The sequence below is a fragment of the Stenotrophomonas sp. TEPEL genome (assembly GCF_004348785.1).
GTDB lineage: Bacteria > Pseudomonadota > Gammaproteobacteria > Xanthomonadales > Xanthomonadaceae > Stenotrophomonas > Stenotrophomonas indicatrix.
The window spans coordinates 3179900-3234306 of record NZ_QQXJ01000001.1; the positions used below are offsets into that span (position 1 = coordinate 3179900).

Here is a 54407-nt window from a genome sequence, read left to right on the forward strand (position 1 = left end):
CCCGCAACCGCGCCCCCCACCCCCTGTCGGCACCGAAGAAGGCCGCACTGGTCGCGGTGCTGGGCATCTTCGCAGCAACCTGGATCCATCCGCTGTGGCCGCTCGAGCAGACCCTGCACAGCTCGCTGACGGTGATCGGGCTGCTGGCGCTGTGGTGGGTGGACCGGCGCTGGCAGCTGGGCAACGGTGCGTTCATCGCCATCTGCGGCTTCATCGCCATCCACTGCGTGGCCGCGCGCTGGCTGTATTCCAACGTGCCGTATGACGCGTGGTTGCAGGCGCTGCTGGGATGGTCGCCGGACGCAGCCTTTGGCTGGCAGCGCAACCACTTCGATCGCCTGATTCACTTCCTCTATGGCGTCTGCTTCACCCCGGCATTGCTGCAGCTGGCGCGACATGCCTGGCCTGCGCTGCGCATCGGCCAGGCATTCACCCTGGCGGTGATGGCGGTGATGTGTTCCAGCCTGGTGTATGAGTGGCTGGAATGGGGCATCGCCCTTGCCCTGTCGCCGGAAGCGGCTGAGGCCTACAACGGCCAGCAGGGCGACATGTGGGACGCGCATGCGGACATGCTGCTGGCGACCCTGGGCAGCCTGTTGCTGTGGCCGCTGGTGCGCCGGAGCGTGGCGCGATGAGCATCCGCCGAATCGCCGTGCTGGCATCCGGGCGCGGCAGCAACCTGCAGGCCATTGTCGACGCCATCGCCGCAGGGCGACTGCAGGCCGAGATTGTCGGCGTGTTCTCCGATCGTCCCGATGCGACCGCCCTGGAGCGGGTGGCAACGGATCGGCGCTGGGGGCATGCGCCGAAGGAATTCAGCAACCGCGCCGCCTACGAGCAGGCGCTGGGTGATGCGCTGGCAGCATCCAGACCGGACTGGATCGTCTGCGCCGGCTACATGCGCATTCTGGGCGCCGATTTCGTACAGCGGTTCAATGGTCGCCTGGTCAACATCCACCCCTCGCTGCTGCCATTGCACAAGGGCCTGCACACCCATGCACGGGCGCTTGAGGCCGGAGACGTCGAGCACGGCGCCAGCGTGCATCTGGTGGTGCCGGAACTGGATGCCGGCGCGGTGCTGGCGCAGGCCCGGGTTCCGGTGCTTGCCGGCGACGATGCGCAGACCCTGGCCGAACGCGTGCTTGCGGTGGAGCATCCGCTGCTGATCGCCACCCTGGAACTGCTCTGCGAGGGGCGCCTGGCTGAACGGGAAGGCCAGCCGACGTTCGACGGTCACCCCCTGTTTAGCCCCTTGGCTCTAGATTCCGCCGGAAACCTGAACCGGTAACGCCCGTGCACACGCCCCGCTGACTGCGGGGCTGGCATCCTGCTCCCCTCCTGCGGTTCCTGTCGGCCATGAAGACCACGTCCCTGCTGCGTACAACTCTGCTGCTGCCGCTTGCCGTCCTCGCCTGTGCGGGCTGGGGCCAGGCAACAACGCCTGCTGCGCCGGCACCTGCCGAGGTGGCACCGCCGGTGTTGCCCGCCCTGGCCTGGGAACCGCCGCCACTGCAGCCGTTCAGCGCGACCTACCAGGCGTTCTACAAGGGCAAGGAAGCGGGCGATGCGACCATGCAGGTCACCCACACCGGTGGCAGCCAGTGGCGGGTGGACATGCAGGTGGTCGGCCGCCGCGGCTTTGCCAGCGTGCTCGGCCTGAACATCGAGCAGAGCACGGTGTTCGAGGAGCGCAGCGGTGTGTATGCGCCACTCAGCCAGAGCACGGTGCGCAAGGGCCTGTTCCTGGGCAAGAAGGCGGTCGGCACCTACAACTGGCAGGCCGGCACCGCGCAGTGGAGCGGCGACGTGGAAAAGAAGCGCGCCCAGCCGATTCCATTGCAGGCCGGCGACCAGAGCGCGTTGCTGATCAACCTGGCGATCATGCGCGACGCGCGTCCCGGCGCGGCCATGCACTATCGCTACGTCGACATGGGCAAGGTGCGCCAGCACGATTACCAGGCCGCGCCGCAGACCGAGAACGTCGAAGTCGGCGACCTGTCCTACAACGCGCTGCGGGTGTATCGCACCAACGGCGGCAACAATGAAACCATTCTCTGGATCGCCAACGGTGTCCCCACCCCGGTGCGCATCCTGCAACGTGAAGACGGCGAAGATCGCGTCGATCTGCGCCTGATCGAATACCAAGGAGTCTGAGCATGAACACCCTGACCCGCCCCCTGACCTGGATCGCCGCTGCCGCATTGTCGGTGGCCAGCCTGCCGGCCATGGCCCTGCAGCCGTTCAAGGCCGACTATCTCGCCAGCTACATGGGCATGCAGGCCAATGGCAGCATGACCCTGGCCAGCGAAGGTGCCAACAAGTGGCGCTACAGCCTGCAGGTCAAGAACCAGCTGGCGGACCTGAGCCAGAGCACGGTGTTCGAGGAAGTGCGCGGGCAGTTGCGCCCGCTCAGCAGCCAGGACCGCTCTGCGCTGCTGGTGAAGAAGCGCAATGTGCAGGCCAACTACAACTGGGCCAGCAACCAGGCCACCTGGACCGGCGACATCAAGCCGGACCGCGCCGGACCGATCACCCTGAAGGCCGGCGACATGGACGCGCTGCTGATCAACCTGGCCATCGCCCGCGACCTGGCCGCCGGCAAGCCGCTGACCTATCGCATGGTCGACGAGGGCCGCATCAAGAACATGACCTACCGCGTGGTGGGCAAGGAATCGGTCACCGTCGGCGGCAAGAGCTACGAGGCGACCAAGGTCTCGCGCGTCGACGGCAACAAGGAGCTGATTGCCTGGATCGTGCCGGAGTTCCCGGTGCCGGCGCGCATGCTGCAGCGTGAGAGCGGCCGTGACGCGCTGGACCTGACCATCAAGGCGATGAACTGACCGACCGCGCTGCGCGCTCGCCGGGCATGGCCCGGCGCTACCGCCCAACGTCGATCCACGCCATGCGTGGATTCACGCCCCGCACACAAAAACGCCCGCTTTCGCGGGCGTTTTTTCATTTCTTGGTTTCTTCCGCCGGCTTGAACTCGGTGCGGCAGTCGACCCGGATCTGCTCGCCCGTGGATCGGCGCACGAACGTGCGGCAATGGCGGTTGCCGTCCTGGCTGTCGTTCACCGCCACCGCGTAGAACGACTGGATGATCTCGTCACGGGTTACCGTGCCGTCGCCATTCCAGTCCATGTCCTTCTGCTCGATGCCCTTGGTGATGGCGATGTTGGCGTACCAGGCATAGCCCAGCCACGCCAGCACGATCAGCACCAGCACCAGCAGCGCCTTGCGGCGACGGCTGAACCTGCCGCGCAGGATCATGCGGCCACGCGCCGGATGGTGGCGCCGAGCGAAGACAGCTTCTCTTCGATGTTTTCGTAGCCGCGATCAAGGTGGTAGATGCGATCGATGGTGGTATCGCCATCGGCCATCAAGCCGGCCAGGATCAGCGACGCTGACGCGCGCAGGTCGGTTGCCATCACCGGTGCACCGCTCAGGCGCTCGTGACCACGCACGATGGCCGTGTGGCCTTCCACCTGCACGTCCGCGCCAAGGCGCAGCAGCTCGTTGACGTGCATGAAACGGTTCTCGAAGATCGTTTCATTGATCACGCCCACGCCGTCGGCAACGCAGTTGAGCGCCATGAACTGCGCCTGCATGTCGGTCGGGAACGCCGGATACGGTGCGGTGGTCAGGTTGACTGCCTTCGGTCGCTTGCCGTGCATGTCCAGGGTGATGCTGTCTTCGGTGGTCTCGATGGTCGCGCCGGCTTCCACCAGCTTGGCCAGCACCGCATCCATGGTGTTCGGGCGCGCGCGGTTGACGGTCACCTTGCCGCCGGTCATCGCTGCAGCCACCAGGAAGGTGCCGGTTTCGATGCGGTCGGGCAGCACTTCATGGCGGCCACCGGACAGGCGTTCGACGCCGTCGATGACCAGGCGGGCGGTGCCCAGGCCTTCGATCTTCGCGCCCAGCGCGATCAGGCAATGCGCCAGGTCGGTGACTTCCGGTTCCATCGCCGCGTTGTCGAGGATGGTGGTGCCTTCGGCCAGCACCGCTGCCATCAACACGTTCTCGGTACCGGTCACGCTGACCATGTCGAAGGTGAAGTGACCACCCTTCAGGCGCTTGGCGGTGGCTTTGATGAAGCCGTTCTCGACCACGATGTCGGCACCCAGTGCCTGCAGGCCCTTGATGTGCTGGTCGACCGGGCGCGAACCGATCGCGCAGCCGCCGGGCAGCGATACTTCGGCGGCGCCGAAGCGGGCCAGCAGCGGGCCCAGCACCAGGATCGAGGCGCGCATGGTCCTGACCAGCTCATACGGCGCCACATGCTGGTTGACCGGACGCGGGTCGACCACGATCGCACTGCCACGCGACAGCGTGCCCTGGTCGATGGTCACGTTCGCGCCCAGTTCGCCCAGCAGCTTCACCGTAGTGACCACATCGTGCAGATGCGGCACGTTGGTGATCTCCACCGGCGCGTCGGCCAGCAGGGTCGCGCAGAGGATGGGGAGGACGGCGTTCTTGGCGCCGGAGATGCTTACTTCACCGTGCAGCGCAGCGCCGCCGGTCACAACGATCTTGGCCATGTATTGGGGATCTTCTGCGGTTCAGCCGGCTTCGGCCGGGGTCACGGTTTTCAGTGCGAGCGCGTGGATCGCGCCGCCCATCAGGTCGCCCAGAGTGGCATACACCATCCGGTGGCGGGCCAGCGGCAGCTTGCCGGCAAAGGCCTCGCTGATCACGGTCGCTTCGAAATGCACGCCATCGTCACCCTGCACGTCGGCGCGGGCGCCGGGCAGGCCGGTTTCGATCAGATTGCGGATGGTGTCGGCGTCCAACGGGCTTTCCTAATAAAATGTGCGTCCATTCTACTTCCGCTGCGTGGCGTCCGCATGGCCGAATCCCTGTTGCCCCCCCGTTCCGCCGACTCTGCCGCCCTGGTCGCCAGTGGCCGGCGCGTGTTCGAGATCGAACGGCAGGCGCTGGACGCCGTGGCCGACCGCCTTGGCGAGGCCTTCCAGCAGGCCTGCCGGGCGATCCTGGGCAGCCGTGGCCGGGTGGTCGCTACCGGCATGGGCAAGTCCGGCCATGTGGCACGCAAGATCGCCGCCACCCTGGCCTCCACCGGCACCCCGGCGTTCTACGTGCATCCGGGCGAGGCCGGCCACGGCGACCTGGGCATGATCACCGAGGACGACGTGGTGCTGGCCCTGTCCTACTCGGGCGAATCGGACGAGCTGCTGATGCTGCTGCCGGTGCTCAAGCGCCAGGGCAATGTGCTGATCGCCATGACCGGCCGCCCGCAATCGAGCCTGGCCAGCGCCGCCGATTTCCACCTGGATGTGAGCGTGCCGGCCGAAGCCTGCCCGCTGGCGCTGGCGCCCACCTCCAGCACCACCGCCTCGCTGGCGATGGGCGACGCGCTGGCGGTGGCCCTGCTGGATGCACGCGGCTTCACCGCCGACGATTTCGCCCGCTCGCACCCGGCCGGCAGCCTCGGCCGTCGCCTGCTGCTGCACATCACCGACGTCATGCACACCGGTGAGGACCTGCCCAAGGTCGATGTCGGCGCCAGCCTCAGCGAAGCGCTGATGGAGATGAGCCGCAAGCGCCTGGGCATGACCGCCGTGGTCGACGGCCAGGGCGTGCTGATCGGGCTGTTCACCGACGGCGACCTGCGCCGCGCCCTGGACACCGACCTGGACGTGCGTACCGCGAAGATCGCCGATGTGATGACCCGGCAACCGCGCACCATCAGTGCCGACAAGCTGGCGGTGGAGGCTGCGCGGCTGATGGAAACGCACAAGATCACCGGCCTGATCGTGGTCGACGACCAGGGCCGCGCGGTCGGCGCGCTGAACATTCATGACCTGTTGCGGGCGCGGGTGGTTTAACCGACAGTCCGTAGACCCCATTCAGTCTGTACCAACGAGCCCGCAACCACCGAGTCCGATGCCCTGATGCCCTGGTCCCCCCTGCCCGCCTTCCCCGCCCACCTGCATGCCGTTGCGGCCGGTATCCGCCTGGCCTGCTTCGACGTGGACGGCACCCTCACCGACGGTCGGCTGTACTACGACAAGGATGGCAACGAGAGCAAGGCGTACTTCGTGCAGGATGGCCTGGGCCTGAAACTGCTGCAGCAGCACGGCATCCACCCCGTGCTGATCACCGCGCGCAACAGCCAGTCCGCGCTCAAGCGCGGCACCGACCTGGGCATCGACACCCAGATCGCCGTCGGCGACAAGCTGGCCAGCGTGCAGGCGCTGTGCGCCCAGCACGGCATCGGCCTGGAGCAGGTGGCCTTCATGGGTGACGACCTGCCGGACCTGGCGCCGCTGGGCGCGGTCGGCCTGGCGGTGGCTCCGGCCAATGCCCACCCGTGGATCGCCGAGCGCGTGCACTGGATCACCCGTGCTGACGGTGGCCGTGGTGCCGCGCGCGAGCTGTGCGACGTGCTGCTGGCCGCGCAGGGCCGCGTGGACGCCGTGCTGGCGAGGTTCGGCGCATGAACGCCCCCACCCTGAACTGGCGGATGATCCTCGGCGTCGGCCTGCTGCTGGCCGCCCTGCTGAGCAGCTGGGCGGCGCTGCGCAACCGCGAAAAGGCACCTGCCGCCGAAGGCCAGGACGCCGGCGTGGACTACATCCTGCACGATTTCCAGATCGTCGCCCTGGACGAACATGGCAAGGAATCGACTACCCTGCGCGCGCCCCTGCTGGAGCGCCAGCGTGGCGACCAGACGCTCAACATCACCACGCCGCTGTTTGAAATGCCCGACAAGGACGGCAAGCACTGGACGCTGCGCGCCGAGACCGGCTGGCTCAGTGCCAAGGGCGACGAGATGAAGCTGCGGGGCAACGTCGCCGGCGACAGCCCGGCCGGCCCGGGCGTGGTCCCGACCACCTTCCGCACCGACCACCTGGATGTATTCCCGAAGGACAACCGCGCCCGCACCGATGCCCTGGTGACCATGACCCGGCCCGGCATGGAACAGTCCGGCGTCGGGTTCGAGGTGGATTCGAAGAACAACACGTATCATTTCCTCAGCCAGTCCAAGGGCCGTTACACGCCCAAGCGCTGATTCCGCCGCCCGCCCGCGACGTCTTCCCGACAGGCGCGAAGCCGGCAGCCCCCACCCCCGGTCCCGCCGGAGGGCCACCACCGGTAGAACGGACCCCGATGAAGATTCCCTTTGCAGCCGTGCTCGCACTCAGTCTTCTTGTCCCCGCTGTCGCCTTTGCCAAGTCGACGGACCGCAACGAAGCGATGAACATTGATTCCGGTGCGCAGTCCGGCACCCTCACCGGTGATGGCAAGACCGTGCTGTCCGGTGGCGTGATCATCACCCAGGGCACCCTGGACCTGCGCTCGTCCGAAGCGGAGATCTACCTCAAGGGCGGCGAAGCCGTGCGTGCGGTGTTCACCGGCAAGCAGGCCAAGATGAAGCAGCAGCTCGACGATGGCACCTGGATGGATGCGGTGGCCGACCGGATCGACTACGACATCACCACCGAGATCATCACCCTGACCGGCAACTACAAGGTCACCAGCGCGCGCGGCACCAATGCGGGCCAGCGCATGGTCTACAACACCCGCAGCGGCGAAATGAACTCCGGCGGCGATGGCAGCCGCGTGCGCACCGTGATTCCGCCGAAGAACAAGACGCCTGCTGCCGCTCCGGCTCCGGCAGGAGGCAAGAAGTAATGCTCGTCGCAACTGGCCTGCGCAAACGCTACAAGCAGCGCGAAGTCGTCAAGGACTTCGGGCTGACCCTGGACGCCGGTGAAGTGGTCGGCCTGCTCGGTCCCAACGGTGCCGGCAAGACCACCTGCTTCTACATGATCGTCGGCCTGGTCGGTGCCGATGCCGGCAGCATCGTGCTGGACGGCAAGGACATCACCGGCGACCCGATGTACACCCGCGCCAAGCAGGGCGTGGGCTACCTGCCGCAGGAACCGTCGGTGTTCCGCAAGCTGACCGTGGCCGACAACCTGCGCCTGGTGCTGGAACTGCGCGAGGACCTGGATTCGGCGGGCCGCGAGCGCGAACTGAACAGCCTGCTCGACGAACTGCAGCTTGGGCATGTTTCCGAACAGCTTGGCGCCAGCCTGTCCGGTGGTGAGCGCCGTCGCTGCGAGATCGCCCGTGCACTGGCCGCCAAGCCGCGCCTGATCCTGCTCGACGAGCCCTTCGCCGGTGTCGACCCGATCTCGGTCGGCGAAATCCAGCGCATCGTCACCCATCTCAAGCAACGCGGCATCGGTGTGCTGATCACCGACCACAACGTGCGCGAGACCTTGGGAATCTGCGACCGCGCGTATATCCTCGCAGAGGGCACCGTACTGGCCCAGGGCTCGCCGGAGGCGATCCTGGACAACGCCGACGTGCGCCGCGTCTATCTTGGGGATTCCTTCAAGCTGTGACCGCGGCCGCCGGGCCCTCTCCCTTCCGTTCGGCACAGGCATGAAGACTCGGCTGCAGACATCGTTGGGACAGCAGCTGGTGCTTACGCCCCAGCTGCAGCAGGCGATCAAGCTGCTGCAGATGTCCGCCACCGAGCTGGAGCTGGAAATCGCCCAGGCGGTGGAGAGCAATCCGCTGCTGGACTGGTCAGACAGCAGCGACGAAGGCGCCGGTGTCGACAACGACGGCAGCAGCGAGGACGCGGGCGGCGACAATGACGGCCCGCCCGACAACGCTGAAAGCAGCGGCGACGACTGGGCGCCTGCCGAGCTGGACTGGAGCAGTGGCGGCAGCGGCGGCAGTTTCGATGACGACGACGACAACGGCAGTGCCGCCGAACGCGTTGCCGAAACCGAAACCCTGGCCGACCACCTGCTGTGGCAGCTGCACCTGACCCACCTGTCCAAGCGCGACCGCAGCATCGGCGCCGCGCTGATCGATTCATTGGAAGACGACGGCTATCTGCGCGAGCCGCTCTCGGCCATCGCCGAAGCGCTGTTGCCGGCGATCCACGCCGGTGAAGACGAAATCCTGACCGTGCTGCACCAGATCCAGCGCTTCGACCCTGTAGGCGTGGCCGCACGCAGCCTTGGCGAATGCCTGCAACTGCAGCTGGACGTGCTTCCTGCTGATACCCCGTGCCTGGCCCTGGCCCGGCAGGTTGCCGCCGGCCCACTGGAACAATTGCCGCGCTCGGGCGTGACCGGCCTGGCCCAGCAGTTGAAGCAGCCGCTGGCCGAAGTCGAGACCGCCGTGGCCCTGCTGCGCTCGCTGGACCCGCGCCCCGGCACCCAGATCGCCCCGCTCGCCCAGGACACCTACGTGGTGCCCGACGTCGTCGTATGGCGGCAGAACGGCATCTGGCGCGCCGCGCTGGCCGCCCATGCCGGTCCCAAGCTGGTGATCCACCGCGGTTACGAGCAGATGATCCGCCGCTGCGGTGACGCCGATGCCGGTTATCTGCGCGGCCAGCTGCAGGAGGCGCGCTGGCTGCTGAAGGGCCTGCAGGCGCGGGGCGAGACGCTGCTGCGGGTAGTGCGCAGCCTGATCCAGCAGCAGGCCGGCTTCCTTGAATTCGGCGAACAGGCACTGCGCCCGTTGACCCTGCGCGAGATCGCCGGCGAACTGGGCCTGCACGAATCCACCGTGTCGCGCGCGATCGCCCGCAAGCATGTGCGTACGCCACGTGGCACCCTGCCGCTGCGCGCCTTCTTCGCTTCGGGCATCGACACCGACGGCGGCGGCGAAGCCTCCAGCACCGCCATCCAGGCCATGATCCGGCGCCTGATCGATGACGAGAACCCACGCAAGCCGCTTTCTGACGCCAAGCTGGCTGACCTGCTCAAATCGTCGGGAATTCCGGTAGCGCGGCGCACCGTGGCGAAGTATCGTGAGGCCATGAACATCTCCGCCTCGCACGAAAGAGTCAGAATCGTTTGACGCGCCGCCGCGCCCGGCGGAGAGGTTCATTGGCACATCCGATCAAAGGAGAAACCCGATGCGCATCGAAACGTTTGGCAAAGATGTCGAAGTCACCCCGGCCCTGCAGTCCTATGTAGAGGAGAAGCTGGCCCGGATCGGCAAACACTTCGACCAGCACTGCGAAGCGCGGGTGACGCTCAAGCTGCAGAAGACCGAGCACCACGTCGATGCCAGCCTCAATATCCCGGGTCAGACCCTGCACGCTGAAGCCAATGCGCAGACCATGTATGCGGCGATCGACCTGCTGGCGGACAAGCTTGACCGCCTGGTGATCAAGCACAAGGAGAAAAAACAGCAGCACGCACCGCTGCCGGTGGGCGACAATGGTGGCTGATCGCCACCGCTCCCCGCAGACATGCCCCTGACTGACCTCCTGGCGGCCGTGCAGACCCAGCTCTGCACGGCCACCGACCGCGACCGCGTCCTGCAGGCCGCGGCCGGATTGCTGGCCTGCCGCCAGGCCAACGCCGAACAGATCTATCTCAACCTGTGCCAGCGCGAGGCGTTGGGCAGTACCGCGATCGGCTACGGCATCGCCATCCCGCATGGTCGTGCGCCGACCCTGGATCGCCCCCGTGGCGCACTGCTGCGTCTGCAGACCCCGGTCGATTTCGGTGGTGACGAGCCGGTGGACCTGGTATTCGCCATGGCCGTTCCCGCTCACTACACCCATCAACACCTGATGCTGCTGTCCGAGCTGGCCGAGCTGTTTTCCGCGCCCTGCATCCGCCAGGCGCTGCGCGAAGCCGGCGACGCACGGGAGCTGCGCCAGGCCCTGGACCTGACCCCACCGGCGAGCGCCGCATGAATACCAGCATCACTGCCCGCGAACTGTTCGAACAGCAGCGTGAGCGGCTCGGCCTGCGTTGGGCAGCGGGCAAATCCGGCGAGAAGCGCGAGCTGGAGGCCGGCAATACGGTCTCGCGACGCCCTTCGCTGGCCGGCTATCTCAATGCGATCTATCCCAACAAGGTGCAGATCCTCGGTACCGAGGAACTGTCCTGGCTGGACGCGCTGGAACCACGGCAGCGCTGGGAAACCATCGAAAAGATCATGCAGTCGCATCCGCTGGCGCTGGTGCTGACCCGCAACCAGCCGTGCCCGGAAGACCTGCGCGCGGCCGCCGATGAATCCGGCACGCCGCTGTGGTTGTCACCCAAGCGCGGCCACGAACTGCTCAACCATCTTTCCTACCACCTGGCCCGGACGCTGGCGCCGCGGGTGATCCTGCATGGCGTATTCATGGAGATCTACTCCATCGGCGTACTGATCACCGGTGAAGCGGGATCCGGCAAGAGCGAGCTGGCCCTGGAACTGCTCAGCCGCGGTCACCGCCTGGTGGCCGACGACGCCCCCGAGTTCACCCAGATCGCCCCCGACGTGCTCGATGGCACCTGCCCGGAACTGCTGCAGGACCTGCTGGAAGTGCGCGGCCTGGGCGTGCTGAACGTGCGCGAGATGTTTGGCGACACCGCTGTAAAGAAGAACAAGTACCTTCGGCTGATCGTCCACCTGACCAAGCCGATGACCGAGCCCACCCCCCATGGTTACGAGCGCCTGACCGGCGACTCGGGCACGCGCCACGTGCTGGACCTGGACGTGCCGCTGATCACTCTGCCGGTGATGCCCGGCCGCAACCTGGCCGTCCTGACCGAGGCGGCAACCCGCCTGCACATTCTGCGTACCAAGGGTATCGACCCGGCGGCGATGTTCATCGCCCGCCACAGCAACCTGCTGGAACGGCGAACACCCTGACCCCCTGTCCTCCGAAGAGCCCGTCCATGAGCACCGTCATTCCCACCGCCCCGACCCTGATCATCGTCAGTGGCCTGTCCGGCTCGGGTAAATCCGTCGCCCTGAAGACCTTCGAGGACCAGGACTACTACTGTTCGGACAACCTGCCGATCCAGCTGCTGCCGGATTTCGTGCGCAATGTGCTGAGCCACCATGACGGCGCGGCATCGCGCCGGTTGGCGGTGGGCATCGACGTGCGAGGGCTGAGCGACCTGACCCAGTTGTCCAGCTGGCGGCAGCTGGCCACCGATGCCGGCGTCGACGCCAAGGTGCTGTTTTTCGAGGCCAACGATGAAACGGTGCTCAAACGCTACGCCGACACCCGCCGCCGGCACCCGCTGAGCCAGCTGGGCCTGTCGCTGCCGGAAGCGATTGCGCGTGAGCGCGAGCTGATCGCGCCGCTGCGCCGCGAAGCCGATGCGGTGATCGATACCAGTGCGTTGAACGTGCACCAGCTGCGGCGCCGGATCATCACTGAATTTGCCATGGGCCATGCCAGCCGCCTGTCGCTGCTGTTCGAATCGTTCGCCTACAAGCGTGGCGTGCCGGCCGAGGCCGACTTCGTGTTCGACGCGCGCGTGCTGCCCAACCCGCATTGGGATCCGGAACTGCGTGCGTTGAGCGGCCGCGAGCCCGGCGTGCGCGACTACCTGGAGGCGCAGCCGGATGTGCAGCGCTACCTGGCGCAGCTGATGGATTTCCTGGATACCTGGCTGCCCAAGCTGGGCGATGGCACCCGCAGCTATGTGACGGTGGCCTTCGGTTGCACCGGCGGCAAGCACCGCTCGGTGTTCCTGGCCGAACGCCTGGCCCGTCATGCGCGTGAGATGGGCTGGGAAGACGTGGCGACGTACCACCGCGAACAGGATTGACAGGGTCGGCCGGGCTGCGCCCGGCACCCGCAGAAGCCACGGCAACGTCAACGTCAACGTCAAACGCCTGCATTTCGTGGGATGCGGGGCGGTGTGGGGCTTCAGGACACGCCGTAAACCCATCCTTGGGGGCTCGATGGCGCCATCCATGGCGCCAACGGTCCTGCACCCCCACACCGCCCCGCCTCTGACAGATCGCGGCGGGTCGGAGTTGCACTGTGGGTAGGTGTCGACCTTGGTCGACACGGTAGATCCACGCCATGCGTGGATGAATCTCTGTCAGGCATCGAAAAAACGGATGGGGTCGGATCCCTTTTTCAACGAAAAAGGGCTCTGACCCGAACAACGCTGAATACGGGACACAGTGCCCCTCTTCTGCTGCTATCGCCAATTCACCTTGACCTGTTAACGTGCAGTAATGACCTGTGGCATTCTCCTCGTAACACATCCTGGGGTCGGGATCGCCCTGCTCGACGTGGCGACCCGGCTTCTGCGGCAGTTGCCGCTGAAGACCGAAGCTTTCGAAGTACCGTTCGACGCAGACCTGGATGCTCTGCTCCCGCTCGCCTCGGCCGCTCTGCGGCGGGTCGATGGGGGCGATGGCGTGCTGATCCTGACCGACCTGTACGGCGCCAGCCCTGCCAACCTTGCCGGGCAGCTGGCCCGGTTGGGGACCCCGGTTCGCCGGGTGTCGGCGCTGAGTCTGCCGATGTTGCTGCGGGTGATGAATTATCCGGAACAGGGACTGGATCAACTGCCCGCCACTGCGGCGGCGGGCACCCGTAATGGAGCGATTGTCGACGATGCTTGAACGAGAACTCACTGTGAGCAACCGCCTGGGCCTGCACGCCCGGGCCACCGCCAAACTGGTGCAGACCCTGGCGCCGTTCCGCTGCAACGTGACCATGGCCGCCAAGGGCCGTGAGATCAACGCCAAGAGCATCATGGGCGTGATGCTGCTGGCGGCCGGGCAAGGCACGCCGGTCACCATCCGCATCAACGGCGAAGACGAAGCCGCCGCGATGGATGCGGTGGTCGACCTGTTCGAGCGTCGCTTCGACGAGGACAACTGAGCGTGCCGCGCGCGCGCGCCGGCCAAACCCCTACCGGCCAACGGCCGGTACAGCTGCTGGCCGGCCACGGCGCCGCTCGCGGTACGGCAATGGGCCGCGCCCGCGTGCGCCTGCCGCATGCCCTGGAAGTGGCCGAACAGCGCGTCGCCCCCTCCCAGGTCGAATCCGAGCTGGCGCGCCTGCACCACGCGGTCGATGCGGCGCGCACGGAAATGCACGACCTGCGCCAGCGCCTGCATGGCGCGCTGAACCAGGAAGTGGGCGAGTTCCTCGACCTGCATGCGCTGCTGCTGGATGATCCCGAACTGCTGTTCGGCCTGGACGAACTGATCCGCAGTGGCCCCTACAGCGCCGGCTATGCGCTGCGCCTGCAGCGCGACCGCCTGGCCAAAGTCTTCGACGGCATGGACGATGCCTACCTGAAGAGCCGCATGGACGACCTCGACCATGTGATCGGGCGCATCCATGCCTTCCTGCAGCCCGAGCGGCCCGCAGCGGTGAAGGGCCTGGCCGGCGAAATCCTGGTCTGCGACAACATCGCCCCTTCCGAGCTGGCCCAGCTGCAATCGCACGGTGTGGTCGGCATCGTCACCAGCGCTGGCAGCGCGCTTTCGCACAGTGCGATCCTTGCCCGCAGCCTGCACCTGCCGTTGATCGTCAGCGTGCCGCAACTGCTGAACAAGGTGATCGACGGCGACGTGCTGATCATCGATGGCGCCGACGGCAGCATCACCGTCAACCCGCAGGCCGACAACCTGCGTGATTACCGGGCGCGCCTGAAGGAGCACGCACGCGAGCAGCGCGAGCTTGGCCGCCTGCGCAGCAAGCCCAGCCGCACCCGCGACCAGGTCGACATCGCCCTGCTGGCCAACGCCGAATCGCTGGAAGATGTGACCCAGGCGCATGCGCTGGGCGCCCACGGCCTGGGCCTGTACCGCACCGAATTCCTGTTCCTGCAGCGCAACGAGCTGCCGGACGAAGAAGAACAGTTCCAGACCTACCGCGATGCGGCGCTGGGCATGAGTGGCCGGCCGGTGACCATCCGCACCCTCGACCTGGGCGCCGACAAGGCCGACCGCACCGGCCTGACCCTGAGCAACGAGGAAAACCCGGCGCTGGGCCTGCGCGGCGTGCGCCTGTCGCTGGCCCGGCCCAAAGTGGCCGATACCCAGATGCGCGCGATCCTGCGCGCCTCGGCCTACGGCAAGCTGCGCGTGCTGGTGCCCATGGTCAGCACCCGCGACGAACTGCTGGCGGTGCGCCGGCGCATGCTGAAACTGGGCGAGCAACTGCGCGCCGAGGGCCACATGGTGGCCGAGCACGTGCCACTGGGCGCGATGATCGAAGTGCCTGCCGCCGCGCTGGCACTGGAGAGCTTCATCGATCTGGTCGACTTCCTGTCGATCGGCACCAACGATCTGGTGCAGTACCTGCTGGCCGCCGACCGCAACAACGAAGCACTGGGCGAACTGTATTCACCGCTGCATCCGGCTGTGCTGCGCCTGCTGCAGATGGTGATCGAGACCGGCGCACGCCATCGCATTCCGGTAGCGGTATGCGGCGAAATCGCCGGCGACGCACGGATGACCCCGCTGCTGCTGGCACTGGGTCTGACCGAGTTCAGCCTGCATCCCGGCACCCTGCTGGAAGTACGCCGGGCCGTCCGTGATGCCGACCTGGGGGCCCTGCGTGCCCGCGCACCGAAGCTGCTGGGCATGCGTGACCGCCGCGGCATCGAGCGCTGGCTGGCGCTGGTGGCGGACGCGTCCTGACCCCGCGCTACGCGCTCGCCGGTCACGGCCCGGCGCTACCGCCGCGTGTCACCTTTGGTAGCGCCGGGCCATGCCCGGCGGATTCGGTCTGGAGCAGCAGCCCCCTGTTGTTCAAGGGGCGCGCCGACAGGCGGGGGATAAGGTTGAATGCGTGGACCCCGATGGCCGCAGGCCACCGGGGTATGCGCTGAAACATCCCCTTGCGATAATGACGCGCTGAACACCCCTGTTGCCGCATCCTTGCTGGGATCGCGGCTTTTCTTATCCCGCGGGAGCTGCGATGGCTGAGGCCGTACGCCACGACAAGACTGCGCGCCAACTGCGGATGCTGTCCGATGCACTGGACAGCGGTCGGCTGGGCCCGGTGCGCCGTCTGGTCAATACCCTGGCGCCGGCCGAGATCGGCAACCTGCTCGAATCGCTGCCGCCGGGCAAGCGCGAGATCGTCTGGGGCCTGGTCGATCCGGAAGACGATGGCGAGGTGCTGGTCCACGTCGGCGACGACGTGCGCGAAAGCCTGCTCGCGGACATGGACCCGGACGAGATCATCGCCGCGGTCGAAGACCTCGACATCGACGATCTGGCCGACCTGGTCGAAGACCTGCCGGACACGGTCATCGACGAAGTCCTCAAGTCGATGGACCGCGAGAACCGCGAGCGCCTGGAGCAGGTACTGTCCTACCCTGAGGACAGCGCCGGCCGCCTGATGAACCCGGACGTGGTGACGGTACGCGCCGACGTCAACGTCGATGTGGTGCTGCGCTACCTGCGCCTGCGCGGCGAACTGCCGGACCACACCGATCACCTGTTCGTGGTCAGCCGCCGCCACCAGTACCTGGGCCGCGTGTCTCTGGCCTCGCTGGTGACCCACGAAGACACCACCCCGATCAACCGCCTGATCGACGATGAGCAGCCTGCCATCGATGTCGGCGAGAGCGACCAGGAAGTGGCGCGGCAGTTCTCCGACCATGACTGGATCTCCGCGCCGGTGGTGGATGACAACAACATCCTGATCGGCCGCATCACCATCGATGACGTGGTCGACATCATCCGTGGCCAGGCCGAGCACCAGGCGCTGGGCGCCGCCGGCCTGGACGAGGACGAGGATCTGTTCAGCCCGGTCTGGCGCGCGATGCGCCGCCGCTTGATGTGGCTGTCGGTGAATCTGTGCACGGCCTTCCTGGCCTCCAGCGTGGTCGGCCACTTCGAGGGCACCATCGACAAGCTGGTCGCCCTGGCGGTGTTGATGCCGATCGTCGCCGGCCTCGGCGGCAATGCCGGCACCCAGGTACTGGCGCTGATGGTGCGCGGCCTGGCACTGGGCCAGGTCGGCAGTTCCAACGCACGCACGCTGCTGTGGAAGGAAGTGCGGGTGGCCCTGCTCAATGGCGTGGTACTCGGCTCGGTGCTGGGCCTGATCGTGCTCGCCTGGTTCCACTCGCCCGGGCTCTCGGCCGTGATCGCCATCGCGCTGACCTGCAACCTGTTGTTCGCGGCGCTTGCCGGCGTGCTGGTGCCCTTGGGCCTGAAGCGCTTCGGCTTCGATCCGGCGCTGGCCAGCGGCATCTTCCTGACAGCGGTGACCGACTCGATGGGCTTCTTCACCTTCCTCGGCCTGGCCACCATGGTCCTGCTGCACTGACTGGAACTGCCATGGCAACGACGATCGAAAACTACTTTGCGCCGGGTTGGCGCGACCAGCTTCACACCTGTGCCGCCTGCGAGTGGAAGGGCAGTTCGCGGGCAATGGTGATGGAACTGGACGAGGACGCCACCGAGTATGTGTGCCCGGTGTGCGAGAACCCATTGCTGGTGGTGCTGCACCCGGACATGGCGCAGGTGCAGGCCGCGGCCGCAGGCGGCAATGCCGAAGCACAGGAGCAGTTGGAGATCATCGCCAGCTTCCCGCGCCCGCAGTGATGCGGCGCACGATGCCGGGCCGGTCGCGGCGCACTACCATCGAGGCGACATCGCCCTCATGGGAACCGCCATGCTTCGATCGCTTCTGCGTTGGCTGCCGCTGCTGGCCCTGCTGATGTTGACCGGGTGTGCCAGTACGCCGTCCGGTGCCCGCGGCCACTTCGAGGCACGCGCGGTGAAGGTGGACGGCGACACCGCCTACTACCAGGTGTTCATCCCGGCCGCTACCGCGCGCGCGGCCGGTCCGCTACCGGTGGTGCTGTTCCTGCACGGCTCCGGCGAGCGCGGCGGCGATGGCGTGAAGCAGACCCACGCAGGCCTGGGCCCGTACCTGCGTCGGCACGCGGCCGACTTCCCCGCGCTGGCGGTGTTTCCGCAGGTTCCCGGCGACGAGGAATGGAGCGGTCGCAACAACCGGGTGGCGATCGCGGCACTGGATGCCACGATTGCCGAATTCGACGCTGACCCGGCAAGGCAGTACCTGACCGGAATGTCGATGGGCGGCTATGGCAGCTGGAACATCGCGCTGGACGATCCGAAGCGCTTTGCCGCGATCGTGCCGGTCTGCGGTGCGGTGCTGGCACCACGTGCGGTACGCCCTACCCTGTTCGTCGAGCAGGTGGCCAACGAAGCGGATCCCTATGCGGTGATCGCGCAACGGTTGCAGCGCACCCCGGTCTGGATCTTCCACGGTGCACTGGATGATGTGGTGCCACCGGATGATGATCGCCGGCTGCATGCCGCGTTCCAGGCCGCCGGCGCGCGCGACGCGCGCTATACCGAATACCCCGAGGGCAACCACAACGCCTGGGATGCGACCTACGCCGACGCAGCGATGTGGGCGTGGCTGTTCGCCCAGAAGCGCTGAGCGTCTAACCTGTTGCTGGCCAACTTCGCGCCCGGCTTTGGTGACCATCCAGCCTGCGCGCGGCCTCGGTGGGTGCCAACCTTGGTTGGCACTACCTGTCAGCGCCGACGAGCTTCCTCTCGGCGCAGCATTCTTCAATCTCCCAAGCGCACCAGGCATGCTGATGCTGTCCGAGCTGTGTCGTCAGACCAGCCCTGATGGGGTTGCCCATCAGGTACATCGCATGACGGTACAGCGATTCGTCAGAGCGGATTGCGTGATCGTGATAGCACGGCTGCCAGAAGCGACCTACCCGTCCCAACACTCGATTGGCATTCAAGGCCGTGCGTGACTTGAAGCGTTTCATGACGACATCGAGCGATCCGGCGCGCAGTTCCACAAGCCAATGGATGTGGTCCGGCATGACCACATAGGCAAGCGAATGGGTGAGACCTTCCTGGTCGAGCCGCTGGAATTCCTGGACTGCGAGCGCCGCAGCTTCGTCATTGGAAAACAACGGGGCTCGCCGATCAACGTTGGTTGTGAGGATGTATATCTGGCCGATGCTGGAACGACGGCCGAGCCGGAGGCGAGCGCTGTTCATGGGAGAAAGCGTGGACTGCGCCGTCTCCACTGACCATCGGACAATGCCGGGACCTTGGGTCGGGTCAGTACCAACCAAGGTTGGTACCCACCGAAGCAGCAATCCGGCAACGGAAGGTCAGTACCAACCAAGGTTGGTACCCACTGAAGCAGCAATCCGGCAACGGAAGGTCAGTACCAACCAAGGTTGGTACCCACCGAAGCAGCAATCCGGCAACGGAAGGTCAGTACCAACCAAGGTTGGTACCCACCGAAGCAGCAATCCGGCAACGGAAGGTCAGTACCAACCAGGGTTGGCACCCACCAACGCAGCAATCGGAGGCAATCAACCCAGCAGGGTTTCCAGCACGGCCATGCGTACGGCGACGCCGTTGGCGACCTGGCGCAGCACCCACGACTGCGGGCCGTCGGCCACTTCGTCGGTCACTTCCACGCCGCGGTTGATCGGGCCCGGGTGCAGCACGGCGGCATCCTTCCCGGCGCGGGCCAGGCGTGCGGTGTTCAGGCCGTACTGTGCGTGGTACTGCTCCAGCGACGGCACCAGGCCTTCTTCCATGCGCTCGCGCTGCAGGCGCAACATCATCAGCGCGTCGACGCCTTCCAGCATCGCGTCGAAATCATCACCGACCACGCAGCCCTTGAGTGTGTCGTCGTCGGGCAGCAGCGACTGCGGGCCGCATACGCGGATCTCGCCCACGCCCAGCGTGCGCAGGGCATGCAGGTCGGTGCGGGCGACGCGCGAGTGCTTGACGTCACCGACAATCACCACCTTCATCTTCGAGAAGTCCGGGCCCTTGGCCTGGCGCAGGGTCAGCATGTCCAGCAGGCCCTGGGTCGGGTGCGAGCTGCGGCCGTCGCCGGCATTGACCAGCGCGGTGCCCTCGCCCGCCACGGCAGCCAGCGCCGCCACGGCGCCGTCATCGGGGTGGCGCACGACGAAACCACGCACGCCCATCGCTTCCAGGTTCTTCAGCGTGTCGCAGGCGGTTTCGCCCTTGCGCGTGGACGAGGTGGAGGCGTCGAAGTTCAGCACGTCCGCACCCAGCCGCTGCGCCGCCAGATGGAACGAGCTGCGGGTACGGGTGGAGGGTTCGAAGAACAACGTGCACACCGCCGATCCGCCCAGCACGTGGCGCTTGTTGCCGACACGGCCGACCGCGGCATCGCGGATCTGGCCAGCGCGGTCGAGCAGTTGCACCAGGGTGTCGCGGGGAAGACCTTCAAGCGTCAACAGGTGGCGCAGGCGGCCGGAGTCATCGAGTTGCTGGGCGGTCATGGCGGGGTTCGTATCGTCAGGGAATGGGAATGGCGTCGTCCGGCGACGACAACCAGCGGTCGATGATCACCGCCGCGGCCACGGCATCGAGCGCAGCCGCGTCGCGGCGACGCTTGCGCCCTTCGGCGCGCTCGACGGCGAAACGACGGGCGGCCTCGACCGAGCTGGAACGCTCGTCGATCATCACCACCGGCAGCTTGAAACGTTCCCGCAGCTGGCGGGCAAAGCCCTGCGCGCGCTTGCGGTTGGGCTGGTCCTGGCCGTCCAGGGTCAGCGGATCGCCGACAACCAGGCCATCGGGCTTCCATTCCTTGAGCAGGCGTTCGATCGCCGCCCAGTCGGGGCCATTGCCGTGCACATCGACCACGGCCACCGCGCGTGCATGCGCGGCGAAGGCACTGCCGATCGCCACGCCGATCCGGCGCGAGCCGACATCGAAACCGAGTACGGTGCCATCGCGACGGATGAGGGCCGGCTCAGACATGGCCGCTGTAATCGGTCAGCCGGAACAGATCGACGCCAATGCGCGACGCGGCGCCCTGCCAGCGTTGTTCCAGCGGCAGCTGGAACACCAGTTCGGCATCGGCCGGCACGGTCAGCCAGCTGTTTTCGGACAGTTCGCTTTCCAGCTGGCCGGCACTCCAGCCCGCGCAGCCCAGGGTGACCACGGCATTGGCCGGGCCTTCGCCACGCGCCATCGCCTCGAGGATGTCACGCGAGGTGGTCAGGTACAGGCCGTCACCGACGACGAGGCTGGAATCCCACGCGCGGGCGTCGTCATGGATGACGAAGCCACGCTCGGGATGCACCGGTCCGCCATTGAGCACCGGGCGCGCCTGCAGGACGCCATCGCCGGTAGCGATATCCATCTGCGCAAGCACTTCGCCCAGGGTGTACTCGGACGGCTGGTTGACCAGCACCCCCATTGCCCCGTTCTCGTCGTGCTGGCAGATCAGCGCGACGGTGCGGGCGAAGGTGGCGTCGATCAGCGACGGCAGCGCCACGAGCAGGTGATTGGCGAGGGAAGTCGGCGTTACTGGCATGGGCGCCATTCTAACCGCTGCGACCGGGTGCGGGCGCGAAGGGATGGGCTAGGATGGGCTGCTTGGATGGACGATGAAGCGAAGCAGGAGGACGTGCCGATGCCCTTGTCCACCCGCAGCATGAGCGCTGGGTGACACGGCGGCCGACTTCCCCCACTCCCGCACCAACGGCAGGATGAAAGAGAGAAAATGAGCGGATACTGCCGCATTGCCCCGGGCCATCCGGTGCACGAGTACTACCACGCCAATGAATATGGCTTCCCGCAGCGCGATGAGCGTGAACTGTTCGAGCGCCTGCTGCTGGAGATCAACCAGGCCGGCCTGAGCTGGGAAACCATCCTGAAGAAGCGCGAGGGATTCCGCGCGGCCTATGACGGTTTCGACGTTGATCGGGTGGCGGCCTACGCCGAGCAGGACATCGAGCGCCTGCTGTCGGACCCGGGCATCATCCGCAACCGCTTGAAGGTGCTGGCGGCGATCCACAACGCGCAGGTGATCCAGCAGCTGCGTCAGAGCCACGACAGCTTCGCCGCCTGGCTGGACGCACACCATCCGCGCAGCAAGGCCGACTGGGTGAAGCTGTTCAAGAAGACCTTCCGCTTCACCGGTGGCGAGATCACCGGCGAGTTCCTGATGAGCCTGGGCTACCTGCCGGGCGCGCATGCCGAGGACTGCCCGGTGCATGCAACGCTGCTGAAGGTGGCACCGCCGTGGGTACAGGCAGCGCGCGGCTGATGCGCATCCGCCGGGCATGGCCCGGCGCTGCCGGGGCGGGTGGCGCCTGGGCGGGCGATCCGCCGAATGCGCAATCAGACGCCCATGTAGCGGCCCGGGCGGTGGTTGAACATCAGCACCAGGCTGAGCACCACCGCACCGATGGCCGAGTACATCACTTTGGACGGCGACAGCACGAAGAACGCGGCCACCATCAGGCACGCATCGAAGGACATCTGCACCTTGCCGGCGCTCCAGCCGCGGGTGCGCTGCAGGTACACCGCCAGGATGCCGATGCCGCCGAGGCTGGCGCGGTGGCGGATGAAGAACAGGATGCCCAGGCCGGACAGCGCGCCCCCGACCAGCGCCGAGTACAGCGGCGCGATATGCGAAAAGTCCGCCCAGCGCGGCAGGATGTCGGTGAGCAGGCCGCAGGCAGTGACCGCTGCGAACGTCTTCAGGGTGAATTCCCAGCCCATGCGGCGCACGGCCACCCAGTAGAACGGCAGGTTGACCAGCACGAACACCAGGCCGAAGTTCCAGCCCATCGAATAATGCAGCAGGAAGGCCATGCCGGCCATGCCGCCGATCATCAGACCGCCCTTGGCGAAGATCGCCAGGCCCAGTGACGCCACGAGCATGGCCAGCACCATGCCCTGCACGTCCTCGGCGACCGAGTGGCGCAGCGCCTTCTCATCGGCGGGGGTGCCGGCAACATCGGGCGGCGGGGTCAGCGGGCCAGCGGTAACCAGGTGGCCGTCAGCGTCGTCGCACGGCGCCGGGCCATGGGATTGGAGGGACATACAGGTGGGGGCACTACGGGTGGGGAGCGGTATTAGACACGATCTGCATGACAGTTGTAGATGAAATCGTTCAGTTGGGGATGCCGGCGAACGGCGCCGTCCTTCGTGGCCGGGCGGCGTAATGCCTCCGAATCTGGCCGTGGGCGGCATGGATGCCGCGGACAAGCCTCCATGGATGGATTCACGGCGTCCCCCGNAACCGGGCCCACCCCGCCATCCCAGCAGGAAACCAGCTGTTGCTTCGGCTGTTGCTGTTGCTGTTGCGGTTGCGGTTGCCGGCCCGCGGCCGGCATTGCCGCAGGCGCCGGGCGCAGCCCGGCCGTATCATCCCCTCATGCCGCGTGAAAACCTCAACGACCTGCAAGCCTTCGTCCACGTCGCCCGCGAAGGCAGCTTCACCAAGGCCGCTGCCCAGCTGGGCGTCTCGCAATCCGCCCTCAGCCACGCCATGCGCGGGCTGGAAGAGCGACTGGGCGTGCGCCTGCTGACCCGCACCACCCGCAGCGTCGCCACCACCGAGGCCGGTGCCCGCCTGCTGGAAACCCTGGCCCCGCGCCTGGCCGAGATCGAAGACGAACTGGCCGCGCTGGCCGAGTACCGCGAGCGCCCTGCAGGCACCATCCGCATCAACGCCACCGGCCACGCCGCCGAATACCTGGCCTGGCCCCGGCTGGCGCCGCTGCTGCAGCAGTACCCGGACCTGAAGGTCGAGCTGACCACCGATTACGGCCTGGCCGACATCGTCGCCGAGCGCTACGACATCGGCATCCGTCTCGGTGAGCGCCTGGCACGCGACATGGTGGCGCTGCCGATCAGTCCGCCGCTGCGCATGCGCGTGGTGGGCGCACCGTCGTACTTCCGCCAGCACGTGACGCCGGCGCATCCGCATGATCTGGCCGCGCACAACTGCATCACCCTGCGCCTGCCCACCCATGGCGGCTTGATGCCGTGGGATTTCGGTCAGGATGGCAACGAGCTCAGCATCCGCGTCTCTGGTCAGTGGACCTTCAACACCATGGGCATGACGCGGGCTGCGGCGCTGGCCGGCAGCGGACTGGCCTGGCTGCCCGAAGACCAGGTGCAGGCGGCCCTGCTGGAAGGCCGCCTGCAATCAACACTGGATGACTGGTGCCCGCACTTCGATGGCTACTACGCGTATTACCCGTCACGCCGGCACGTCACCGTGGCGATGCGTACGGTGCTTGATGCGCTGCGCGGACCGATGGTGGGGTGAGGCGTGCGGACCAACGGTCCGCACCCACCACAGGACGAGAGTCCGCACCCACCACAGATCGAAAGTCCGCGCCCACCAAAGATCGAAAGACCACACCCAGCACAGGACGAGAGTCCGCCCCCACTGCGATCAGCCCTTGGCTTGCGCTGCGCGCTGCGCGTTGTAGCGCTCGCCGACGATGGCGATCTCCTGCAGCGTCTGCGCGATGCGCTCCAGCTCGGCGGGAGACAGCTGCAGGTCGGCGGCGGCAAGGTTCTCTTCCAGGCGATGGATCCTGGTCGTACCCGGAATCGGCACGATCCACGGTGCCTGCGCCAGCAGCCAGGCCAGCGCGACCTGTGCCGGGGTGGCACCCCGCGCCGCCGCGATCGTGGTGATGCGGTCAACCAGCGCTTGATTGGCGCGACGCGCTTCCACTTCGAAGCGTGGCACGGTGTTGCGGAAATCGTTGTCGGCGAAGGTGGTGTCGGCGTTGATCGCGCCAGTCAGAAAGCCGCGACCGAGCGGGCTGAACGGCACGAAGCCGATGCCGAGTTCCTGCAGCGCCGGCAGCAGTTCGCGTTCCGGTTCGCGCCACCACAGCGAGTACTCGCTCTGCACTGCGGCCACCGGTTGCACGGCATGCGCGCGGCGCACCGTGGCGGCGCTGGCTTCGGACAAGCCGAAGTGGCGCACCTTGCCCTCGGCGATCAGGTCACGCACGGTGCCGGCCACATCCTCGATCGGCACGTTCGGATCCACGCGGTGCTGGTAGAACAGGTCGATGTAGTCGGTGCGCAGGCGCTTGAGGCTGGCTTCGGCCACGGCACGGATGTTCTGCGGACGACTGTCCAGGCCGGTGTCGACCTGTGCGTTCCTGAAGCCGAACTTGGTGGCGATCACCAGCTTGTCGCGGTGCGGTGCCAGCGCCCTGCCGAGCAGGTCTTCGTTGGTATACGGTCCGTAGACTTCGGCGGTGTCGAAGAAGGTCACGCCGCGCTCGACCGCCGCGTGCAGCAGGGCGATGCCCTGGCTCTGCTCGACGGCGGGACCGTAGCCGTGGCTCAGGCCCATGCAGCCCAGGCCCAGGGCGGAGACTTTCAGGCCGCTGCGGCCAAGTTCACGTGTCTGCATCGTCGTGCTCCAGTAGGGGAGCGATGACGATACGCCTGCAGGGGCAGCGGATTGAACGACCTGGATGGCAGTCGGTCATGACTGGATTTCATGAATCCACTTCACCCATCACAATCGCCAGGATCGCCAGCAACAGCAGCGCGACGCCAGGTAGCAGCACGAGCACCTGCCAGACGCCGAAGCGGTCCATGCGCCGCATGTCCACCTTCTCGTCCAGATGGTAGCGGCGCAGCAGGCTGTTGACCGGCAGCAGCGGCACAAAGGTGCACAACGAAAGCAGCGCGCCGCCATGGGGCAGCCGACCGGCGAAATTGAGCAGGAAGAACAGCGCCCCCAGCAGACCTGGCGCAAAGGCCAGCTGCCGGCGGCGCGACTGCGCGATATCACGCAGATCGCTGAAGCAGAAAAATGCCCAGATCGGTGAGAACAGCGCGCGCGCCCATGGCCACTGGTTGCCGTCGGTTTCGCGCTTGATGGCGCGCCAGTTCTGCCAGAACCAGTACAGCGGATACAGGCCCAGCGTGGCCAGCGACAGCGCGGCGATCTTCATCGTCGGCGGCGAGTAATACACCGCTTGGTTGGATGTGGCGAAGCTGCCCTGCGTGGTCGGCAGCAGCGGCGGACGCGCAGGCGTTGCCGCCGGCGCACGATACGGATCGTGCATTTCCATATGCGAACCTCATGTTGTCACGCCGGCAGGGTGCCGGCTCCCCCTGTCCCGCGAGCGCGGTGACCGCGCGACTATCGCAGAGCCGGCAGGGGCGGCGCCAGTGCCGCTCAGGCGCGCATGGCCGCCACCTGGTAACAGACCTTGTTGCCCTCCAGCACGATCCACTTCCTTTGCTGCAGTTGCTGCACCAGCGCGTTGACTTCAGCCGCAGGCAGGGCCTTCTGGAAGAGGTTGTTGATGGAGTTGTGCAGTGCCGCCTTTGAACCGGGCCTTGCCTTGTCCTGCCGCACCAGCCAGTCGCGCAGATGCACCAACCGAGCATCCGGCGGCATGGCTTTCGCTGCAGGCGATGCAGCGGCAGCAGCCTTCTGCCGCGCGGAGCGGAACATCGGCAGATCGGCCACGGAGGTACAGCGGCCCGCCTGCAGGCCACGCGACCTCAGGTGTGCCACCAACGGATCGAAACCGGTGTCCTTGGAAATGATGTGAAAGAACACCTTGGGATCGGTGGCCGCCATTTCGCCGATATAGAACGCGATGTGGAAATCCAGCGCGTTGGGGCCGCTGCCATGGCAGCGTATGTAACGACCCTGGCTGCCCAATGCCTGCATGGCCTCGGCTACATCCATGCTGATGCGTGCCTGCGATGCACCGACGAATACCAGAACCGTGAACCCCGGCGCGGCCAGCTCCTTCAGGGAAGGCGGCTGGACGTTCTCGAAATCAATCAATACCACGTTGCGGGCCGACGGCATATCCATATGCACTCCCCTGTAGTGCTCGCCATGGCACAGTCCCCCGCATGCCGGGGACCGGCCATGTACGCGGTGATCAACGGACCTCTGAAATCTCCACGCCATCCAGCCCCTGCGACAGGGTGCGGGCATCGCCGCCCTGGCTGAGCTTGATGCGCAGGCGCACTTCGTTCTGCGAATCGGCGTAGCGCAGTGCGTCCTCGTAGCTGATCTCACCGGCCTGGTACAGTTCGAACAGGCTCTGGTCGAAGGTCTTCATGCCCAGCTGGACCGATTCCTTCATCAGCTCCTTCAGCTTGTGGATCTCGCCGTCGCGGATGTAGTCCTGCACCAGCGGCGTGCCCAGCAGGATCTCCATCGCGACCTTGCGCGAGCGGCCATCCGGCGAAGGGATCAACTGCTGCGCGACCACGCCCTTGAGGTTCAGCGACAGATCCATCAGCAGCTGGTTGCGGCGATCTTCCGGGAAGAAGTTGACGATGCGGTCCATCGCCTGGTTGGCGTTGTTGGCATGCAGCGTGCACAGCACCAGGTGACCGGTTTCAGCGAAGGCGATGGCATGGTCCATGCCCTCGCGGGTACGCACTTCGCCGATCATGATCACATCCGGCGCCTGGCGCAGGGTGTTCTTCAGCGCGGCTTCCCAGCTGTCGGTATCGATGCCGACTTCGCGCTGGGTGATGATGCAGCCCTCGTGCTTGTGCACGAATTCGATCGGATCTTCGATGGTGATGATGTGCCCGGTCGAGTTCTGGTTGCGATAACCGATCATCGCTGCCAGCGAGGTTGATTTACCGGTACCGGTAGCGCCGACGAACAGGATGATGCCGCGCTTGGTCATCGCCAGCGTCTTGATGATCGGCGGCAGGCTCAACTCTTCCACGGTGGGAATGCGCGTCTCGATGCGACGCAGCACCATGCCGACCTGGTTACGCTGGTAGAAGCAGCTCACGCGGAAGCGGCCGACGCCGGACAGGCCGATGGCGAAGTTGCATTCGTGGGTCTTTTCGAATTCCTCGCGCTGCGCCGGCGTCATCACGTTCAGCACCAGGTCGCGGCTCTGCTGCGGCGTCAGTGGCGTCTGGGTGATCGGCGAGATCTTGCCGTTGACCTTGATCGCCGGCGGCATGCCGGCGGTGATGAACAGGTCCGAGGCGCGCTGGTGCGCCATCAGCTTGAGGAACGAGGTGAAATCGATGGTGGTCGCGGTGGTGTTCACGGCGGGCTCCCAATGGGGCATGTACCAGGAATCGGTCGGTGGAGGAAACAGCGCGGGGCCGGCGACGTGTTCGCGCGCCCTGCCCCGCCATTGCCTCGCCTTACTCGAACAGACGCTTGTCCTTGGCGTATTCGCGGGCCTGGTTGCGGGTGATCAGGCTGCGCTTGACCAGGTCCTGCAGGTGCTGGTCCAGGGTCATCATGCCGTACTGCTGGCCGGTCTGGATGGCCGAATACATCTGCGCCACCTTGTCCTCGCGGATCAGGTTGCGGATGGCCGGGGTGCCGACCATGATTTCCCAGGCGGCGGTACGACCGCCACCGACCTTCTTCAGCAGCGCCTGCGAAATGACCGCGCGCAGCGATTCGGACAGCATCGAGCGCACCATCGGCTTTTCGCCGGCCGGGAACACGTCGATGATGCGGTCGATGGTCTTGGCCGCCGAACTGGTGTGCAGGGTGCCGAACACCAGGTGGCCGGTTTCCGCGGCGGTCAGCGCCAGGCGGATGGTTTCCAGGTCACGCAGTTCGCCGACCAGGATGATGTCCGGGTCCTCACGCAGTGCCGAACGCAGCGCTTCATTGAAGCCGTGCGTATCGCGGTGCACCTCGCGCTGGTTGATCAGGCACTTCTGCGAGGTGTGCACGAATTCGATCGGATCCTCGACGGTGAGGATATGGCCGTATTCGTTCTTGTTGATGTAGTCGATCATCGCCGCCAGCGTGGTCGACTTGCCCGAACCGGTCGGGCCGGTCACCAGGATCAGGCCCTGCGGCTGCTGGATCACCTCGCGGAACAGCGGCGGGCAGGCCAGGTCTTCCAGGGTCAGCACTTCGGACGGAATGGTACGGAACACCGCACCGGCGCCACGGTTCTGGTTGAACGCATTGACACGGAAGCGCGCCAGCGACGGGATCTCGAAGGAAAAATCGACTTCGAGGAACTCCTCGTAATCGCGGCGCTGCTTGTCGGACATGATGTCGTACACCAGCGCGTGGACCTGCTTGTGGTCCAGGGCTGGAATGTTGATCCGGCGAACATCACCGTCCACGCGGATCATCGGCGGCAGGCCTGCGGACAGATGCAGGTCGGACGCTTTGTTCTTTACGGAAAACGCCAACAGCTCGGCGATATCCATGAGCGGCTACTCCCCAATAACGGCTTCGACTGGAAGGATCTTTCCCCGGGCGGCAGTATAGCCTCCTGATTGAACGGAACGCGTTACGTGGCCACTCCCCTGCCCCAGATCCTGAGCAACCTGCACAACGCCGCCGCTGCCGCCGGGCGGCCACCGCCGCGCCTGCTGGCGGTGTCCAAGACCCAGCCGGCCGAGGCCGTGGCTGCGCTTGCCGCGCAGGGCCAGACCGCGTTCGGCGAAAACTACGTGCAGGAAGCGCTGGCCAAGATGCAGGAACTGCAGCCCCTGGGCCTGGAATGGCACCTGATCGGCCACCTGCAGTCGAACAAGGCCGAACCGGTGGCCACGCACTTCGACTGGGTGCAGAGCGTGGACCGGCCCAAGCTGGTCGCCGCGCTGGCCCGCTACCGCCCCGCTGAACGCGGCCCGCTGAACGTACTCATCCAGGTCAACATCGATGACGAGTCGAGCAAGCACGGCTGCGCGCCGGACGACGTGGACGCGCTGGCGGCAACCATCGCCGCCGAGCCGAACCTGCGCCTGCGCGGCCTGATGGCGATTCCTGCGCCGTGGCCCGACGCCGGGCGCCGGCGCGACGCGTTCGTGCGCATGCGCACACTTTTCCAGGCGCTGGCCGCCGCTCATCCCCAGGTGGACACCCTGTCGATGGGCATGAGCAGCGACTACGCTGAAGCGATCGCCGAAGGTGCCACCCTGGTCCGCATCGGTACCGCCCTGTTCGGCGCGCGTCCGCGCCCGGCCTGATTCCAAGGAGATTCCCATGGCAGCTGATTCCATCACCTTCATCGGCGGCGGCAACATGGCCCGCAGCCTGATTGCCGGCCTGATCCGGCAGGGCGTGCCGGCCACCCACATCCACGTGGCCGAACCGGTGGCCGAACTGCGCGAAACGCTGGCTGCCGATTTCGGCGTGCAGACCCACGACAACGCGGCCGCTGCGGCGGCGCAGGGCAACACGTGGCTGCTGGCGGTGAAACCGCAGGTGCTGCGCGAGGTCTGCCAGTCACTGCAGATGTTGGCGCAGGCACAGGAGCCGTTGGTGATCTCGATCGCCGCCGGCATCACCAGCCCGCAGCTGCAGCGCTGGTTGGGTGGCACGCTGCCGGTGGTGCGCGCGATGCCCAACACCCCGGCCCTGCTCGGCGCCGGGGTCACCGGCCTGTATGCCACGCCAGCGGTGGATGCGCAGCAGCATGCGCAGGCCGAACGCGTGCTGGCCAGCGCGGGACGCACGGTGTGGATCGACGACGAAGCGCAGATGGATTCGGTCACCGCCGTATCCGGCAGTGGCCCGGCCTATGTGTTCCTGCTGGCCGAAGCGATGGAAGCGGCCGGCATCGCACAAGGCCTGCCTGCAGACGCGGCGCGCACGCTGGTGGTGCAGACGCTGCTGGGCGCCTCGCGCATGCTGGACGAAGCCGGCGAAAGCCCGGCCGAACTGCGGCGCCGGGTGACCTCACCCAACGGCACCACGCAGGCGGCGATCGAGAGCTTCCAGGCCGGCGGGTTTGAAGCGTTGGTGGAGAAGGCACTGCGAGCCGCGCAGGTGCGTGGGCAGGAACTGTCTGCGGCCAATGACTGAAACAGGTGTGCCGACCAACGGTCGGCACCCAACGCCATCCACGCATGCGTGGATCTACGTGCCCAGCCTGGCCATGACGAAATCAACGAAACACTGCAGCCGCGGTCGGGGGCGACGGTCGGGCAGGTAGATCAGGTGCATCGGCCGTGGCTCGGGCAGATGGTCGCGCAGCAGTGGCTTCAATCGTCCCGCTGCGATTTCGCCGGCAAGCAGCGCGGTCGGCTGCAGCACCAGGCCCGCGCCCGCCACGGCTGCTTCGCGGAGCGCGTAACCGTCATTGCTGGTCAACCGCGCTTCCCAATCGACCTGTTCGCCATTGGCCAGCTGCCAACCGTGACCGCCGCGCCAGGCCAGGTGGCTCAGGCAATCATGTCCTTCAAGATCGGCAGGCGTACGCGGCGTACCACGGCGGCGCAGGTACGACGGTGATGCACACAGACTCATCGCATACGGCGGCAGCGGCCGCGCCACCAGTTCCTGCGACGGCAGCGGACCGACGCGGATGGCTGCATCGAAGCCATCCTCGATCAGGTCGATGCGGCGATTGCTCAGGTCCAGCTCGATGTTCAGCAGCGGCTGTGCCCGCAGCAGCTCGTTCAACACGGGAGCCAGCACGCAGCTGCCCCAGGTGGTCGGCGCACTGACCCGCAACAGCCCGCGTGGCTGCACCTGCAGCCCGGCCACGTCCGCCTCGGCCTGCTGCACCTGTTCCAGCACCTGCCGGCACCCGGCCAGATAGGCGATGCCGGCTTCGGTCAGGCGTTGGCGACGGGTGTTCCGCTGCAGCAGCGCGGTGCCCAGGTGCGTTTCCAGCTGCTGGATGTACTTGCCGACCATCACCGCCGAGACCTGCAGGTGGCTGGCGGCGGCGGAAAAACTACCGTGCTCGGCCACGGCGACGAAGGCCTGCATGCAGCGCAAGGTATCCATTGCAAACCCATGGTTAGGAATATGCGAATCATACGCCGCTTACCAAACCAACCGGTGACGGCGCAGACTGCGTCCATCCCCCCTCGCAAGGAGCTGTCATGAAGATTCTTCTCGTCGGTGCCAGCGGCACCCTCGGCCAGGCGGTCGCCCGCCACCTGGGCCAGCAGCACGACATCCTCGCTGCCGGGCGCCACAGCGGCAGCCTGCGCGTGGACCTTACCGACGACGCCAGCGTGCGCGAGCTGTTCGCGCAGACCGGCCCGGTCGATGCGGTGATCTCCACCACCGGCAAGCTGCATTTCGGCCCGCTGCAGCAGATGACACCCGAACAGTTCAACGTCGGCCTGCAGGACAAGCTGCTCGGCCAGGTACGCCTTGCACTGGCCGCGCAGCACCATCTCAACGCTGGCGGCTCGATCACCCTGACCAGCGGCATCGTCAGCGCGCAGCCGATCCGCGATGGCGCCAACGCCACCGCCGTCAACCATGCGCTGGAAGGTTTCGTGCGGGCGGCGGCGCTGGAACTGCTGCCGCGCGGGCTGCGCATCAACGTGGTCAGCCCTAACGTGCTGGTGGAATCGATGGAAGCCTACGGCCCCTACTTCCCCGGCTTCGAAGCGGTGACCGCACAGCGTGCGGCGCTGGCCTTCCAGCGCGCGGTGGAAGGCATCCAGAGCGGCGAAACCATCACCGTCTGGTAAAGAGCGTGCCGACCAGGGTCGGCACCCACCCGCACGGTCAGCCCCAGCGCATCGGGCCGTCGCCGCGCTCGCCGAGCACGTCTTCCGGGTTGGCCAGGCGGCAGCGCTTCAGTGACAGGCAACCGCAGCCGATGCAGCCGGTCAGCTCGTCGCGCAGCAGCTGCAGCATGTGGATGCGTTCCTCCAGCTCCACCTGCCAGCGTGCCGACAGCTTGGCCCAGTCGGCTTTGGTCGGGGTGCGCCCCTGCGGCAGGCTCTCGAACGCACGCGCCACCGCTTCCAGCGGCATGCCCACGCGTTGCGCCACGCGGATCACCGCCAGCCGGCGCAGCACGTCGCGGGCGTAGCGGCGCTGGTTACCCGATGTGCGCAGGCTGCTGATCAACCCCTTGCGCTCGTAGAAATGCAGCGCAGAGATGGCCACGCCACTGCGACGGGCGACATCGCCGACGCTCATGTCCTGTGCCAGCATCTATTGACCTCAACTTTGGTTGAGGTGGCATGCTGCTACCATCGCCGCCAGATGACAAGCGCGGCCCGTCCGCCCCCGCAGGAACCCGATGCCCTCCCCCGCTGCCACGGCCGATCCGGTCGATTCCTCCATCCTGTCCGCGCGCTACCGCGCCACCACCCTGGGCATGGTCGCTCTGGTCTCGCTGCATGCCTTCGAGGCACTGGCGGTGGCCGCAGCAATGCCGACCGTGGCCGAGGCACTGGACGGCCTGCGCCTGTATGCGCTGGCCTTCGGCGGCACCTTGGCCACCAGCGTGATCGGCATGACCCTGGCCGGCCGCTGGGCCGACCGCCACGGCCCCGCACGCCCGCTGTGGTGGGGCCTGGCCTGCTTCGTGCTGGGCCTGCTGCTGGCGGGCTTCGCCCTGCGCATGGGCATGCTGGTGGCCGGACGCCTGCTGCAGGGCCTGGGCGCAGGCGCCATTTCCGTATCGTTGTACGTGATGGTCGGCCGCACCTATCCCGAGCATCTGCGGCCGAAGGTCTTCGCCGCATTCTCTGCTGGTTGGGTGGTGCCGTCGATGATCGGCCCGGCGCTGAGCGGTGTGATCGTGCAGCATCTTGGCTGGCGCTGGGTGTTCCTGGCGGTGCCGCTGCTGGCGATACCGGCCGGCCTGCTGCTGCGACCGGCGCTGGCGCGCATGCAGGCTGCACCCACAGATGTTGCCGATGATGGCCGCGGCAACATCGTGCGCTGGGCCAGCGGCGCCTCCCTGGCTGCCCTGCTGCTGTATCTGGGCGGGCAACAACAGGGCGTACCGGCACTGCTGTGCATCGGCGTTGCGATGCTGGCGCTGCTGTTCTGCGTGCATCGCCTGCTGCCCGCCGGCACCCTGCGCCTGCGCCGTGGCCTGCCCAGCGTGATCGCATTGCGTGGTGTGGCCGCTGCCGCGTTCTTCGCCTGCGAGGCCTACCTGCCCCTGCTGCTGCAGCGCGAGCGTGGGCTGTCACCCAGCTGGGCCGGTGCCGTGCTGAGCCTGGGCGCGCTGGGCTGGTTCACCGGCTCGTGGCTGCAGGGTCACCAGCAGCGCGGCTGGTCGCGGCAGCAACTGCTGCGCGTGGGCACACCGCTGATGACCGTGGGCATTGCCGCGACGCTGGCGGTGCTGTTCACTGCGGTGCCACTGCCGGTCGCCCTGGTCGGCTGGACACTGACCGGCTTCGGCATGGGCATGATCTACGCCAGCCTGTCGGTGCTGACGCTGTCACTGTCACCACCACACGAACAGGGTGCGAACACCTCGGCCCTGCAGTTGAGCGAAGCACTGTCGGTGACCACCGCACTGGCGGTATCCGGCGCGCTGTTCGCACTGTTCGTGGAAAGCGCCCCGCATACCGGTTACATCCTGTGCCTGGCCATCACCCTGGGCCTGGCGGTGTTCGCCACGGTGATCGCACGTCGCGTGTAGACGCTCCGGAGAGCGTCCCGTTACGGCCTGGCCACCGTACCTACTTCATCGATGTCCTGGTGCAGGATGCGGCGCACTTCCAGCACCGCCTGCGGCGTCTCCTGCACGCTGTGGCCGGAGATGATCACTTTCTCCGACAACGCACCCGGCAGGTGCGAGCTCCAGTACGGCACCAGCCCATCGTCGGATTTCTCCACCGGCAGTTCCGGTTTGCGCTGGGCGATGATCGAGTGGTACTTCAGGCCCGGCGTGATCTGCAGCTGCGCAGCGGCTTTCACGAACGGGTCGCTGGCCTTGAGGTTGTCGATGCTGTTGGGAATCTTCGGCTTGGCCGTGCCATCGGCCTGCTGCTCGGCCTGTGCCAGTGCCAGAAACACATCCTCGAACTTGCCGAGGATGGTCAGCGGCAGGCGCACCAGGCGGCCGATCAGGCGGCCAACCTTGTTGCCGGCGATGTCCGTGCCCTGGTGCGGGGCGGCGATGAAGATCGCACGCTCCACGTTCGGTTCGGCCTTGAAGTGCAGCAGCGGACCCAGCTTGGACTGCACCCGCTTCAGGCGCTCGCCCTTCAGGTTGTAGTTGGCGAGCAGATCGTTCCACAGTACATCGCCGGAATCGCTGACCAGCAGGCGCGCCAGCACGCCACCCATGCTGTGGCCGATGTAGACCATGTCCTTCGAGGCGCGCGTGCTGCCGTTGGGGTCGAAGTGCTGCAACGTGTCGTTGAAAGCGTTGGCTATCTCATAGCGGTTCAGCGCGATCGGCGCATTGGTCGGGTAGTACACCTGCCACACCTGGAACTGCTGGCGCAGTTCGGGGTCACCCATGATCTCATTGGCCAGGTTCACCCACGCTTCCGGGCTGCTGCCCAGGCCATGCAGCATGAAGATGATGCGGCGGTTCGGGTCCCACGGCTGCATCAGGTAGATGTGCGGCTCGCCGATGCCCTCGCTCATGCCGAACAGGGTACGCAGCGACTGCGTGGCGAACCCGCTCTGCGCCAGCCACAGACCGTAGGCAGCGGTGAAGTTGCCCGCCAGCGGCACCTCTTCGCCATGCAGGGTGATGCGCTCGGTGGCCTCGGGCGAATAGCCATCCAGCAGCACCTGGCGGGTGCGCATCACGTCTTCCAGCGTGTTGCCTTCAAAACGCAGCAATGCCGTGACGTTGATCGAGGACATCTCGCTGTACTCGGGCACCGAATCATCGTGCTGGTGGCGGCGCCCGCGGCGGACGCCCTCCTCCTGCTCGTCCTTGGTGGCCTGCGCCTGTGCCGTTTCGGCCTTGGCCCCTTCGGCAGCGACGGCAGGCACCACCAGCTTCGGCGGGTCCATCACCATCACCAGCTCGGCGCCGAAACCATCGCGGCGATAGGTGCTGCGCATGCCGACGAAGCTGACGGTACCGGCCGGCACCAGCTGCTTGGGGATGCTCTTCAATGAAAGGCGCTGGAAATCGGAAGCCAGCGTCCAGCTGCCCGCCGACACCGGCTTGGTGTAGTCCTCGCCGGCCAATGCTGCGGCACGGGCACGCGCGAACAACACCACGGCGGCCTTCTCGGCAGCATAGTTGTAGTAATCGCGTACCTGCGTCTGCCGATCCTCGAACGCGCGATCGGAGGGCGAGCGCCCGCTGTAGAACAGATAGGCATAGCCATAGCGCGCCGCCTCCAGCCAGGCATCCAGCGCTGCATCGCTCATCGGCGGTTCGTTGGCCGCCTGCTTCTTCGGCGTCAATGCCAGAGCGGCCTTCACCCACAGCTCGGACAGCGTCGACAACCGCTGCTCGACGTTGAGGTCATCGGTCATCAACAGCGTGCTGCGGCAGACCAGGAAATCCTTCTCGCACTGTGATTCGTCCAGCCCGGCCGCACTCAGCGTCTCGCGCGAGGCAGGGCTGAGCTTGCCGGTGTTGAGCACATCGGCGCGCTTGTTGACCAGGTAATCGCTGGACGCCACCTGCTTGACGGTGACCATCGCGCAGCCGCTGCCGCCCAGCAGCAGGAAGGCAGCCAACAACGCCGGCAGCGCGCGCTGCCAGCGGGACAGGATCATCTGGGTCATTGCTGCGGGTCCTGCTCGGTGCCGGGGATGCCCTGGCGGATCACGGTGGAGAAATCATCGTCGCGTGCCATCTTCAACGCGCGCTCGGTGATGCGGCCCTTGGCATGCAGTTCGGCGTACGGCACGCCAGGCGTGAGCGCGCCCACCTCCTGCGCGTACTCGGCCAGGTAGCCCGAGGCCAGCAACCGGTAGTCCAGCGGCAGGCGCGGGGCGATATGCCGCGCCAGGTCGAAGACAATCGTGGTGCAGTTGCTGGTCAGCGTGTTGTAGAAGCCGGGCGTGGCATCAAGCTGGCGCGCCTGGTCGATGTAGGCAGCAAACAGGGTCTTGAGCTGGTTGCGGTCCATGCCGTGCAGGCGGTACAGGTAGACATCCTCGCCGCGCGCGTTGGTGCGGGTGCGGATGATGTCGGTTTCTTCGGACGCGACCAGCGTCATCTCGAACTTGCGGAAGAAGCCGCCCAGTGCGGAGAACGATTCACCACGCTCCTTGCGGATTTCCAGCGAGAACACCAGGTGGCGGCCGTCCTCGAATCCGAACGAGACCAGGGTGTGGGCGATCGCCGGACCCATCCAGTACGACAGCACCAGATCGCCCGAACGCAGCTGGTCCAGGTCGTAGCTGCGGCGCACCCAGCGCGCGTCGTAGTCGGTCTCGGTGCGCCAGGTGAAATCGCGCACGTTGTCCAGCACCACGTGGCGGCCGTCGAAGGATTCCACGTGCAGGCGCTGCGCCACGTCATCGGCCCAGTCGCGGTCCTGGCGCGGGGTCAGCAGCAGCCACCACAGCCCCGCCAGCGCCAGAACGCTGGCAAAGGCCGCCCACAGCCGGCGCGTGCCACGGCCGCGCGCCACCTGCCACGCCGCCCAGGCGGCGGCCAGCAGCCACAGCATCGCCGCGGTCATGCCCAGCCAGCCCGGCCCGGGCGTCTGGTAGGTCAGCAGACCGGCCACCCACAGCGCCAGCAGCACCATCACACATCCTGTCATCCATCGTCCTGCGGCTTTCACTGGCATCCTGTCGGGGTCCCGGGGCGGCATAGTTAGCCACAAGCCGCCTCACGGCGACATCCACGACGGTTCAGGCTGGCCCCGGCGGGCGCATACTGGCGTCCACCAAGGTATACAGGGAGCGAGGATGGGCATTACCACCGTGGCCGGCGTCGCCGTGCAGGCGCAGCACCGGGCCAGCTGTCATTGTGGCACCGTCGAGCTGCTGCTGGACCTGCCCGAGGGCATCGTCGACCCGCGCCGCTGCGACTGTTCGATGTGCCGGCGCCGCGGCGCCATCGCCGCCAGCGTGGCCGAAGACGGGCTGCATATCGTGCGCGGCCAGGCCCATCTGCGCCTGTACCAGTTCAACACGCACGTGGCCGAGCACTACTTCTGCGACGTCTGTGGCATCTACACGCACCACCGCCGCCGCTCCAACCCGGACCAGTACGGCTACAACGTGGCCTGCCTGGAAGGCATCGATCCGTTCGCGCTGGGAACCGTTCCGGTCAGCGACGGGGTGAACCACCCCTCTGATCGCACCGGTTAGTGGCGGCTGCGCCGCGGCGGCGGCGCCACCTTCTGCCACGGGGCCATGCTGGCCCGGCCGACGCGCAACGGACGCTTCAACGGCGTTCGGCGCGCGGGCAGGTCCGCTGCAGGCGGCAGCGTCGCGGCGGGCAGCGCAGGGCGTGAGGGCCAGAGTCGGTCAAGCAACCACATGGCAGGTCTCCGTGGGGGACGGGGACGATCAACCCTACCGATGCCCGGGCCAAGACCGGGTGATGGCGTTGCGGCAGGCAGGTGACAGCCAGGCACATTCCCCATGGGTCGGCCGCATGCCTCACCTCGCCGCGGCTTTCGCGTGCAACGAAGCTGACGTCAGCTGCAGCAACGTGGCACTGGAAGTGGGCGGACACCTGAACGACAAGCTGCCACGCCGCGCGGCGCCTTCGGCGATTGTTTTCGCCGGCTGCCCGCGCGTGGTCACCGGCACCATCAGCTATCGGTTCCGGGCACGGCGATGGCCGGCGGCCGCCGCAGCAGCATATGCAGCAGCAGGGCACTGCCGACGGTCAGCGCCGACAACACGTGCAGCAGCTGCGCCAGCGCCTCGCCGCTGGCGCGCTGCAACTGCAGCGCCGTTGACCCAGGCAGCAGCGACTGGGCCGAATGCAGCGCACCGGTAGCGAGGTAAACCGCGGCCTTGGCCAGTGCCGGAGCGTATGCGCCCGGCAGGCGTTGGCCGATGAGCGTCGCCAGCAATGCGGTCACCGCAGCAAGTGCGATGCCCTCGCCCGCTACCCGCACCGTGCCGAAGATTCCCGCCGCCATGCCTGCGCGTTGCACCGGCACTACGCTGACCGACAACCCGTCCATCAAGCCCCACGGCAGTGCGGTGCCGGTACCGATCAGCACCAGCAGCGGAACCCATTGCGCCGGCAACGGATGTGCCGCCTGCCGCGACAGCAGATACAACCCCAACGCGCAGAGCAGCAACCCCGCCACACACAGACGCGTGCTTCCCAGCCGGCTGGCCCAGCGCGCAGCCAGCAGTGGCAGCACCAGCATCGGCGCGGACAGCGCCAGCATCTGCACGCCGACGGTGGTGACGCTCTGGCCATGCACGCCCAGCAACTGCAACGGCAGGACCACCAGCAGCACCACGTAGCCAAAGCAGGTTGCCATCGGCAGCAGCTGCACACCGACGAATGCCCGCTGTGCGAACAGCGAAAGATCCAGCAACGGCGACGGCTGCCTGCGCTCGATCAGCACGAACGATGCCGCCAGCAGCACGGTCGCCAGCGATGCCCATTGCACCCGCGCTGCGTGCAGGCCGAATTCGCCCAGCCACAACAGCGCCAGGGTCAGCATGCTCAGCGTCAGGCTGAAAGCCAGCATGCCCGGCACGTCCAGCGGCCCTGCCTGCCCGCGGCTCTCCGGCAACACGCGGGCCGCCAGCGTGCACGCCAGCAGAGCCAGTACACCTGCGGCGGCAAACACGCTTCGCCAGCCCAACGCCTCAAGCAGCACGCCTGCCAGCAGTGGCCCCAGCGCCAGGCCGGCGCCGAAGGTCGTGCCCAAAAGGGCAAACACGCGCGTGCGCGCCTGGCCTTGCCACGCCTGCGCCAACGCGGCGCTGCCCGATGCCAATGCCGCCGCAGCGCACACGCCTTGCAGCCCGCGCGCCAGGTCCAGCCAGAACAGATCCGGCGCCATGCAGACGAATATCGTCGCCAACGCGAAGCCGCCGCTGCCCAGCAGGAACAGGCGGCGCCGCCCATAGCGGTCCGTCAGCCCACCTGCCGCCAACAGCAAGCTGCCGAAACCGAGCATGAAGGCATTGGTCACCCAAGCCAGCGAAGCGGGCGAACTGGCCAACTGGATGGCCAACACCGGCACCGCGACAGCGCCGGCCGCGAACGACAATGGCAGCGCGAGCGCGGCCAGACACACCGACAACAAGGCCCAGCGCCGTTGCACGGAGTGGGAATCAGTCAGAAAACGGGCCATCGCGGCCTCCTGCAAACGGGGCCATTGATGATGAACTGGCCGCGATCCTGGAAAAACAGGCTCAACGGCGTTTGATTGCAGCCAGATGTTCCGCAATCATTCCGCCATGGACTCCATTTCCGCACTGCTGGCTTTCGTCCGCACCGCCGAGGCCGGCAGCATTGTCGGTGCGGCCCGGGTGCTGGGCTTGTCCGCCTCCGCAGTGGGCAAACGGATTGCCCGCCTGGAGCAGGACCTGGGCACACGACTGTTCCACCGCACCACGCGCCGCATGCACCTCACCGACGAAGGCGACCTGCTGCTGCAGCGCTGCCGCCGGGCACTGGAGGAACTGTCCGAGGCCCAGGCGGATCTTGCGCAACGCCAACTCGCTCCCCGCGGCCTGCTGCGGATCGGCCTGCCCACCATCGGCTACCGTTTTCTGCTGCCGGTGCTGCCCGGCTTCCAGCAGCGCTACCCGCAGGTGCAGTTGGAACTTGATTTCAATGACCGCCTCGTGGATGTAGTCAGCGAAGGGCTGGATGCGGTGATACGCAGCGGTGAACTGGCCGATTCCAGCCTGATGTCGCGTCGCCTCGGCAGCTTCCACTTCGTGCTGTGCGCAGCGCCGATGTACCTGCGAACACACGGCGAGCCTCAGTCGCTGCCGGAACTGCATTCACTGCAGGCGCTGCGTTTCCGCTTCCCGACCACCGGCACGCTGCAGCCCTGGAGCCTGCCCGGCGTCGATGGCGACGCTGGCGCCGTTCTGGCTACGGCAATGACCTGCAACAACATGGAAGCGCTGCTGGCCGCTGCGATCGGTGCCATGGGCGTTGCCTGGATGCCTGATTTCCTGGCGGCCGAAGCACTGGCCGATGGCCGGCTGCAGCAGGTGCTGCCGATGCTGGACAGGCAGCTCGGGCAATTCTCACTGCTGTGGCCGGGCAATCGCCACCCCAGCGCGCGCCTGCGGGTGTTCATCGATTACATGGCCGAACATCTGTTCTCCCGCCGCTGTTGAGCAGAAAGATGCACCGCCCGCCGCCGGTCCCCATGCGCAGCGCGCGTTGCCACCCCCGAGGCAAGCGCCACCAGCGCATTCGTGGCTGAGCACGAACAGGCGGCGGGCGATGCGGGTTGGCGTACCGGACAACTCTGGGACTGACCGGCGGATCATTGTGATCCCCGCACATCGCCCACCACGGACAGCGGGTCACGAGATCCGCAGGCGCCATCCGTGCGCCTGCCGATCTCGTGCCAGAGTTGATTATGGGACGCCAATCCCAGCCGGCCGATGATGGCCGGCGGGGACATGCTGATTGCTGTCGCCGAGGCGGTATGTAGGGGTTGTCCGTGCCCGCGCCTCAGGCTTGCCGCAGGTGCGATTTCCAAGGGCAGAACTGCAGGCCGAGTCACACTCCGCAGGCATGCACGTCGCGGATCAGCGTGCCGCCACTGCACGCAGTACAGATGCTCAGTTGGCAATTACGACACTACCGGTTGCGCTGCCATCGCCAGGAAATTCTGCAGCACCGGTGCAGGCGATTCCGGGCGCATGCAGAACTGCAGCTCGAACGCAGCGTTGCCGCCATCCAGTGGTCGATAGACGATTTCTTCGGGACGGAACCCGGCCATGCTCGCCGGCACGATCGCCACGCCCGCTTCCACAGCCACCAGCGACAGCACTGCGTGCATGCCCTGCGCTTCCTGCACGACCCGTGGCGTGAAGCCGGCAGCAGTACACAGGCCGAGCACCTGCGCGTGGAAGCCGATGCCTTCGGCCGATGGCCATGAAACGAACGGCTCGTCCACCAGGGCTGCGACATCCAGCCGCGGCCGCGCGGCCAACCGATGCGCGCGCGGCAGGGCAATGGCCAGTCGATCATGGTCGAAGGCCTGCAGATGCAGCTCTGCGGAAATGATCGGCGGAATCAGGATGCCCAGGTCGATGCGCCCCTCGCGCAGCCACTGTTGCTGCTGCCGCGAGGTGGCTTCGTGCAGATGCAGCTGCACCTGCGCAAACGCATGGCGGAACTGGCGGATCAGTGCCGGCAGTCGCCCATAGAGCGCGCTGCCGACGTAGCCGACACGCAGGCTGCCGGTCTGCCCTGCCGCCGCTTCCCGCGTGCGCTGCAGCGCCTGTTCGGCGTGCTGCAGAGTTGCACGCGCCTCCACCAGCAGCGTCTGCCCCGCTGCGGTCGGGCCCAGCGTGCGGTTGCCACGCACGATCAGCCCGGTACCCACCTCGTCTTCCAGGCGCCGCATCGCCGCCGTCAATGGCGGCTGCGACATGTGCAGGCGTGCAGCAGCGCGATGGAAGTGCAGTTCTTCGGCCACCGCCACGAACTGGCGGAGCAGGCGCAGATCGATCATTTCATCGCAGGCAGGGGGAGACCCGCCTAGGGTACGCGTTCAACCGCGCGCGTCGACACTCGGCCGTGCAATGACCGGCCACTGCAGGGCCACCGATTCGATGCTGTCCGCTGCCACCGCACGCAGGTCGCGGGGATAGGCCACGTGTTCGGCTTCCTGCAATCGCAATGCATGGAACTGGCCGTTGCTGGCCCGCAGGGTCCAGCCACCCTGCCGGCACCGCGTAGAGGCAAGGAAGGCAACCCCGGGCGCCACCGCCTCTGGATGCAGTTCATCCGGTTCCCCGTCGATGCCCCACATGCGGGTCTTGGCCACCGGCGACACCGCGTTGACGACGATGCCGTGTTCGGCGCCTTCCAGGGCCAGCACATTGACCAGCCCCTGCGCAGCCAGCTTGGCCATCGCGTAGCCGCACAGGCCGCGCTGCGCATACTGCGGGTACAGCGCGCGATCGGAGGTGGTCAGCACGATGCGGCCGCCGCCGGCAGCACGCATCGCAGGCCATGCCGCCTGTGCCAGCCACAGCGGTGTCTTCGCCGCCAGGCACAGCATCTGCTCCAGCGCATCGTCTTCCACCACTTCGATACCGGCGTAGGCCACCCAGCCGGCGTTGTGGATGATGAAGTCCAGGCGACCATGCCGCTGCAGGATGTCCTGCACGAGCGCGTGGCAGCCACTGCGCTGGTTGATGGGGCCGCTGGCGGCTTCGACCGGCAGGCCCTGGGCATGCAGTGCTGCCACCGCTTGGGCGATGCGCTGCGGATCGGTACCCGTGCCGTCCGTCGCGGCGCCCACGTCATGCATCACCACGTGCGCGCCACGCTGGGCCAGCAGGCGGCTGTAGGCCAGGCCGAGGCCACCGGCGGCACCGGTCACCAGGCCCACCTGGCCTTCGAACGAGATACTGGAATCGGGTTTCATCGGCACAGCTTCAACCAGGCGCGCCGGCCCCGGCCAATACTGTTGGCGGCACGCCACGATACGCCGACGCTATCGCGCGTCATCGGCTGAAGCGGCGGGCGCCGGCCACGCAGATCACCGCTGCCACGGTCACCAGCAACATGCCGGCGCTGACGGTCTCGTGCAGCAGCAGCGCCGCCAGCGCCAGGCCAAAGAACGGCTGCAGCAGCTGCAGCTGGCCGACCGCCGCGATACCGCCCTGGGCCAGGCCGCGATACCAGAACAGGAAACCGACCAGCATGCTGAACACCGCCACGTACCCCAGCGCCCACCAGGCCGACGCGGCCACCGCCGTGAACGAGGCCGGGCGCATCGCCACCATCAGCGGCAGCATCACCGGCAATGCCAGCAGCAATGCCCAGCTGATCACCTGCCAGCCACCCAGATGCCGGGCCAGGCGGCCGCCCTCGGCATAGCCAAGTCCGCACACCACGATCGCTGCCAGCATCAACAGGTCGGCCTGCAGTGAGGCTTCGATGCCGTTGCGTGCGGCGTAGCCGACCACACAGGCGCTGCCCAGCAACGAGAACACCCAGAACGCCGGACGCGGTCGGTCACCGCCGCGCAGGACGCCGAATACCGCCGTGCTCAGCGGTAACAGGCCCAGGAATACGATGGTGTGTGCCGAGGAGGCGTGGCGCAGGGCCAGCGCGGTCAGCAACGGGAAGCCCACCACCACGCCCAGGCTGACCAGCACCAGACCGGGCAGATCGCTTCTGACCGGGCGCGGCTGGCGCAATGCCAGCAGCAGCACCAGCCCCAGCAACGCGGCGATGCTGGCGCGCGCGGCGGTGACGAAGCTGGCGTCCAGCTCCATCACTGCCAGACGGGTGGCCGGCAACGAGCCGGCGAAGATCACCACACCGATGAAGCCATTGATCCACCCGCTTGCCGACCGTTCCACACCCTGCTCCAGAAATGCCGGGCAATGGCCGGCCGTGCCCTTCATTGGGCCACCGGGCACGGGCGATACACAGCTACAATCCAGTACAGTCACAAGTAACTGTACTGCCCACAATTCCCTTACAGTCACGCGCATGTCCCGACCGCCCAGCCGCATCGACAGCGTCATCCACGCCGTCCGCTCCCGCATCAGTTCGCGCCTGGATGGCCCGGGCAGCCGCCTGCCCTCGGTGCGCGCGCAGGCCACGGCGATGGGCGTTTCCGTGTCCACCGTGGTCGAGGCCTACGAACGTTTGGCCGCTGAAGGCGTGATTGTCGCGCGCGCCGGCTCCGGCTTCTACGTGGCTGGCCCGGCGGCACCATTGGCGCTGGCCGAAATGGAACCGCGGCTGGATCGCGCGGTGGACCCGCTGTGGGTATCACGGCAATCGCTGGAAACCCCGCCGGGACACCTCAAGCCTGGCTGCGGTTGGATGCCCAGCGACTGGCTGTACCACGATGGCCTGCGCCGCGGCCTGCGCCGCATGGCCCGTGCCGACTCCGCGCAGCTGGTGGACTATGCAGGGCCGCTGGGCCTGCCGGCATTGCGGCAGACACTGCAGCGACGCGCGGCCACGCTGGGCATCGACGCGTCGATGGAGCAGTTGCTGCTGGCCGAATCGGGGACGCACGCGGTCGACCTGGTCTGCCGCTTCCTGCTGAAGCCCGGTGACTGCGTGCTGGTCGACGACCCGAGCTATTTCAATTACCACGCGATGTTGAAGGCCCATCAGGTGCAGGCCATCGGCATACCGTACATGCACACCGGGCCGGACCTGCAGGTGTTTGCCAGCGCACTGCAGGAATGCGCGCCACGCCTGTACATCACCAACGCCGGGCTGCACAACCCGACCGGCGCGGTGCTGTCGGCGACCACCGCACACCGCCTGCTGGGCCTGGCCGAACACAGCGAACTGATCATCATCGAAGATGACATCTTCGCCGACTTCGAGCTACGCCCGGCGCCACGGCTGGCGGCGCTGGATGGATTGTCGCGGGTGATCCATGTCGGCAGTTTCTCCAAGACCATTTCCGCAGCATCGCGCTGCGGCTACATCGCCGCGCGCCCGGACTGGATCGAGGCACTGACCGATCTGAAGCTGGCCACCAGCTTCGGCGGTGGGCACCTGGCCGCGCACCTGATTCAGATCGCACTGACCGACAGTGGCTACCGCCGCCACATGCAAGCGGTGCGCACGCGCCTGGCCGATGCGCGCAAGCACACGCTGCGGCAGGTGCAGAAGCTGGGCATCACGCCATGGCTGCAGCCCGATGCGGGGCTGTTCCTGTGGTGCCAGCTGCCCGATGGTCGTGATGCATCTGCAGTGGCCAGGCAGTGCCTGCGCGATGGCGTGGTGGTGGCGCCGGGCAATGCCTTCAGCCAGTCGCAGCGGGCTGCCGACTACGTGCGCTTCAATGTGTCGCAGTGCCAGGATCCGAAGATCTGGCAGGTACTGGGGAAGGCGTTGCAGACGCGTGCACGATGACCGGCGATTGACCGGCCTCTATCACGCGGAAGCCGACGGGACGAAGCCCGCGCTCTGGAAACCCCGGGCTCAATGGGCGAGGTAGGTCTCTGCCGGGATGTCCAGAAGCTCCGGACCCGAAAGCGCGGCGCCCTGCAGATCGGCGCCGGTATTCAAGGCGTTGTCGATCGCATTGAGCGACGAACTGCGCTGGCAGATCGCCCGGAACGCGGCGCGTGGACCTTCGTGGTACATGACCAGGGCGCGCTGGAGACCGGCAGCGAATACGGGCTCACGGTCAAGCGGCAGTTCATGCAGCTCGCCTTGTGCGTCGGAGGCGGTGAAGGTACCGGGCAGCTGCACGCCCAGTTCCATATGACCGATCAGAGCCATGGCGAAGGCTTCAGGCAACCACACCAGCAGGCGGCGCATCTGCCAGTGTTCGCTGCCGAGCGCGAGCAGCGCCCGCTCGGCCTGCTCCTCATCCACGCCCTCCCGTCCCAGCATTGTCAGCGCCAGTTCAAAGGCTTCCGCCGATGGCATCGCGGGGCTGCGAGGGTCCATTCCCGATCTCTTCAATGCATGCAGGCGCAGACCTTAAGCAAAGGCGGGCCACTGTGCAATCCACACTTGCCGAGCACGGTAAAGTGGATGTTCGCCATTGCCGCAGGAATCCTTCCGATGTCCTTCTCCGATCCCCACGCCGTGGCCCGCTACGCGGAGGGCCCGCTGCGGCAGGTACCCGGTTTCCTCGGACTGCAGCAGATGAGCCGCCTGCTGCTGGCCGAACACGTACCCGATGATGGCCAGGTGCTGGTGCTCGGCGCAGGCGGCGGCCTGGAACTCAAGGCCTTCGCGCAAGCGCACCCGCAATGGCGGATGCTCGGCGTCGATCCTGCCGCGCCAATGCTCGCGCTGGCCGAACAGACCCTGGGGCCGTTGATGGCCCAGGTGACGCTGCTGGAAGGCTACATCGACGATGCCCCGCGCACCGTCTTCGACGGCGCCACCTGCCTGCTGACCCTGCACTTCCTCACCGTTGAACAGCGCCTGCACACCCTGCGCGAACTGCGGCAACGGCTGCGCGCAGGTGCGCCGTTGGTGGTGGCGCACCACAGCGTGCCGCAGGACGCGGCCGGCAAGCATCGCTGGCTGCAGCGCTACGCCGCGTTCGCCGAGGCTTCCGGCATTCCACGTGCCGATACACAGCGCGCGGCCGAGGCGATCGCCGGACGCCTGCCGCTGCTCTCACCCGAACAGGAAGTGGCGCTGCTGCAGGAGGCCGGCTTCGAGAACGTGGAACTGTTCTACGCCGGCTTCAGCTTCAAGGGCTGGGTGGCACACGCGCCGGCCACACCGGCATAGCGCCGCGACGCACGCTCATGGCACCACGGTGATGCCGATCCGCTGCATCAGCAGCGCCACCTGCTGCACATCCAGCGTGGCGCCACGCAGGTTGGTGCTGCGCAGGTCCAGGTCGCCCAGTTCGGAGTTGGTCAGGTCGCAATCGGTGAAGTTGGCGGAATTCCAGTCGACGCCATCGAACTGGCCGCCGGACAGGTCCGACCCTGCAAAACTGGCGCCGCTCACGTTGGCACCCTCCCAGCGGTTCTCCCACAGCTCGCACTTCTCCAGCGTCACCCGCGAGAAGTTGGCATAGCGCAGGTTGCTCTTCTTGATGAAGGCACTGCAGAACCAGCTGCGCGTGGTGATCTGGTTCAAGAAACTGGCGTTGCTGAAATCGGCGCCCTGTGCGCGGCATTCGCTGATTTCCAGCCCCAGCGCCTTGATGAAGTTGAAGTTGCACATGCTGATGTCGCACTGGCGGAAGCTGGCTTCCTTCAACGTGGCACCCCTGAAACGGCACCCGGTGCGCGTGTCGGCATCGTAGAAACCGCAGTTCACGAACTCGGTGGCGGTGAGGTCAGCGCCGGAGAAATCGCATTCGAGGAAATGCTGGTCGAACACCTTCTGGCCGGTGAACTGATCGGCGCCGATGCGCAGCTTGTGGTGAACAGTGGGGGACATGCAGGGTTCCGTGCCGGGTGCCTTTCCATGATGCCGCGCTGGAAAGGCGATGGGCAGCACCAACTCGCGCGCGATTCACCAGCGCTGCAGCCGCAGTGTGTACAGGCGTCCCTACGAGCCGTCACCAACGCCAGATACTGCACACTAACGCACAGAAAACCTGGTAGAGCGCATCGGCCGGCAGAGGGCGATCTTGACCGGTGCGCTGCTGGCCTGCGCCGGCGTGCTGGTGCTCACCCTGGTCACGCCATGGCAGGTGTCGTTGGTCGGCTATGTGCTGGCCGGCCTGGGCTGCGCCACCATCGCACCGGCGCTGTTCTCGCTGGCTGGCAGCCAGAACCGGATGCCGCGGGCGATCGCCATCACCGCCGTGTCCACCCTCGGCTTTGCCGGCATTCTTGCCGGCCCGGCGCTGATCGGTTTCGCCGCCAATCACTTCGGCCTCATCGCCGCCTTTGTCGGTTTGGCGATGGCACTGTTGCTGGTGGCGGTGTCGACGCGCTGGCTGCGGGCGTGATGCGCATGGCGGCGCTTGTGCCGGAATGTCATGCGCAGGCGGCGGTAGCCGATGACGGTTGCCGTTGCACATAACGCGGTGCCTGCCAGGCTGAGCAGCAGCAGCACGACCAGCCGCGCACTGTGCTGCCGCAGCATTGCCGGCAAGTCCCAGCTGTGCAGGAAGGAGAATAGCCAGCGACCTGCGCGCTCGCGCTTGCCCAGCGTCAACAGCGGATCGCCGGTGGCCAGGTCGACATAGACGCGGGTTGCCTCAGCGTCATCGAAATCAGCCATCGCCACCGGAAAGCGGCGTACCGCGGCGCCGTTCATCGCCTCTGCAGCGCGTGGGTAGAAGTAGGCATCGGGCGCCTGCAGAATGGTGAATCCGCGCAGCCGCGCGTCGGACATCGCCGCGACCCTGCCCCGCAACCATTCTGCATCGAACGCAGTGGACACCTGCAGTGCGCCGCCCCGCTCTCTGACCACGCGCGAATCGGCATTGCCATCCAGCACCACCGCGAAAAGTTCACCACCGATGCGTCGCCACTGGCTCTCGACCGGCACGAACCGCGGCGTGTGCACTGCAGCCAATAGCGCAGCCGGCTGAGCAATGACACCTGTATCCGCCGGCACCACGCCCTGATAGCGCCCAACGTAAAGCGAGGCGCGAGAGCTGCTGAACACTCCCAGCGGGTTCATCGACATCAATCCACTGAAGATCCAGGTGAACACGAATGCACTCGCCATCAAGCCGATCAGGTGATGCCAGCGCATCCATGGCTCCTGGTACGGCGTCTTCGACCCTGACCGGTACTGTCCGCGAAACCGCCAGCGCCAGATGCCGACCACCACCCCGCTGATCGCGGCCACGGTGCACAGCGCCGACAGCACGATCATCGTCCAGGTCCATACCGGGTCCACCGACTGCACGCGCAGGAAGTACAGCCAGTGCAACCACGCACCCACATAGTTCCAGCGCTGCTGCAGGCGCGGTGCATCCAGCACGACTTCGCCGGTCCGCGAGGACACGTAGACATCACCGGGCTGTGCGCCGCCGACGCCGACGCGATACAGCGGTCGATGCGGGTCCAGCGCGCGCGAATGCGTCCAGCGGTCTTCATCCAGCGGCATGGCGCCAACGAAGGCAGGGCCGCCGGCGAACTGCGCGGCGGAAACCTCGGCCAACTGTGCCGATACCGGCGGCAATGCCTGTCCGGTAAGCGCCGACCACGCGCCCACGTTCGCGCCGGAGCGCACCACGTAGGCGGGGTCGCCACGCAGCGTCGTCAACACGACCCGCTCAGGCGCCTGTCGAACGGCTTCCGGCAACGCGGAAAGTGCCTGCCAACCGCGCGCGTCGGCCAATGCGGGCAGCGTGGCCAACCGCTCCGCTGGCGTCAGCTTCGGGTAGCCGACGAACAGCATCACCATGCCGCTGACGAACCACAGCAACATCAGCAGGCACCCGCCGATGCCCAGCCAGCGATGCGTCAGGTAGGTCCAGCGTTTGGCGGTGGATCGCAACGACATGCCCTGCGTCCTCAGAAGCGATGGTCAAGGCTGAACTCGACGCGCCGGTCTGCGCCCAGCAGCCACTGCGTGCTGGTGTAGTACGCCGTGGCGTAGTACGCCTTGTCGAACACGTTGAACACGCGCGCGGTCAGCCGTGTGCGCGGCGCGGCCTGCCAGGTCAGGGCCAGGTCGGTGGTGGCGTAACCCGGAAGCTGCAGCGTGTTGGCGTTGTCGGCATAGCGCTTGCCCACGTAACGCACGCCACTGGCCACGCTCCAGTCGGGCTGGAACTGCCAGCTCAACCAGACGTTGGCCAGGCGCTCGGCCACGTTCGGCGGCACGTTGCCATCACGCGAGACGATCACCGCCGGCGTGCCGGTGGCTTCCAGGAAATCCTCGAACCCGGCCTTGAGCACGGTCGCGTTGGCATCCAGCGACCACTGTGGAGCGAAGTTCCAGTTCAACGAAGCTTCGATTCCCTTTGAGGTCTGTGCCCCCACCTGCACCCGCCGGTCGGGCTGCAACGGGTCACGGCTGAGCAGGCCGGTCTTGCGGATGCGATAGGCCGCCAGCGTCCACTCGCCTCCGTCGAAGGCCTGCTTCATGCCAACCTCGATCTGCTTGCCCTTGGCCAGATCGAACGCGCCGTTGGCCGGGCTGATCATCAACAGACCACTGACCGGGTCGGCCGCCTGCGAATACTGCGCATAGAGGGTCAATGTTGGTTGCAGCGCGAGGACCGTGCCCGCGCGCCAGCCGGTGCTGTTGTAGGTCCTGGAGAACGCACGCTGGCCGCTGACCAGGTCATTGCGGTCGATCGTGGCGCGATCGTGGCGCAAGCCCGCGAGCACCGACCAGCGCTCGCTCAGTTCCAGCCGGTCTTCCACGAACAACGCGACCTGTTCGGCGCTGTTGCGGTAGCGCGGCAGGTTGGGAGCATCGCTGCTGAACCCACCGGGCGCCGGGTTGAAAGGATCCACCGGCCCCGAGCTGCCCGCATAGGTGTTGTTGGTGTGCTTGAAATGCGCACGGTTGGCATCGAAGCCGACAGCGAAGCTGTTCGGCAGCCCACCTGCATTGCCGAGCAGGCGCAGCGTGGAGGTCAGTCCGGTCTGGTCCTGGTTGTGGGTGATCTGGGTGTTGCCAGAGCGATCGATCAGGCCCGTGCGCCCGTTGTAGACGTAGGCCTCGGCGTTGCGCCAGTCACGCTGGCTGTCGATCTGGTAGACGCGCGTACGCCATTCCACGGTGTCGTTCGGCGTCCAGGCCGCATCGAGCTGGGTCCAGCGGTCGCGGAAACGGATCACGCTGTCGGCCACGTTGTAGTTCTCGTGGCGCAGCGCGCCCAGCTGCCGCCCATCGATCAATGGCGTACCGAAGTAGCGCATCGGCTTCTGGTAGCCCTGCGCATGGGTCAGCGTGAACTGCAGATCCGTTCGTGGCTGCCATAGCAGCGCAGCAGAGAACGTGGCATCGCCGTTCTGGCCGCGATCGACCCACCCGCTGCTGTAGTTGCCGCTGACATCCACGCGGTAGGCCAGCGCCGGCGTGAGCGCACCGCCACTGCCGAAGCCCAGGCGCGCAGTGTCCTCACTGCCCAGGGTTACGCTGACCTCGTTCTCGATGGCGCCGCGCGAAGGCTTCTTCGGCACGATGTTGACCACGCCGCCGATGGCGCCATCGCCGTGGATGACCGAGGCCGGCCCGCGCAGCACCTCGATGCGCTCGATAGACCAGGTATCGAACGGAAAAGTGATGCCCACACCACCGTACTGGCGCAGGCCGTCGTACAGGCGCATCACCGAGGCGCCATCGGTGAAGCCACGGCTGGACAGCGCACTCAGGCCGTTGCCCGGATGGGGCATGGCACTGATCGCGCCAGCGCGGATGATCGCGTCGTTGAGATTGGAATCGCCGCGCTGCTCCAGCTGCTCGCGTGAAATCACCGTCAGGCTGGCCGGCGTCTGCAGCACGCTCAGCCCGAGCGCCGAACCGGCGCTGGCAGAAGTGGACAATTCACCACGGCGCGTGTCGACCACGCGCACGGCATCTAGCGTCGTGGGGTCCGGCACGTCGGCGCGGGCGGGCGCGGCATGCAGGGCGAAGGCGCACAGCGTCGGCAGCGCCGTCCAGCGCAGGGCGGCGACATTCGGGTTCGTTTTCATTTTTTCACGGCATGCAAGGCCGCCCGGTCAGCCGGGCAGCAGGAAGAAAAGCGCACGCAGTAGTGCCAGGCCATGCCTGGCAGCTTCAAACGAAAAGGAATAATGACCGCGTGCGCGGCTCAGACAGCCGCAGCCACCGGCGGTCCCCGCGCACCCAACGTGCCTGCAATCCGCACAGGCAAAACCTGCACCGCACCCATCAACGCCCGGCACACCGGTACCAGCGGCACCAGCAACAGCAGCGCCGCCACCAGCAGGGTGATCAATCGCGCCGCGATCAGGCAGTAATCGCAGTCCACGCCCATCTCGTGGTCGGCATGCGGATCGGCCGGCGGCTTCGGTGTCGCTTCGCCATGCTGCATTGCCATCGCGTGGTGGTCGTGATGCCCTTCCATCGCGTGCTGGGTGTGTGCGGCGTGGTCCATGGCCGCCACCGGTGCGGCAGACGCAACAACGTGCCCATGTACCAGCCAGCGGCTCACCAGAGGCGCGAACAGCACCAACAGCATGGCAAGCCATGCCAGGGTCTGGAACCGGCGGTGGAGAACGGAGCGGCGCACCCAGCCATTCTACGAGCCCGGGGCCAACCTTGGACCACGTTCAGGGTTTGGCCCCTGCGACACGGTGACGCAGGGTTCTGGCACCGACCACATGACGGATCCACAGTACATCCACGCCACGCGTGGATGCTCTTCGCGCATCAACTCACGTACTGCGCTTGGCCATTACCGAACGACCAGTTCTCCCGCTTCACTTCCACCAGGTTGATGAACACGTCCTCGCGGCGGATACCCACCGCCGCGTGCAGGCCATCGGCAATACCGGCATACAACGCCTTCTTCTGCTCCAGCGTGCGCCCTTCGTTCCAGGTGATCTGGATGCAGATGAAATCATCGGTGCGGGCGATGCCCAGATAGCCCGGGTCGTACACCAGCGTGCCGGCGTCGTGCTCCTGGAAGATCTGGAAGCGATCGTTTTCCGGCACACCGACGGCGCGCATGGCCTGGTAGATCGCTTCGCCGACACGCTGGCGATACTCGACGGATTTACCTTTGCGAAGATCGATACGGGCGAGCGGCATGGTGGCACTCCAGGGATGGGAGGGGGCGCGGCAATGGGCCGAGATTACGCCCGCCGAGGGCGGCGGGACAGCACATGGATGGAACCCTCTGCTTCCATCGATGGCATGCGCCGCGCGGAGTGACGTGATCGCCACGTTCGTGCATGCAGGGTGCCCCCAGGCGCAGGGTCAGCGCAGCCGGTGGCTTACGCCATCAGTGATGCGCCGCACGGCGTGCGGGTGCTGTCACGCACAGATCGGGGAACTCGCGGTACGCCCGGGTGCAGTTGCGAAATTTACTTACAGACCAGTGTGATTGTTCGACTCGATGATCGCCGGGCCGAGGCAGGTTGCCTTGGCCGGGATTGGCGTCTCGAAAAAGCAAACCTGACGGATTGGTTGCGCAGCAGTGCGTAGCCGCAAGAATGCACCGACGGCCCTCAATGGCGGGCGGTGCGTGGGGATCACTCGATCCGCCGGGTGATTTCTCACTCCGTTGTGTTTGCCCCGGTACGCCAACCCGCACCGTCCGCCACCTTCTCTTTGGAGGGTGGTCCTACGCCAGTGAGGGTTTCGCCATGACCAACCGCACCGCCATCCATCCCCGCCTGCACGCCCTGATCGGCGACATCGCCAGCAACAACGTTCCCGAAGACCTCGCGCGCGAGATCGAGTGCGCACTGAAGGAGCAGCAGTTCCCTCCCGCGCAGCCGATGTTCTTCACCTTCCTGGATGCGATCCGCAGGGGAGATGGCGAAGACGGCCAGCCGTGCACCACGCAGAGGCTCAACGCACAGACTCTCGCCTCCCTCGGCCGTTCACTGTCCGCACTGACCGCCGTGCTCGATCTTCTGCACGCGGCAGAGCGCGCACGCGTGGACGGAAACACCGACGAGCAGATCGGCGACTTCCATCGAAATGGTCTGCTGCTGGCCGCGCGCCAGATCGCGCATGCCGCGCAGACAGGTCTCGGCGATGCGATCACAGCGGTGGCAAACAAGCCCGGGTAAATCGCAGGCAACAAAAAAGCCCCCATCGCTGGAGGCTTTTTTCGTTCTGCAACATGGTGGGCGGTACAGGGATCGAACCTGTGACCCTTGCCGTGTGAAGGCAATGCTCTACCGCTGAGCTAACCGCCCGGTGTGTTGCTGAGCCGCTCATTATAGGGGCTTTTCAGAGACCGTCAACAGTTTTCACATTCGTGCTCACGCGCGTTTCCAAGGGCCGCCGGGCATGGCCCGGCGCTACCGGAATCACATCGTATGCGTCGGCTTGTCCGAACCGGTCAGGCCGGCCAGGATCGTCTCGATCTTGTGGCGCACCGTCTCGCCTTCCTGGCCATCGGCCAGCTGCACGCCGATGCCGGCGGTGCGGTTGCCCTGCGCACCGGCCGGGGTCACCCAGATCACCTTGCCGGCCACCGGCAGGCGCTCGCTGGAATCGGGCAGGGTCAGCAGCAGGAACACCTCATCGCCCAGGAAATAACGCTTGGGCGTGGGCACGAAGATGCCGCCATTCTTCACGAACGGCATGTACGCGCTGTACAGCGCGGCTTTGTCCTTCACTGCCAGGGACAGGATGCCCTGGCGGGCGTTGCTGGCACTCATCGATTTCCCCTTGCGGCAGGCCGCTCGTTCACCTTGTTCCAGGCCAGCAGCAACTCGACCACCGCAAGGTCTGCGCGCACGGTGGTGCGCAGCAGGTCGCGGGTGCGGTTGGCCGCATCGAACCAGGCTGCAAGCTTGTGCAATCGCTCCGGCGTGGTCAAGGCATCGGTGCTGGCCTGGGCCAGCGCCAGGTCGGCGGCGAAGCGCAGGCGCAGCGCCGCGTTGTCATCGGCGCACCACTTCTGCGCCAGCTCCACCGCGCCGGTCTTGCCGGCGGCCAGCTGTTCCAGCTCACGGCCGACCTCGCGACGCAGGCTCAGGCCATCTTCGCGCAGCCAGTTGT

Annotated in this window: 60 protein-coding genes, 1 tRNA gene and 1 pseudogene (1 of these 62 cut by a window edge); 32 read left to right on the plus strand and 30 right to left on the minus strand. The window is 66.7% G+C overall.

Going from position 1 to position 54407, the window contains the following annotated elements; translation table 11 throughout:
* Positions 1-23 precede the first annotated feature (23 nt).
* The 4 genes from TEP_RS14500 to TEP_RS14515 all read left to right on the plus strand — a co-directional run bounded on the left by TEP_RS14500 (position 24) and on the right by TEP_RS14515 (position 2840).
* The gene (locus tag TEP_RS14500) at positions 24-635 is read left to right on the plus strand and encodes a DUF2238 domain-containing protein (protein WP_132825746.1); all 612 of its coding nucleotides are present in this window, start codon (positions 24-26) and stop codon (positions 633-635) included.
* Complete coding sequence (gene purN, locus TEP_RS14505; RefSeq protein WP_132825747.1) at positions 632-1288, plus strand: phosphoribosylglycinamide formyltransferase; 657 nt, start codon at positions 632-634, stop codon at positions 1286-1288. The genes TEP_RS14500 and purN overlap by 4 nt, the downstream gene beginning before the upstream one ends.
* A gap of 68 nt (positions 1289-1356) precedes the next feature.
* A complete protein-coding gene (locus TEP_RS14510) occupies positions 1357-2154 on the plus strand; it encodes a DUF3108 domain-containing protein (protein ID WP_132825748.1) in 798 nt (265 codons plus the stop codon).
* Positions 2155-2156: 2 nt separating this feature from the next.
* Positions 2157-2840, plus strand: coding sequence for a DUF3108 domain-containing protein (locus tag TEP_RS14515; RefSeq protein WP_132825749.1), 684 nt, complete (start codon positions 2157-2159; stop codon positions 2838-2840).
* A 115-nt stretch (positions 2841-2955) separates the two neighbouring features.
* Here the strand turns inward: TEP_RS14515 and TEP_RS14520 are convergent, their stop codons facing one another.
* From TEP_RS14520 to TEP_RS14530, 3 genes are read right to left on the minus strand one after another with little or no spacing between them, the layout of a single operon-like run.
* A complete protein-coding gene (locus tag TEP_RS14520; protein WP_025874012.1) occupies positions 2956-3270 on the minus strand; it encodes a hypothetical protein in 315 nt (104 codons plus the stop codon).
* The gene (murA, locus tag TEP_RS14525) at positions 3267-4541 is read right to left on the minus strand and encodes a UDP-N-acetylglucosamine 1-carboxyvinyltransferase (RefSeq protein ID WP_132825750.1); all 1275 of its coding nucleotides are present in this window, start codon (positions 4539-4541) and stop codon (positions 3267-3269) included. The genes TEP_RS14520 and murA overlap by 4 nt, the downstream gene beginning before the upstream one ends.
* Positions 4542-4562: 21 nt before the next feature.
* Positions 4563-4793 (minus strand): BolA family protein, encoded by a 231-nt coding sequence (locus TEP_RS14530; protein ID WP_132825751.1) that lies wholly within the window; start codon positions 4791-4793, stop codon positions 4563-4565.
* 54 nt (positions 4794-4847) lie between these two features.
* Between TEP_RS14530 and TEP_RS14535 the strand changes: the two genes are divergently transcribed.
* From TEP_RS14535 to TEP_RS14610, 16 genes are all read left to right on the plus strand, one after another.
* Complete coding sequence (locus TEP_RS14535) at positions 4848-5849, plus strand: KpsF/GutQ family sugar-phosphate isomerase (RefSeq protein ID WP_132825752.1); 1002 nt, start codon at positions 4848-4850, stop codon at positions 5847-5849.
* A 66-nt stretch (positions 5850-5915) separates the two neighbouring features.
* Positions 5916-6464 carry an HAD hydrolase family protein gene (locus TEP_RS14540; RefSeq protein WP_132825753.1) on the plus strand — a complete coding sequence of 183 codons (549 nt, stop codon included), beginning with the start codon at positions 5916-5918 and terminating at the stop codon, positions 6462-6464.
* The gene (gene lptC, locus TEP_RS14545; RefSeq protein ID WP_132825754.1) at positions 6461-7036 is read left to right on the plus strand and encodes an LPS export ABC transporter periplasmic protein LptC; all 576 of its coding nucleotides are present in this window, start codon (positions 6461-6463) and stop codon (positions 7034-7036) included. Before TEP_RS14540 ends, lptC begins: the two co-directional genes overlap by 4 nt.
* 98 nt (positions 7037-7134) lie before the next feature.
* The gene (gene lptA, locus TEP_RS14550; protein ID WP_025874018.1) at positions 7135-7659 is read left to right on the plus strand and encodes a lipopolysaccharide transport periplasmic protein LptA; all 525 of its coding nucleotides are present in this window, start codon (positions 7135-7137) and stop codon (positions 7657-7659) included.
* Entirely contained in the window at positions 7659-8378 is a 720-nt protein-coding gene (gene lptB / locus TEP_RS14555; RefSeq protein WP_025874019.1) for an LPS export ABC transporter ATP-binding protein, read from the plus strand. Before lptA ends, lptB begins: the two co-directional genes overlap by 1 nt.
* Positions 8379-8418: 40 nt before the next feature.
* Complete coding sequence (locus TEP_RS14560) at positions 8419-9858, plus strand: RNA polymerase factor sigma-54 (protein ID WP_132825755.1); 1440 nt, start codon at positions 8419-8421, stop codon at positions 9856-9858.
* A gap of 58 nt (positions 9859-9916) precedes the next feature.
* Positions 9917-10234 carry a ribosome-associated translation inhibitor RaiA gene (raiA, locus tag TEP_RS14565; RefSeq protein ID WP_004147311.1) on the plus strand — a complete coding sequence of 106 codons (318 nt, stop codon included), beginning with the start codon at positions 9917-9919 and terminating at the stop codon, positions 10232-10234.
* Between the two features lie 21 nt (positions 10235-10255).
* Entirely contained in the window at positions 10256-10708 is a 453-nt protein-coding gene (locus TEP_RS14570; RefSeq protein WP_132825756.1) for a PTS sugar transporter subunit IIA, read from the plus strand.
* Positions 10705-11655 carry an HPr(Ser) kinase/phosphatase gene (gene hprK, locus TEP_RS14575; RefSeq protein ID WP_004147299.1) on the plus strand — a complete coding sequence of 317 codons (951 nt, stop codon included), beginning with the start codon at positions 10705-10707 and terminating at the stop codon, positions 11653-11655. Before TEP_RS14570 ends, hprK begins: the two co-directional genes overlap by 4 nt.
* 26 nt (positions 11656-11681) lie before the next feature.
* Positions 11682-12566, plus strand: coding sequence for an RNase adapter RapZ (rapZ, locus tag TEP_RS14580; protein WP_165933931.1), 885 nt, complete (start codon positions 11682-11684; stop codon positions 12564-12566).
* A gap of 418 nt (positions 12567-12984) precedes the next feature.
* Positions 12985-13377 carry a PTS fructose IIA component family protein gene (locus TEP_RS14585; protein ID WP_025874023.1) on the plus strand — a complete coding sequence of 131 codons (393 nt, stop codon included), beginning with the start codon at positions 12985-12987 and terminating at the stop codon, positions 13375-13377.
* Entirely contained in the window at positions 13370-13639 is a 270-nt protein-coding gene (locus TEP_RS14590; protein ID WP_093817544.1) for an HPr family phosphocarrier protein, read from the plus strand. Before TEP_RS14585 ends, TEP_RS14590 begins: the two co-directional genes overlap by 8 nt.
* Before the next feature lie 2 nt (positions 13640-13641).
* Positions 13642-15411: a phosphoenolpyruvate--protein phosphotransferase gene (ptsP, locus tag TEP_RS14595; RefSeq protein ID WP_132825757.1), complete on the plus strand. Its 1770-nt coding sequence runs from the start codon at positions 13642-13644 to the stop codon at positions 15409-15411.
* A gap of 280 nt (positions 15412-15691) precedes the next feature.
* Positions 15692-17053 carry a magnesium transporter gene (gene mgtE / locus TEP_RS14600; RefSeq protein ID WP_025874026.1) on the plus strand — a complete coding sequence of 454 codons (1362 nt, stop codon included), beginning with the start codon at positions 15692-15694 and terminating at the stop codon, positions 17051-17053.
* 11 nt (positions 17054-17064) lie between these two features.
* Positions 17065-17331 (plus strand): hypothetical protein, encoded by a 267-nt coding sequence (locus TEP_RS14605; RefSeq protein ID WP_025874027.1) that lies wholly within the window; start codon positions 17065-17067, stop codon positions 17329-17331.
* Between the two features lie 70 nt (positions 17332-17401).
* The gene (locus tag TEP_RS14610) at positions 17402-18199 is read left to right on the plus strand and encodes a prolyl oligopeptidase family serine peptidase (RefSeq protein WP_132825758.1); all 798 of its coding nucleotides are present in this window, start codon (positions 17402-17404) and stop codon (positions 18197-18199) included.
* Positions 18200-18290: 91 nt separating this feature from the next.
* Here the strand turns inward: TEP_RS14610 and TEP_RS14615 are convergent, their stop codons facing one another.
* The 4 genes from TEP_RS14615 to TEP_RS14630 form a co-directional block, all read right to left on the minus strand.
* Positions 18291-18782 (minus strand): transposase, encoded by a 492-nt coding sequence (locus tag TEP_RS14615; RefSeq protein WP_132825759.1) that lies wholly within the window; start codon positions 18780-18782, stop codon positions 18291-18293.
* Between the two features lie 324 nt (positions 18783-19106).
* The gene (locus tag TEP_RS14620) at positions 19107-20057 is read right to left on the minus strand and encodes an aspartate carbamoyltransferase catalytic subunit (RefSeq protein ID WP_025874030.1); all 951 of its coding nucleotides are present in this window, start codon (positions 20055-20057) and stop codon (positions 19107-19109) included.
* 16 nt (positions 20058-20073) lie between these two features.
* On the minus strand, positions 20074-20541 hold the full coding sequence (gene ruvX / locus TEP_RS14625; protein ID WP_025874031.1) for a Holliday junction resolvase RuvX: 468 nt from the start codon (positions 20539-20541) through the stop codon (positions 20074-20076).
* Complete coding sequence (locus TEP_RS14630; RefSeq protein ID WP_025874032.1) at positions 20534-21100, minus strand: YqgE/AlgH family protein; 567 nt, start codon at positions 21098-21100, stop codon at positions 20534-20536. Before TEP_RS14630 ends, ruvX begins: the two co-directional genes overlap by 8 nt.
* 189 nt (positions 21101-21289) lie before the next feature.
* Between TEP_RS14630 and TEP_RS14635 the strand changes: the two genes are divergently transcribed.
* Positions 21290-21835, plus strand: coding sequence for a DNA-3-methyladenine glycosylase I (locus TEP_RS14635; RefSeq protein ID WP_132825760.1), 546 nt, complete (start codon positions 21290-21292; stop codon positions 21833-21835).
* Positions 21836-21909: 74 nt separating this feature from the next.
* On the opposite strand, the gene TEP_RS14640 is transcribed toward TEP_RS14635, so the two are convergent.
* Complete coding sequence (locus TEP_RS14640) at positions 21910-22617, minus strand: YitT family protein (protein WP_025874035.1); 708 nt, start codon at positions 22615-22617, stop codon at positions 21910-21912.
* Between the two features lie 334 nt (positions 22618-22951).
* On the opposite strand from TEP_RS14640, the gene TEP_RS14645 reads away from it, so the two are divergent.
* Positions 22952-23851 (plus strand): LysR family transcriptional regulator, encoded by a 900-nt coding sequence (locus tag TEP_RS14645; protein ID WP_132825761.1) that lies wholly within the window; start codon positions 22952-22954, stop codon positions 23849-23851.
* A gap of 129 nt (positions 23852-23980) precedes the next feature.
* On the opposite strand, the gene TEP_RS14650 is transcribed toward TEP_RS14645, so the two are convergent.
* From TEP_RS14650 to TEP_RS14670, 5 genes are all read right to left on the minus strand, one after another.
* Entirely contained in the window at positions 23981-24964 is a 984-nt protein-coding gene (locus TEP_RS14650) for an aldo/keto reductase (protein WP_132825762.1), read from the minus strand.
* An 88-nt stretch (positions 24965-25052) separates the two neighbouring features.
* On the minus strand, positions 25053-25634 hold the full coding sequence (locus TEP_RS14655; RefSeq protein WP_132825763.1) for a hypothetical protein: 582 nt from the start codon (positions 25632-25634) through the stop codon (positions 25053-25055).
* Positions 25635-25741: 107 nt separating this feature from the next.
* Complete coding sequence (locus TEP_RS14660; protein ID WP_206140221.1) at positions 25742-26521, minus strand: PIN domain-containing protein; 780 nt, start codon at positions 26519-26521, stop codon at positions 25742-25744.
* The gene (locus TEP_RS14665; RefSeq protein WP_025874039.1) at positions 26466-27608 is read right to left on the minus strand and encodes a PilT/PilU family type 4a pilus ATPase; all 1143 of its coding nucleotides are present in this window, start codon (positions 27606-27608) and stop codon (positions 26466-26468) included. Before TEP_RS14665 ends, TEP_RS14660 begins: the two co-directional genes overlap by 56 nt.
* A gap of 100 nt (positions 27609-27708) precedes the next feature.
* The gene (locus tag TEP_RS14670; protein WP_004147099.1) at positions 27709-28746 is read right to left on the minus strand and encodes a type IV pilus twitching motility protein PilT; all 1038 of its coding nucleotides are present in this window, start codon (positions 28744-28746) and stop codon (positions 27709-27711) included.
* 87 nt (positions 28747-28833) lie between these two features.
* Here TEP_RS14670 and TEP_RS14675 point away from each other — a divergent pair, with 87 nt between their 5' ends.
* Both TEP_RS14675 and proC read left to right on the plus strand, forming a co-directional pair.
* Positions 28834-29511, plus strand: coding sequence for a YggS family pyridoxal phosphate-dependent enzyme (locus TEP_RS14675; protein WP_132825765.1), 678 nt, complete (start codon positions 28834-28836; stop codon positions 29509-29511).
* 16 nt (positions 29512-29527) lie between these two features.
* The gene (gene proC / locus TEP_RS14680) at positions 29528-30349 is read left to right on the plus strand and encodes a pyrroline-5-carboxylate reductase (protein WP_132825766.1); all 822 of its coding nucleotides are present in this window, start codon (positions 29528-29530) and stop codon (positions 30347-30349) included.
* A gap of 54 nt (positions 30350-30403) precedes the next feature.
* Here proC and TEP_RS14685 read toward each other — a convergent pair whose 3' ends face one another.
* The gene (locus tag TEP_RS14685) at positions 30404-31279 is read right to left on the minus strand and encodes a LysR family transcriptional regulator (protein ID WP_132825767.1); all 876 of its coding nucleotides are present in this window, start codon (positions 31277-31279) and stop codon (positions 30404-30406) included.
* A gap of 98 nt (positions 31280-31377) precedes the next feature.
* On the opposite strand from TEP_RS14685, the gene TEP_RS14690 reads away from it, so the two are divergent.
* Complete coding sequence (locus TEP_RS14690; protein ID WP_025874043.1) at positions 31378-31980, plus strand: short chain dehydrogenase; 603 nt, start codon at positions 31378-31380, stop codon at positions 31978-31980.
* Between the two features lie 37 nt (positions 31981-32017).
* Here TEP_RS14690 and soxR read toward each other — a convergent pair whose 3' ends face one another.
* The gene (gene soxR / locus TEP_RS14695) at positions 32018-32452 is read right to left on the minus strand and encodes a redox-sensitive transcriptional activator SoxR (RefSeq protein WP_132825768.1); all 435 of its coding nucleotides are present in this window, start codon (positions 32450-32452) and stop codon (positions 32018-32020) included.
* An 88-nt stretch (positions 32453-32540) separates the two neighbouring features.
* Here soxR and TEP_RS14700 point away from each other — a divergent pair, with 88 nt between their 5' ends.
* On the plus strand, positions 32541-33902 hold the full coding sequence (locus TEP_RS14700; protein WP_132825769.1) for an MFS transporter: 1362 nt from the start codon (positions 32541-32543) through the stop codon (positions 33900-33902).
* A gap of 20 nt (positions 33903-33922) precedes the next feature.
* On the opposite strand, the gene TEP_RS14705 is transcribed toward TEP_RS14700, so the two are convergent.
* Together TEP_RS14705 and TEP_RS14710 are read right to left on the minus strand one after the other, a co-directional pair.
* On the minus strand, positions 33923-35965 hold the full coding sequence (locus TEP_RS14705; protein ID WP_132825770.1) for an alpha/beta hydrolase: 2043 nt from the start codon (positions 35963-35965) through the stop codon (positions 33923-33925).
* The gene (locus TEP_RS14710) at positions 35962-36939 is read right to left on the minus strand and encodes a DUF4105 domain-containing protein (protein WP_132826552.1); all 978 of its coding nucleotides are present in this window, start codon (positions 36937-36939) and stop codon (positions 35962-35964) included. The genes TEP_RS14705 and TEP_RS14710 overlap by 4 nt, the downstream gene beginning before the upstream one ends.
* 163 nt (positions 36940-37102) lie before the next feature.
* Here TEP_RS14710 and TEP_RS14715 point away from each other — a divergent pair, with 163 nt between their 5' ends.
* The gene (locus tag TEP_RS14715) at positions 37103-37507 is read left to right on the plus strand and encodes a GFA family protein (RefSeq protein ID WP_025874047.1); all 405 of its coding nucleotides are present in this window, start codon (positions 37103-37105) and stop codon (positions 37505-37507) included.
* A 449-nt stretch (positions 37508-37956) separates the two neighbouring features.
* Here TEP_RS14715 and TEP_RS14720 read toward each other — a convergent pair whose 3' ends face one another.
* Entirely contained in the window at positions 37957-39471 is a 1515-nt protein-coding gene (locus TEP_RS14720; protein WP_132825771.1) for an MFS transporter, read from the minus strand.
* A gap of 106 nt (positions 39472-39577) precedes the next feature.
* On the opposite strand from TEP_RS14720, the gene TEP_RS14725 reads away from it, so the two are divergent.
* The gene (locus TEP_RS14725) at positions 39578-40474 is read left to right on the plus strand and encodes a LysR substrate-binding domain-containing protein (RefSeq protein WP_132825772.1); all 897 of its coding nucleotides are present in this window, start codon (positions 39578-39580) and stop codon (positions 40472-40474) included.
* A 464-nt stretch (positions 40475-40938) separates the two neighbouring features.
* Here the strand turns inward: TEP_RS14725 and TEP_RS14730 are convergent, their stop codons facing one another.
* The 3 genes from TEP_RS14730 to TEP_RS14740 all read right to left on the minus strand — a co-directional run bounded on the left by TEP_RS14730 (position 40939) and on the right by TEP_RS14740 (position 43690).
* Entirely contained in the window at positions 40939-41826 is an 888-nt protein-coding gene (locus TEP_RS14730) for a LysR family transcriptional regulator (protein ID WP_132825773.1), read from the minus strand.
* A gap of 39 nt (positions 41827-41865) precedes the next feature.
* A complete protein-coding gene (locus TEP_RS14735; protein WP_132825774.1) occupies positions 41866-42747 on the minus strand; it encodes an SDR family oxidoreductase in 882 nt (293 codons plus the stop codon).
* 79 nt (positions 42748-42826) lie between these two features.
* On the minus strand, positions 42827-43690 hold the full coding sequence (locus TEP_RS14740) for a DMT family transporter (RefSeq protein WP_099785940.1): 864 nt from the start codon (positions 43688-43690) through the stop codon (positions 42827-42829).
* A 133-nt stretch (positions 43691-43823) separates the two neighbouring features.
* Between TEP_RS14740 and TEP_RS14745 the strand changes: the two genes are divergently transcribed.
* Positions 43824-45215 carry a PLP-dependent aminotransferase family protein gene (locus TEP_RS14745; protein WP_132825775.1) on the plus strand — a complete coding sequence of 464 codons (1392 nt, stop codon included), beginning with the start codon at positions 43824-43826 and terminating at the stop codon, positions 45213-45215.
* 69 nt (positions 45216-45284) lie between these two features.
* Here the strand turns inward: TEP_RS14745 and TEP_RS14750 are convergent, their stop codons facing one another.
* A complete protein-coding gene (locus TEP_RS14750) occupies positions 45285-45737 on the minus strand; it encodes a hypothetical protein (RefSeq protein ID WP_080150825.1) in 453 nt (150 codons plus the stop codon).
* 138 nt (positions 45738-45875) lie between these two features.
* Here TEP_RS14750 and TEP_RS14755 point away from each other — a divergent pair, with 138 nt between their 5' ends.
* Positions 45876-46559: a class I SAM-dependent methyltransferase gene (locus TEP_RS14755; protein WP_132825777.1), complete on the plus strand. Its 684-nt coding sequence runs from the start codon at positions 45876-45878 to the stop codon at positions 46557-46559.
* Positions 46560-46574: 15 nt separating this feature from the next.
* On the opposite strand, the gene smqnr is transcribed toward TEP_RS14755, so the two are convergent.
* On the minus strand, positions 46575-47222 hold the full coding sequence (gene smqnr / locus TEP_RS14760) for a SmQnr family pentapeptide repeat protein (protein ID WP_132825778.1): 648 nt from the start codon (positions 47220-47222) through the stop codon (positions 46575-46577).
* A gap of 154 nt (positions 47223-47376) precedes the next feature.
* On the opposite strand from smqnr, the pseudogene TEP_RS14765 reads away from it, so the two are divergent.
* Positions 47377-47739 (plus strand): annotated as a pseudogene (locus tag TEP_RS14765) (MFS transporter); the annotation flags it as partial.
* Here the strand turns inward: TEP_RS14765 and TEP_RS14770 are convergent.
* The 4 genes from TEP_RS14770 to TEP_RS14785 form a co-directional block, all read right to left on the minus strand.
* Entirely contained in the window at positions 47655-49250 is a 1596-nt protein-coding gene (locus TEP_RS14770) for a PepSY-associated TM helix domain-containing protein (RefSeq protein WP_132825779.1), read from the minus strand. The pseudogene TEP_RS14765 and the gene TEP_RS14770 overlap by 85 nt on opposite strands.
* Before the next feature lie 11 nt (positions 49251-49261).
* Entirely contained in the window at positions 49262-51397 is a 2136-nt protein-coding gene (locus TEP_RS14775; RefSeq protein ID WP_132825780.1) for a TonB-dependent receptor, read from the minus strand.
* Positions 51398-51516: 119 nt separating this feature from the next.
* A complete protein-coding gene (locus TEP_RS14780; protein WP_132825781.1) occupies positions 51517-51906 on the minus strand; it encodes a DUF2946 family protein in 390 nt (129 codons plus the stop codon).
* Positions 51907-52097: 191 nt separating this feature from the next.
* Positions 52098-52478, minus strand: a complete 381-nt coding sequence (locus TEP_RS14785) for a tautomerase family protein (protein WP_132825782.1) — start codon at positions 52476-52478, stop codon at positions 52098-52100.
* Between the two features lie 557 nt (positions 52479-53035).
* Between TEP_RS14785 and TEP_RS14790 the strand changes: the two genes are divergently transcribed.
* On the plus strand, positions 53036-53467 hold the full coding sequence (locus TEP_RS14790) for a hypothetical protein (RefSeq protein ID WP_132825783.1): 432 nt from the start codon (positions 53036-53038) through the stop codon (positions 53465-53467).
* A gap of 54 nt (positions 53468-53521) precedes the next feature.
* Here TEP_RS14790 and TEP_RS14795 read toward each other — a convergent pair.
* The 3 genes from TEP_RS14795 to TEP_RS14805 form a co-directional block, all read right to left on the minus strand.
* Positions 53522-53596: transfer RNA gene (locus TEP_RS14795), tRNA-Val, on the minus strand.
* A gap of 114 nt (positions 53597-53710) precedes the next feature.
* Positions 53711-54064 (minus strand): PilZ domain-containing protein, encoded by a 354-nt coding sequence (locus TEP_RS14800; protein ID WP_025874071.1) that lies wholly within the window; start codon positions 54062-54064, stop codon positions 53711-53713.
* Positions 54061-54407 carry the 3' portion of a DNA polymerase III subunit delta' gene (locus tag TEP_RS14805; RefSeq protein WP_132825784.1) on the minus strand. It continues 610 nt past the right edge of the window, so the window shows 347 of its 957 coding nt (coding positions 611-957); its start codon lies beyond the right edge, outside the window; the stop codon is at positions 54061-54063. Before TEP_RS14805 ends, TEP_RS14800 begins: the two co-directional genes overlap by 4 nt.

Excerpts from the sequence above, each read along its gene's own strand:
- TEP_RS14750 (WP_080150825.1), bottom strand. The coding sequence starts at position 45,737 with ATGCCATCGGCGGAAGCCTTTGAACTGGCGCTGACAATGCTGGGACGG.
- TEP_RS14640 (WP_025874035.1), bottom strand. The coding sequence starts at position 22,617 with ATGTCCCTCCAATCCCATGGCCCGGCGCCGTGCGACGACGCTGACGGC.
- lptB (WP_025874019.1), top strand. The coding sequence starts at position 7,659 with ATGCTCGTCGCAACTGGCCTGCGCAAACGCTACAAGCAGCGCGAAGTC.
- proC (WP_132825766.1), top strand. The coding sequence starts at position 29,528 with ATGGCAGCTGATTCCATCACCTTCATCGGCGGCGGCAACATGGCCCGC.
- rapZ (WP_165933931.1), top strand. The coding sequence starts at position 11,682 with ATGAGCACCGTCATTCCCACCGCCCCGACCCTGATCATCGTCAGTGGC.
- TEP_RS14585 (WP_025874023.1), top strand. The coding sequence starts at position 12,985 with ATGACCTGTGGCATTCTCCTCGTAACACATCCTGGGGTCGGGATCGCC.
- TEP_RS14645 (WP_132825761.1), top strand. The coding sequence starts at position 22,952 with ATGCCGCGTGAAAACCTCAACGACCTGCAAGCCTTCGTCCACGTCGCC.
- TEP_RS14660 (WP_206140221.1), bottom strand. The coding sequence starts at position 26,521 with ATGCCCGCACCCTGTCGCAGGGGCTGGATGGCGTGGAGATTTCAGAGG.
- TEP_RS14785 (WP_132825782.1), bottom strand. The coding sequence starts at position 52,478 with ATGCCGCTCGCCCGTATCGATCTTCGCAAAGGTAAATCCGTCGAGTAT.
- TEP_RS14775 (WP_132825780.1), bottom strand. The coding sequence starts at position 51,397 with ATGAAAACGAACCCGAATGTCGCCGCCCTGCGCTGGACGGCGCTGCCG.
- purN (WP_132825747.1), top strand. The coding sequence starts at position 632 with ATGAGCATCCGCCGAATCGCCGTGCTGGCATCCGGGCGCGGCAGCAAC.
- TEP_RS14520 (WP_025874012.1), bottom strand. The coding sequence starts at position 3,270 with ATGATCCTGCGCGGCAGGTTCAGCCGTCGCCGCAAGGCGCTGCTGGTG.
- TEP_RS14715 (WP_025874047.1), top strand. The coding sequence starts at position 37,103 with ATGGGCATTACCACCGTGGCCGGCGTCGCCGTGCAGGCGCAGCACCGG.
- TEP_RS14690 (WP_025874043.1), top strand. The coding sequence starts at position 31,378 with ATGAAGATTCTTCTCGTCGGTGCCAGCGGCACCCTCGGCCAGGCGGTC.
- raiA (WP_004147311.1), top strand. The coding sequence starts at position 9,917 with ATGCGCATCGAAACGTTTGGCAAAGATGTCGAAGTCACCCCGGCCCTG.
- ruvX (WP_025874031.1), bottom strand. The coding sequence starts at position 20,541 with ATGTCTGAGCCGGCCCTCATCCGTCGCGATGGCACCGTACTCGGTTTC.
- mgtE (WP_025874026.1), top strand. The coding sequence starts at position 15,692 with ATGGCTGAGGCCGTACGCCACGACAAGACTGCGCGCCAACTGCGGATG.
- TEP_RS14510 (WP_132825748.1), top strand. The coding sequence starts at position 1,357 with ATGAAGACCACGTCCCTGCTGCGTACAACTCTGCTGCTGCCGCTTGCC.
- TEP_RS14570 (WP_132825756.1), top strand. The coding sequence starts at position 10,256 with ATGCCCCTGACTGACCTCCTGGCGGCCGTGCAGACCCAGCTCTGCACG.
- TEP_RS14725 (WP_132825772.1), top strand. The coding sequence starts at position 39,578 with ATGGACTCCATTTCCGCACTGCTGGCTTTCGTCCGCACCGCCGAGGCC.
- hprK (WP_004147299.1), top strand. The coding sequence starts at position 10,705 with ATGAATACCAGCATCACTGCCCGCGAACTGTTCGAACAGCAGCGTGAG.
- TEP_RS14540 (WP_132825753.1), top strand. The coding sequence starts at position 5,916 with ATGCCCTGGTCCCCCCTGCCCGCCTTCCCCGCCCACCTGCATGCCGTT.
- TEP_RS14700 (WP_132825769.1), top strand. The coding sequence starts at position 32,541 with ATGCCCTCCCCCGCTGCCACGGCCGATCCGGTCGATTCCTCCATCCTG.
- TEP_RS14610 (WP_132825758.1), top strand. The coding sequence starts at position 17,402 with ATGCTTCGATCGCTTCTGCGTTGGCTGCCGCTGCTGGCCCTGCTGATG.
- TEP_RS14615 (WP_132825759.1), bottom strand. The coding sequence starts at position 18,782 with ATGAACAGCGCTCGCCTCCGGCTCGGCCGTCGTTCCAGCATCGGCCAG.
- murA (WP_132825750.1), bottom strand. The coding sequence starts at position 4,541 with ATGGCCAAGATCGTTGTGACCGGCGGCGCTGCGCTGCACGGTGAAGTA.
- TEP_RS14650 (WP_132825762.1), bottom strand. The coding sequence starts at position 24,964 with ATGCAGACACGTGAACTTGGCCGCAGCGGCCTGAAAGTCTCCGCCCTG.
- TEP_RS14710 (WP_132826552.1), bottom strand. The coding sequence starts at position 36,939 with ATGGTGCTGCTGGCGCTGTGGGTGGCCGGTCTGCTGACCTACCAGACG.
- TEP_RS14755 (WP_132825777.1), top strand. The coding sequence starts at position 45,876 with ATGTCCTTCTCCGATCCCCACGCCGTGGCCCGCTACGCGGAGGGCCCG.
- TEP_RS14745 (WP_132825775.1), top strand. The coding sequence starts at position 43,824 with ATGTCCCGACCGCCCAGCCGCATCGACAGCGTCATCCACGCCGTCCGC.
- TEP_RS14515 (WP_132825749.1), top strand. The coding sequence starts at position 2,157 with ATGAACACCCTGACCCGCCCCCTGACCTGGATCGCCGCTGCCGCATTG.
- soxR (WP_132825768.1), bottom strand. The coding sequence starts at position 32,452 with ATGCTGGCACAGGACATGAGCGTCGGCGATGTCGCCCGTCGCAGTGGC.
- TEP_RS14535 (WP_132825752.1), top strand. The coding sequence starts at position 4,848 with ATGGCCGAATCCCTGTTGCCCCCCCGTTCCGCCGACTCTGCCGCCCTG.
- TEP_RS14605 (WP_025874027.1), top strand. The coding sequence starts at position 17,065 with ATGGCAACGACGATCGAAAACTACTTTGCGCCGGGTTGGCGCGACCAG.
- lptC (WP_132825754.1), top strand. The coding sequence starts at position 6,461 with ATGAACGCCCCCACCCTGAACTGGCGGATGATCCTCGGCGTCGGCCTG.
- TEP_RS14620 (WP_025874030.1), bottom strand. The coding sequence starts at position 20,057 with ATGACCGCCCAGCAACTCGATGACTCCGGCCGCCTGCGCCACCTGTTG.
- TEP_RS14560 (WP_132825755.1), top strand. The coding sequence starts at position 8,419 with ATGAAGACTCGGCTGCAGACATCGTTGGGACAGCAGCTGGTGCTTACG.
- TEP_RS14790 (WP_132825783.1), top strand. The coding sequence starts at position 53,036 with ATGACCAACCGCACCGCCATCCATCCCCGCCTGCACGCCCTGATCGGC.
- TEP_RS14705 (WP_132825770.1), bottom strand. The coding sequence starts at position 35,965 with ATGACCCAGATGATCCTGTCCCGCTGGCAGCGCGCGCTGCCGGCGTTG.
- TEP_RS14630 (WP_025874032.1), bottom strand. The coding sequence starts at position 21,100 with ATGCCAGTAACGCCGACTTCCCTCGCCAATCACCTGCTCGTGGCGCTG.
- TEP_RS14590 (WP_093817544.1), top strand. The coding sequence starts at position 13,370 with ATGCTTGAACGAGAACTCACTGTGAGCAACCGCCTGGGCCTGCACGCC.
- TEP_RS14635 (WP_132825760.1), top strand. The coding sequence starts at position 21,290 with ATGAGCGGATACTGCCGCATTGCCCCGGGCCATCCGGTGCACGAGTAC.
- lptA (WP_025874018.1), top strand. The coding sequence starts at position 7,135 with ATGAAGATTCCCTTTGCAGCCGTGCTCGCACTCAGTCTTCTTGTCCCC.
- smqnr (WP_132825778.1), bottom strand. The coding sequence starts at position 47,222 with ATGTCCCCCACTGTTCACCACAAGCTGCGCATCGGCGCCGATCAGTTC.
- TEP_RS14800 (WP_025874071.1), bottom strand. The coding sequence starts at position 54,064 with ATGAGTGCCAGCAACGCCCGCCAGGGCATCCTGTCCCTGGCAGTGAAG.
- TEP_RS14730 (WP_132825773.1), bottom strand. The coding sequence starts at position 41,826 with ATGATCGATCTGCGCCTGCTCCGCCAGTTCGTGGCGGTGGCCGAAGAA.
- TEP_RS14720 (WP_132825771.1), bottom strand. The coding sequence starts at position 39,471 with ATGGCCCGTTTTCTGACTGATTCCCACTCCGTGCAACGGCGCTGGGCC.
- TEP_RS14770 (WP_132825779.1), bottom strand. The coding sequence starts at position 49,250 with ATGTCGTTGCGATCCACCGCCAAACGCTGGACCTACCTGACGCATCGC.
- TEP_RS14735 (WP_132825774.1), bottom strand. The coding sequence starts at position 42,747 with ATGAAACCCGATTCCAGTATCTCGTTCGAAGGCCAGGTGGGCCTGGTG.
- TEP_RS14685 (WP_132825767.1), bottom strand. The coding sequence starts at position 31,279 with ATGGATACCTTGCGCTGCATGCAGGCCTTCGTCGCCGTGGCCGAGCAC.
- TEP_RS14670 (WP_004147099.1), bottom strand. The coding sequence starts at position 28,746 with ATGGATATCGCCGAGCTGTTGGCGTTTTCCGTAAAGAACAAAGCGTCC.
- TEP_RS14780 (WP_132825781.1), bottom strand. The coding sequence starts at position 51,906 with ATGCTGTTGGTGCTGTTCGCGCCTCTGGTGAGCCGCTGGCTGGTACAT.
- TEP_RS14655 (WP_132825763.1), bottom strand. The coding sequence starts at position 25,634 with ATGGAAATGCACGATCCGTATCGTGCGCCGGCGGCAACGCCTGCGCGT.